This window comes from Enterobacter sp. 186315, from assembly GCF_053290175.1.
The window spans coordinates 112,820-169,093 of the sequence record NZ_JBPTTK010000001.1; the positions used below are offsets into that span (position 1 = coordinate 112,820).

Below are 56,274 nucleotides of genomic sequence, written 5' to 3' on the forward strand. Positions count from 1 at the left end.
ATCGCGCCGGTGAAGATCTGCACGCAGCCGCGGTTGCCGACGAAGATCATGATCTCGTTGCCGTCCTGACGCGCCGTGTCCAGCAGCTGCGCCAGCGCGGAGCTATCGACCTGACAGGCCAGATCGTCACCCACCAGGCGGAAGGCCTGCTGGCGGGAGAGGTTGTGGCGTTTCAGCAACGAGAAGAACTGATGCACGTCGGTCATGGCGCGCCATTCGCTGTCCAGCGTGGTGGCGTCGGGATTGACCGCATGAACCGGCGCCTCTGCCGCTGTCAGCGCCAGCGGCGGGTTATCGGCAAACATAAAGCGGGTGAGAACATCGCCCCAGGCGGAAACGTCGGTGCTGTCGGTGGCGTAGACCTTCAGCAGCGCATCGCCCTGATGGTCGAAGAACTGAATGCTCTGGCGCTCGCCGCGCGCGGTGGCTTCGCTGATGTGGAACACGCTGGCCCACTGGTTGAGGAACAGACGCAGGTCGAGCGCGCGCGGGTTCAGCACCAGCCCGGCGTGGCCGTTGAGGTGCTGATGGGTGAACGCGCCGACCTGTTCATGAACGGCGTACTCGTTGCGGCAGATGCATTTGGTTTCGCCCACTGCTTCTAATGCGCCCAGGATCTCGCGGATGTCGCCGTGCAGCCGCCAGGCGTCGTGCCCCACGCGCGCGAAGGTGAGTTCCGCTTCGCTGATGCCCATCAGGCCCGCGATATCGCGCGCGTATTTTCCCGGATGTTCTTCTTTAAGCTCAAGCCAGCGTGTGTAGTGATTCATTGTCTGTTCCTTTCGAATAATGGCCCCGGCGAACCGGGGCGAGGGGATTACCACTGATAACTCACAAAAATCTTGCCGTTACGGCCATCCTGCGGAATGCCCTGCGGTGACCAGTACGCTTTGTCGAAGACGTTGCCCAGCACCAGCGTGGTGGTCACGCCTTTAAGCTGCTGCTGGCCTTTGTAGCTGACGTAGAAATCGTTGACCGCGTAGCCCGGCTGTTTGCTGTAGCTGCTGCTGACGTGGGTGGAGCGATCGGCGAAGGTGCCGATCCAGCCCACGGAGAAGCCGCTGGCCGCCACCGGGATGTCCAGCTTGCTGGTGACGGTGTCCGGATTGATGCTGGAGATGTACTCCCCGGTGTCGGTATCTTTGCCGCGCGTGCGGTTGTAGGCCATGTCCAGGCTGAACAAATCGGCGGTGTATTTCGCCATCACGTCCCAGCCCCAGATTTTGGCATCAGGAACGTTATAGGACATGGTGGTCGCCGCCGCAAAATCGACGGTGGTGGAGATGTAGTCTTTGGCTTTGGTATCGAAGTAGCTGGCTTTGAACTCCAGCGCATCGTTGGTGAGCATCAGGTCGTCAAAGCGCAGGCCGAATCCGTACTCCTGGGTTTTGTTGGTTTCCGGGCGCAGGTTCGGGTTGGGCACCCAGTAGTTAGTGTAGAAGCTGCCGATGGAGAAGTGCTTCGCGTCGTTGTACATCTCGCCCATGGTCGGGGCGCGGAAGGCCTGCGCGTAGGAGCCAAACAGCATCAGCCAGTCGGTCGGGCTGACGGTGAGCCCGGCGCGGGATGACCATTTGTCGGCGTCCACGTCGTCATAGCCTTCGCTACTGCCGCGATAGTTATCGTAGCGCGTGCCGCCGAGCAGGGTGACCGGCAGATCGCGCAGGGTGATCTCATCCTGTAACCAGCCGGAGCTGAAGTCGATTTTCGCGTCCGGGAAGCCGGTGGTGACCCCGCCCGGATTTTGCTCCTGGCGGTAGTACTCGCCGCCGTAGGTCAGCAGGTGCGAGGCAAAGGAGTCGCTGAACAGGCGCGTGCGGTTCTCCACTTTGCCACCTTTGGTAGTCTGCTTGCGGAACTCGCCGGCGTTATCGAGGTTCTGGGCGTTAATGCGCGCTTCGGACCAGTAGATTTTGGCCTCCGCGTTGAGCCAGTCGTTGCCTTGCGGCGCGATGCTGTAGCCGAGCTGCGCATCGCGCTGAATGGTGGAGCGGTCGGTCATCGGGTTGCTGCTGTCGCTCGCGTCCGGCGTCTGCGGGTTTTTCGGCTCCTGCGCGGCGTTGTTGTAGTAGCGCAGAGAGCCGCTCAGGGTCTGGGCGGCGTCGATTTTCCAGCTGCCTTTCGCCAGCATATTGTTGATGGATTCATCGTTCGGCGCGCGGGTGCCGTTGCTCTGGCGAATGTCCCCGCGATCGCGGCTCGACCAGGAGACCAGGCCGTCGAGCGTGTCAGTGCGGCCAAAGGCGCTGGCGCCCATGCCGATGCTATGATCGCCCGTTGCGCCCGTGCCAAACACGCGGTAGCCGCTGTTTTTGCCCGGCTCCAGCAGGTCGGCGGCGTCCGCCGTATCGTAAGAAATCACCCCGCCGAGCGCGCCGCTGCCGTAGAGCAGGGCAGAGGGGCCGCGTACCACTTCGATGCGCTTGATCAGCGCCGGGTCGAGGAAAGTGCTGTTGAGGTGCCCGGTGTCGGTGCCCTGGCGAATGCCGTCCACCAGCACCAGCACGCCGCGACGATCGTAACCGCGCAGGTTGATGTCCTGGCCGTTGGTGCGGCCCGTGCCGTCCAGCGTCAGGCCCGGCACTTTACGCAGCAGGTCTGCCGCCGAGCTGGCGGTCTGGTTTTCCGGGGTGGTAGCGTCGATGACGCTGACCATCATCGGGGCTTCGAAGGCGCTGCGGGCGTTGCCCGTGGCGGTGACGGTAATATCCTCTGCGGCAGCAAGCGCGGCGCCCGGCAGGGTGCTGACAATCGCCAGCGCCAGGAGTGAGGGACGCAAAGACGCGGAATGCAGGTGTGGCATAGCAACTCTCCATTAAGAATCGAAAGCGCTGGCTGCCTGGGGATCACCTGGGTGGCTGGCGTAATTTTAGGTGTAATTTATTTAGTCAGAATCAGTTTTCCGGCATGGGTCTGGCGCAGCAGATACTGCTGACCGTCATGCTCGATAATCACCCGCCCCTCGTCGCCCAGCAGCGTTTTGCTGTCAATACGGCGGTCGCCGGAGGTGGGGGATGGCGCTGTGTGTGTCGCTAAAGGCGTTGCGTCAGAGTTATTTACAGGTGACATAATGTTTACAAATGACAATCAATGTAACAATGATAATCATTATCAATAAACTGCAAATTCACGGCAAGCGTTTTTGTGAAAATATTGTGACGGGATCAAATTTGGGGGGAAGGTGCGGTTTGATGCCCTCACCCCGGCCCTCTCCCACGGGGAGAGGGAGAAGGGCATGGAGCGCCACCCCGCTATTCTTTAAAACCGCGTGTCCACCGCTGCGGCCAGCTTCTCTAACAGCAGCTCGCTGTCTTCCCAGCTCAGGCACGGATCGGTAATCGACTGGCCGTACACAATCGGCTGTCCGGCCACCACTTTCTGGGTGCCTTCTTTGATAAAGCTTTCCGCCATGATCCCGGCGACGGCGGTGGAGCCGCTGCGGATCTGCTGACACACCTCATCGCACACGTCCAGCTGGCGGCGGTGCTGCTTCTGGCAGTTGCCGTGGCTGAAGTCGATCACCAGATGCTCCGGCAGGTCGAACTCGGAGAGGGTTTCGCAGGCGGCGGCAATGTCCTCGGCGTGATAGTTCGGCTTTTTACCGCCGCGCATAATGATATGGCCGTACGGGTTGCCGCTGGTCTGGTAGATGGTCATCGAGCCGTTTTTATCCGGCGAGAGGAACATGTGGCTGGCGCGGGAGGCGCGGATTGCATCCACCGCGATTCGGGTGTTGCCGTCGGTGCCGTTCTTAAACCCAACCGGGCAGGAGAGGGCCGAGGCCATTTCCCGGTGGATCTGGCTTTCGGTGGTACGCGCGCCAATCGCGCCCCAGCTGATGAGGTCGGCGATAAACTGTCCGGTCACCATATCCAGGAACTCGGTGGCGGTCGGCACGCCCAGCTCGTTCACCTGCAACAGCAGCTTGCGCGCCAGCTCAATGCCGTGGTTCACGCGGTAGCTGCCGTTCAGGTCCGGGTCGGAGATCAGCCCTTTCCAGCCCACCACGGTGCGCGGTTTTTCAAAGTAGGTGCGCATCACGATTTCCAGGCGATGCTGGTGTTTGTCGCGCAGTACCTGGAGGCGTTTGGCATAGTCCATCGCCGCGTCCAGATCGTGAATCGAGCACGGGCCGATAATCACCAGCAGGCGGCGATCTTCACCGTTCAGGATTTTTTCAATACGGCGGCGGGAGGCCGTGACGTGTTCCGCGACGCGTGCGGAGACAGGATGACGCAGCGCCAGCTCAGCCGGGGTAATCAGGCTTTCAATACGCGCGGTGCGAAGTTCGTCGGTTTTATTCATGGGATATCTCAGAAAATTTTTGCTTCATCGGCAGACTACCGGGAAGTGATGGGCATCACCTTAAACCAATCCCTGCTGATTTCAAGTTCGGGGCGACGCCGCCCCGAGGATGGTCAGGATGATACCCGAATCTGGATTAATGTACTAGCATATTAGTACATGCGACGATTCAGTCCCATGATGTCGAGAATTTTTGTGGCAATTTCCTCTACCGAGAAATTGGTACTGTTGAGGAAGGGGATCTGGTTTTTACGGTACAGGGCTTCGACTTCGGCGACCTCCATCCGGCACTGGCGCATCGAGGCGTAGCGGCTGTTTTCCCGGCGCTCTTCGCGGATTGCCGCCAGCCGTTCCGGGTTGATGGTCAGCCCGAAAAGCTTGTGCTGGAGCGGCTTGAGCGCGGCGGGCAGCACCAGGTTATCCATGTCGTCGGCAATAAAGGGGTAGTTGGCCGCGCGAATGCCAAACTGCATCGCCAGATAGAGGCTGGTGGGGGTTTTGCCGCAGCGCGACACGCCGAGCAAAATCACCTGCGCCTGATCGAGATTGCGCAGAGAGATGCCGTCGTCGTGGGCGAGGGTGTAATCAATCGCCGCGATACGCGCGTCGTACTTGAGCAGGTTGCCGGGGTTCAGGCCGTGGGTGCGGTGGGCGACAGGCGTGGGATCGAGCTTCAGTTCGCTTTGCAGCGGGGCGACCAGCGCCTGCACGATATCCTGACAAAAGCCCTCACTTTGCAAAATAATGGTGCGAATTTCCGGGATCACGATGGAGTAGAAGACTAAAGGGCGCACGCCCGTCTGCTGGAAAATGGCGTCAATTTGATCCCGCACCGCCTTCGCGCGGCTCTCGTTTTCCACAAACGGCAGCGTGATGCTGTTGATGGAGACCGGGAATTGCGACATCACCGCGTGGCCCAGCACTTCGGCGGTTATTGCCGTTCCATCAGAAATATAAAAAACGTGGCGATCGACAGCATTATCCATTTTGTTCACCCTGAATATCGTACCTAATTGCCTGAAAGCATAAATTAAAAAAGTAAAATACAACAGGGCGTAAATCGTCTGAATTATTAATGAAACGCTATTTTTAATTTTAATGAAAAGTGGATTTCAATTTTTGAAAATACGGTATAAACCGAAGGTTTTTGTGGGAATCCATTGGAATCATTGGCTTAGCGAGTGACGGGAAAGTGTCCTAAAAATTAAAAAATAAAGTTGCTTACACGATTCACCGTTTTTTTCATCAGAACAAGTGTGCGAGGATAATTCCGCATTAAGGTGTTTCTTAATTCCGTTCAAATATCACAAAAGGATTGTTTCGATGTCCAACAATGGCTCGTCACCGCTGGTGCTTTGGTATAACCAACTCGGCATGAATGATGTAGACAGAGTTGGGGGCAAAAATGCCTCCCTGGGTGAAATGATTACTAATCTGTCCGGTATGGGTGTTTCCGTACCGAACGGGTTTGCCACGACCGCCGAAGCGTTTGAGCTCTTTCTCGACCAGAGCGGTGTAAACCAGCGCATTTACGAACTGCTGGACAAAACGGATATTGATGACGTCGCCGAGCTTGCCAAAGCCGGGGCGCAAATCCGCCAGTGGATCATCGACACACCTTTCCAGCCGGAGCTGGAAAAAGCGATTCACGATGCTTACAACCAGCTGTCGGCTGACGATGCCCAGGCCTCTTTTGCCGTGCGTTCCTCTGCTACCGCCGAAGATATGCCCGACGCGTCCTTCGCCGGACAGCAGGAAACCTTCCTGAACGTTCAGGGCTATGACGCGGTGCTGGTGGCGGTGAAGCACGTTTTCGCCTCCCTGTTTAACGACCGCGCCATTTCCTATCGCGTGCATCAGGGCTATGACCACCGCGGCGTGGCGCTCTCTGCGGGTATTCAGCGCATGGTGCGTTCCGACGTGGGATCGTCCGGCGTGATGTTCTCCATCGATACTGAATCCGGCTTCGATCAGGTGGTGTTTATCACCTCCGCCTGGGGTCTGGGTGAAATGGTGGTGCAGGGGGCCGTTAACCCTGACGAATTCTACGTTCACAAGCCAACCCTGGCGGCGAACCGTCCGTCCATCGTGCGCCGTACCATGGGGTCGAAGAAGATCCGCATGATTTACGCGCCGACCCAGGAGCACGGCAAGCAGGTCAAGATTGAAGATGTGCCGCAGGAGCAGCGCGACCGCTTCTCGTTGACCGACAAGGAAGTGCAGGAGCTGGCGAAGCAGGCCGTGCAGATTGAGAAACACTATGGCCGTCCGATGGATATCGAATGGGCCAAAGACGGCCACACCGGCAAGCTGTTTATCGTGCAGGCGCGTCCGGAAACCGTGCGTTCGCGCGGCCAGGTAATGGAACGCTACACGCTGCACGCCCAGGGCAAAGTGGTTGCCGAAGGCCGCGCCATCGGTCACCGCATCGGCGCGGGCCCGGTGAAGGTCATCCACGACATCAGCGAGATGAACCGCATTCAGCCGGGTGACGTGCTGGTCACCGACATGACCGACCCGGACTGGGAGCCGATCATGAAGAAGGCCGCCGCTATCGTCACCAACCGCGGCGGGCGTACCTGTCACGCGGCGATCATCGCCCGTGAGCTGGGGATCCCGGCGGTCGTCGGCTGCGGCGACGCCACCGAGCGCATGAAAGACGACGAAAACGTGACGGTCTCGTGTGCGGAAGGGGATACCGGCTACGTGTACGCCGAGATTCTCGACTTCAGCGTGAAAAGCTCCAGCGTGGACACCATGCCGGATCTGCCGCTGAAGATCATGATGAACGTCGGTAACCCGGACAGGGCGTTTGACTTCGCCTGCCTGCCTAACGAAGGCGTGGGCCTGGCGCGTCTGGAGTTCATCATCAACCGTATGATCGGCGTTCACCCGCGCGCGCTGCTGGAGTTTGACGATCAGGACGCGAAGCTGCAAAACGAAATTCGCGAGATGATGAAGGGCTACGACTCGCCGAGAGAGTTCTACGTAGGCCGTCTGACCGAAGGGATCGCGACGCTCGGCGCGGCGTTCTACCCGAAACGCGTGATCGTGCGCCTGTCGGACTTCAAATCGAACGAATACGCTAACCTGGTGGGCGGCGAGCGCTACGAGCCGGAAGAAGAGAACCCGATGCTGGGCTTCCGCGGCGCGGGTCGTTACGTGTCCGAAAGCTTCCGCGACTGCTTCGCGCTGGAGTGTGAGGCGGTGAAACGCGTGCGTAACGACATGGGGCTGACCAACGTTGAGATCATGATCCCGTTCGTGCGTACCGTGGATCAGGCCAAAGCGGTGGTCGACGAGCTGGCGCGTCAGGGGCTGAAGCGCGGCGAGAACGGGCTGAAGATCATCATGATGTGCGAAATCCCGTCCAACGCCCTGCTGGCCGAGCAGTTCCTGGAACACTTCGACGGCTTCTCTATCGGTTCAAACGATATGACGCAGCTGGCGCTGGGGCTGGATCGCGACTCGGGCGTGGTCTCCGAGCTGTTCGATGAGCGTAACGAGGCGGTGAAAGCGCTGCTGTCGATGTCCATCCGCGCGGCGAAGAAACAGGGCAAATACGTCGGGATCTGCGGTCAGGGCCCGTCCGACCATGAAGACTTTGCCGCCTGGCTGATGGAAGAGGGGATCGATAGTCTCTCCCTGAACCCGGACACCGTGGTGCAAACCTGGCTGAGCCTGGCAGAACTGAACAAATAAGCAGATTCTAATGCGCGTTAATAAGGCGGGGATAATATCCTCGCCTTTTTTTATTTCCCGCCGACATGCTCCCCGTCACAATTAGGACAAAAAACCAAATATCGTAATTTGTCTGTTAATTTAGACAATTGTTAGCCCGCAAACCGTTGCTAATACTTGAGCCTCACCGCGCATTTTCCCGACGTTGCGCAGCTGGTTGAAATACGTTTTAACCTGATAAAAGGCCCATAAAAATGAACATCTCTCCTGTCTTACGTACCAAAGATAAAATAGGTTATGGATTGGGTGATATGGCCAGCGCGCTGGTCTGGCAAACCGCGACCTTATTTCTGGCCTATTTCTATACGGATGTATTTGGTCTGCCTGCGGCAATAATGGGAACCATGTTTTTAGTGGTTCGCGTGGTGGATGCGTTCGTCGATCCCTGTATCGGCGCGCTGGTGGATCGCACCCAGACCCGCCACGGCCGTTTTCGCCCCTGGCTGCTGTGGTTCGCCATTCCCTTCGGGGCAAGCTGCCTGATCACCTTTTATGTTCCTGAGGTGGGCGCCACGGCGAAAATCATCTACGCCTGCGTGACCTACACCATTCTGAGCCTGATCTATTCGGCCATTAACGTGCCTTACTGCGCCATGCCGGGCGCGCTGACCCTCGACCCGCGCGAGCGCCATTCGTTGCAGTCCTGGCGCTTTGGGCTGTCGTTTATCGGCGGCCTGATTGTCACCGTGATTGCGCTGCCGCTGGTGGCGAAACTGGGCGATGGCAACGTGCAAAAAGGCTATTTCTACGCCATGAGCTTAATGGGGCTGTTAGGCATCGTCTTATTCTTCTGCTGTTTCCTGATGACCCGCGAGCGTTATTCTCCGCGCAGCGATACCTCCGGCTCGATGATTACCGATTTAAAACGCCTGGCGGGGAATAGTCAGTGGCGAATTGTTTTTGTGTTTAATATTTTGCTTCTCACCGCCGTGGTCACGCGCGGCTCCGCCACGATGTATTACGTGAACTATGTTCTGCTGCGCCCGGAGCTGGTTTTTGCCTTTATTGTCTCCGGAATGGTGGCCTCCCTTAGCGGGGCATTATTATCCGAGCGGTTATTGGGGAAATTCGACCGCGTGCGCGCCTACCAGTGGACGATTATCACCTTTGTGATATTTGGCGGGCTTATTTTCTTCCTGCCGCCGTCCCAGGTATGGCTGATATTCGGCCTCAATATGGTCTTTAGCTTTATTCAGAACCTGACCACGCCGCTGCAATGGACCATGTTCTCTGACGTGGTGGATTACGAAGAGCACCGCAGCGGGCGTCGCCTCGACGGGCTGGTGTTCTCTACCGCGCTGTTTGCCATCAAGTTTGGCCTTGCGCTGGGCGGGGCGGTCGTGGGCTGGGTGCTCGGCATGGTGGATTACGCACCGGGCCAGGCCGTTCAGGCCCCGCACGTGCTGTCGACCATCAACGCCCTGTTCACGCTGATCCCCTGCGCCCTGTTCCTCTGCATGGTGGCGCTGCTCTCCGTTTACAAACTCAACAGCCGACTGGTTGACACCCTTGCCCGCGAGCTTGCCAGCAAGCGCGCAGCCCGTCCCGACGCTGAGGCACTGAGTCCGGCACTTCAACATGTCATCAAGGAGTAAATTATGACGGCACTTTATAAGGATGCGGATCGTTCCATACCGGAACGCATGGCGGATTTACTGGCGCGCATGACGCCGGAGGAAAAATTTGCCCAGATGCACGGCTACTGGCTGATCCTCGACGAACGGGGCGCCCACCGGGAACGCACCGATCTGAGCGATGAGTTTGCCGGGGTCAGCGAGCAGGCCGAACTGAGCGAACGGCTGAAGCTGGGAGTGGGGCAGATCACCCGCCCGCTGGGCACGCATATCGTCGAGGCCTGCACCGGCGTGCGCGCGGCCAATCGCCTGCAACGCATGATGATGGAAGAGACGCGGCTGGGGATCCCGGCGCTGTTCCACGAGGAGTGTCTGGTGGGGCTGCTGTGTAAAGACGCCACCCTGTTCCCGTCGTCGCTCAACTACGGCTCCACCTGGGATCCTGAACTGGTGAAACGCGCGGCGCAGCACATCGGTGACGAGGCGCGTTCGGTGGGCTGCCAGCAGGGGCTGGCCCCGGTGCTGGACGTTTCGCGGGACGTTCGCTGGGGGCGCACCGAAGAGACGTTCGGCGAAGATCCCTGGCTGGTGGGGGTGATGGCCTGCGCCTACGTCGACGGATTGCAGGGCGAAAAACGCGATCTGCTGGCGACCTTAAAACACTACGTCGGCCACTCCTTTAGCGAAGGGGCGCGTAACCATGCCCCGGTGCATCTGGGGTTCAGCGAGCTTAACGATACCTTCCTGCTGCCGTTCGAAATGGCGGTGAAGCTCGCCCACGCGGGCTCGGTGATGCCCGCCTATCACGACATCGACAACCAGCCGGGCCACAGCGATAGCTTCCTGCTGACGACGCTGCTGCGTGAACGGTGGGGCTTTGACGGCATTATCGTCGCCGACTACGGCGGCGTGAGCCTGCTGCATCAGCATCACGGTGTTTCCCACGACGCCGCCGAATCCGCTGCGCTGGCCTTTAACGCGGGGCTGGACGTGGAGCTGCCAAAAGACGACTGCGCGCGCCACCTTGCCGAGGCCGTGGAGCGCGAGCTGATTTCAATGGCGAAAGTGGATGAGATTGTCGGGCGCGTGCTGGCGGAGAAGTTCCGCCTCGGGCTGTTCGAAAAGCCGTATGCCGATGAAAGCGCCGTCGATCTGCAAAATGACGACACCCGTCAGGTGGCGCGCGAGGTGGCGACCCGCTCGATCGTGCTGCTGGAAAATAACGGCATCCTGCCGCTCGGCGGTAAACCGCGCGTGGCGCTGGTGGGGCCAACGGCGGACGATCCGCTGGCGCTCTTAAGCGGGTATAGCTTCCCGGTACACCTGATCATCAGCGATATGGTGGACGAAACCGCGCAGGTCACCACCCCGCGCGCGGCGCTGGAGCACTATCTTGGCACCTCTCAGGTGCGTTACGCCAAAGGGTGTCACATCATCGAAAAACGGCTGGCGGGCGCGCCGGTCTTCCCGGGCGACAGCGGCGGCAAGCCGATGCAGGAATCCCCGGTGTCGCGCGATACCTCTCTGATCCCCGATGCGGTGCGCGCGGCGCAGGAGAGCGACGTGGTTATCGCCTGCGTGGGCGATCTGGCCGGGCTGTTCCAGAGCGGCACCGTGGGGGAGGGTTCGGATACCGACTCCCTGAACCTGCCGGGTGTGCAGCAGCAGCTGCTGGAAGCGCTGGTTGAGACCGGTAAACCGGTGATTGTGGTGATGACGGGCGGTCGCCCCTACAACCTGCAAGGGCTGGAGGAGAAGATCGCCGCCTTTGTGCTGGCGTGGGCGCCGGGTCAGGAGGGCGGCTGGGCGATTGCAGATGTGCTGACGGGCCGCGCCGAGCCGCAGGGCCGGCTGGTGGTGAGCGTGCCAAAAAGCGCCGGGGCGATGCCGTTTTACTACAACCACAAGCTCAAAAGCGGCGGCACGCCGTTCGCCTTCCACTTTGGCGCGCGCTACCCGTTCGGATTTGGGCTGGGCTGGAGCACGCTTGCGCTCGGCGCACCGACGCTGGCGGCAGAGCAGGTGGAGATCACCGGCGAGGTTGTCCTGAGCGTGGACGTGACCAACGGCGGCGAGCGCAGCGGCAGCGAGGTGGTGCAGGTCTACGTGCGCGATAAGGTGGCAAGCCAGGTGCGACCGCTTCAGGAACTGAAAGCCTTCCAGCGGGTTACGCTGTCCCCGGGGGAAACCGCGCGGCTTACCTTCACGCTGCCGGTCGACATGTTCAACTTCACGCGCCGCGACGGCAGGCGCATCGTCGAGCCGGGCGAGTTTGAGCTTCAGGTCGGTACCTCGTCTGCGGATATTCGCGGCGTGGCGACGGTGACGGTAACCGGGGAAACGCGGGTTCTGCCTGAGACGTGGCGGATGATGAGCGCCTGCGAGGTGAACGCAGGATAATCAGGACAAAAAAAAGCCCATCGTGGGAGATGGGCAAAGACTACACACAGCAATTCGTTGTTTCACTCAGGGGATTTCCATGCTTATAAACCAAGGTGTTGATTTATAACCGTGATGTAATCATAGGCACTGTGAATTTTTGCGTCGATCGGATTCATCTCAATAGTTAAAAACCTGTAAAGATTTTTAGAGATGAAACGGGTGTGGAGGGCAGAAACAGCGGGTCAGACCAGTGTGTAGAGAGTAAATAGTTTAGAGTTGCTTAAGTATCGCCGGGCGGCACGTCACCACCCGGCAACCCGTCTTACTGCTTGTTCTTATCTTCCAGCTCTTCCAGCTCGCTCAGGATCTGATCCGGATCGGTCGCCGGAGGCGGCACTTCATGCACCCACGCGGAGAACAGACGCCAGGTGACCGCGAGCAGCACCGGGCCGATAAACAGGCCAATCATCCCGAAGGCAATCAGGCCGCCGATTACGCCGGAGAGGATCAGGATCAGCGGCAGGTCTGCGCCCATGCGGATGAGGATCGGGCGGATGACGTTATCCATCGTCCCCACCACGCAGCTCCACACCAGCAGCACGGTGCCCCAGGTGGTGTCGCCGCTCCAGTAAAGCCAGATGATGGCCGGAACCAGCACCAGCAGCGGGCCAAGCTGGGCCAGACAGGTCATCAGCATCACCACGGTAAAGACCGTGGCGTAAGGCACGCCGGAGATGGCAAGGCCGATGCCGCCGAGTACCGCCTGCACCAGCGCGGTCACGACCACGCCCAGCGCCACCGCGCGCACCGCCTGCGCCGCCAGCAGCACGGCGGCATCGCCGCGAAGGCCCGCCAGGCGGGTAGCGAAGTGACGAACCCCGAGGGCGACCTGCTCGCCGCGCCAGTAGAGCAGGGCGCTAAAGAGCAGCATCAGGCCGCAGTGCATCATAAAGCGGCCAATGTGCGCCGCCTGCCCGACAAACCACGTCGTCGTGGTGCCGATATACGGACGCACCTTCGCCATCAGCGCGCTGCCGCCCATCTCCAGCAGGCCGTGCCAGCCGCTGTAGAGCTTTGAGCCAACCAGCGGAATGCTGTTCAGCCAGGCGAGATCCGGCAGCGTCATATCCCCGCTGGTGACCGCACGGATCACCGGCCCGCTGGAGTCCACCAGGCTATTGACCAGCAGGGCAATCGGGATGATAAACAGCAAAAACAGCAGCAGGGTCATGACCAGAACGGCCAGCCCGCGGCGGCCAAACAGCAGACGCTGCAAACGTAAAAGCAGAGGCCAGGTGGCGACCACCACGGTGGCGGCCCACGCAAAGCCGAGCACGAAAGGCTGAACAATCCACAGACACGCAATAATCATGAGGGCTAAAAACAGCACCGACAGCAGAATTTGCGCAACATCCCTGGGCTGACGAAGATTGACCATAAGCGACACTTTCCTTAAACAGACGCCAGGCGGGCTGGCGAGAACGTAAACCGCGACTCTCTAATCATTAGTGATTTCAGCGATTTTAACAGGCGGATTGTGCCTGTAATTCACCAGAGCACATAAGAAAAAAATGTGATAAAAAGTTGTGACACAACGCAAACGATTTCCATAACGCTAATTAGGGTCGACCCCCATGATCCCACAAATTTCTCAGGCACCCGGCGTGGTTCAGCTGGTGCTCAATTTTTTGCAGGCACTGGAGCAACAGGGTTTTACGGGTGATACCGCCACCAACTACGCCGACAGGCTGACGATGGCGACCGATAACAGTATCTACCAGCTTCTTCCCGATGCCGTCGTTTTCCCACGCTCGACCGCCGACGTGGCGCTGATTTCCCGTCTGGCCGGGCAGGAGCGTTTCACCTCCCTGATCTTCACCCCGCGCGGCGGGGGGACGGGCACCAACGGCCAGGCCCTGAATCAGGGCATCATCATCGATATGTCCCGCTATATGAACCGCATCATCGAGATCAACCCTGAAGAGGGGTGGGTGCGCGTCGAAGCGGGGGTGATCAAAGATCAGCTCAATCAGTACCTCAAACCCTTCGGCTACTTCTTTGCGCCGGAGCTGTCCACCAGCAACCGCGCGACCATTGGCGGGATGATCAACACCGACGCCTCCGGCCAGGGCTCGCTGGTCTACGGTAAAACCTCCGATCACGTGCTGGGCGTGCGCGCGGTGCTGCTCGGTGGGGATATCCTCGACACCCGCCCGATGCCGGTTGCGCTGGCGGAAACGCTGGGCAAAGAGAGCACCGCCAGCGGGCGAATTTATCGCACCGTGCTGGAACGCTGCCGGGACAATCGCGAGCTGATTATCGATAAGTTCCCGAAGCTGAACCGCTTCCTGACCGGGTACGATCTGCGCCACGTGTTTAACGACGACATGAGCGAGTTCGACTTAACCCGCATCCTGACCGGATCCGAAGGCACGCTCGCCTTTATTACCGAGGCGCGGCTAGATATTACCCGCCTGCCGAAGGTGCGCCGTCTGGTGAACGTGAAATACAACTCGTTCGACTCCGCGCTGCGCAATGCGCCGTTTATGGTCGAGGCCCGCGCGCTGTCGGTAGAAACCGTCGACTCGAAGGTGCTGAACCTGGCGCGTGAAGATATCGTCTGGCACTCCGTCAGCGAGCTGATCACCGACGTGCCGGACAAAGAGATGCTCGGCCTGAATATCGTGGAATTTGCCGGGGATGACGAACAGCTGATTGAAGGCCAGGTCTCCAGCCTCTGCCGGCGTCTGGACGAGCTGATTGCCGCGGGCGAGGGCGGCGTGATTGGCTGGCAGCTTTGTAACGATCTCTCCGGCATTGAGCGTATCTACGCGATGCGTAAAAAAGCGGTCGGGCTGCTCGGTAACGCCAAAGGCGCCGCCAAGCCGATCCCGTTTGCCGAAGATACCTGCGTGCCGCCGGAGCATCTGGCGGATTACATCGTCGAGTTCCGCGCGCTGCTCGACAGCCACGGCCTGAGCTACGGCATGTTTGGCCACGTCGACGCGGGCGTGCTGCACGTGCGCCCGGCGCTGGACATGTGCGATCCGCAGCAGGAGATCCTGATGAAGCAGATCTCCGACGACGTGGTGGCGTTAACCGCCAAATACGGCGGCCTGCTGTGGGGCGAGCACGGCAAAGGCTTCCGCGCCGAATACAGCCCGGCCTTTTTCGGCGAGCAGCTGTTTAGCGAGCTGCGCAAAATCAAAGCGGCCTTCGACCCGGACAACCGTCTTAACCCCGGCAAAATCTGCCCGCCGGAAGGCGTAGACGCGCCGATGCTGCGCGTCGATGCCGTCAAGCGCGGCACCTACGATCGTCAGATCCCGATTGCGGTGCGTGCCTCCTGGCGCGGCGCGATGGAGTGTAACGGCAACGGGCTGTGCTTTAACTTCGATGCTAAAAGCCCGATGTGCCCGTCGATGAAAATCACCAGCAACCGCATTCACTCTCCGAAAGGGCGCGCCACCCTGGTGCGCGAATGGCTGCGCCTGCTGGCGGATCGCGGGGTCGATCCCCTGACGCTGGAAAACGAGCTGCCGAAAAAAGGGGCCAGCCTGCGCAACCTGATTGAGCGCACCCGCAACAGCTGGCACTCCCGTAAAGGCGAGTATGATTTCTCCCACGAGGTGAAAGAGGCGATGTCCGGCTGTCTGGCCTGTAAAGCCTGTTCGACCCAGTGTCCGATTAAAATCGACGTGCCGGAATTCCGCTCGCGGTTCTTGCAGCTTTACCACACCCGCTACCTGCGCCCGGTGCGCGATCATCTGGTGGCGACGGTAGAAACCTATGCGCCGCTCATGGCCCGCGCGCCGAAAACCTTCAACTTCTTTATTAACCAGCCGCTGGTGCGCAAGCTTTCCGAAAAACATATCGGCATGGTGGATTTGCCGCTGCTCTCCACGCCGTCGCTACAGCGCCAGCTGGTGGGGCACCGCTCTGCCAATATGACCCTGGAACAGCTTGAGGCGCTCAGCCCGGAGCAAAAAGCCAGGGTGGTGCTGGTGGTACAGGATCCGTTTACCAGCTACTACGACGCGCAGGTGGTGGCCGACTTTGTGCGGCTGGCCGAGAAGCTCGATTATCAGCCGGTGGTGCTGCCTTTCTCGCCAAACGGCAAGGCGCAGCACATTAAAGGCTTCCTGAACCGCTTTGCGAAGACCGCGCAGAAAACCTCTGACTTCCTCAACCGCGTGGCGACGCTGGGAATGCCGATGGTGGGCGTCGATCCGGCGCTGGTGCTCTGCTATCGCGACGAGTATAAGCAGACGCTCGGCGACAAACGCGGGGAGTTCCACGTCATGCTGGTTCACGAATGGCTGCCCGCGGCGCTGCAAAAAACCGCCTCTGCCGAGGTGAGCGGCGAGTCCTGGTATCTGTTTGGTCACTGTACCGAAGTGTCCGCGCTGCCCGGCGCCCCGGCGCAGTGGGCCGCTATTTTCGCGCGCTTTGGCGCGAAGCTTGAGAGCGTGAGCGTCGGGTGCTGCGGCATGGCGGGCACCTACGGGCATGAGGTGAAAAACCACGCCAACTCGCTTGGGATTTACGCGCTGTCGTGGCAGCAGGCAATGCAGCGTCTGCCGAAAAACCGCTGTCTGGCGACCGGCTACTCGTGCCGCAGCCAGGTGAAGCGCGTCGAAGGTAACGGCGTTCGCCATCCGTTACAGGCTCTGCTGGAGATTATCGGATGATCTGGAAACGTGAAGTGACGCTCCAGGCGCTCAACGCGATGGGCGAGGGGAATATGGTCGGCCTGCTGGACATCCAGTTTACGCGCATTGGCGAGAACGAGCTGGAAGCCACCATGCCGGTCGACAGCCGCACGCATCAGCCGTTTGGCCTGCTGCACGGCGGCGCGTCGGTGGTGCTGGCCGAAACGCTGGGATCGGTGGCGGGCTATCTCTGCACCGAAGGCGAGCAGAAGGTGGTGGGGCTGGAGGTCAACGCTAACCATATTCGTTCAGTGCGGAGCGGGCGAGTGCGCGGGATCTGCCGCGCGCTGCACGCGGGGAGCCGTCATCAGGTCTGGCAGATTGAGATTCTGGACGAGCAGGATCGGCTCTGCTGTTCGTCCAGACTGACGACGGCGGTGGTGTAAAGTTTCCTGAATAATTGCCTTTGGTCAAAAACTAGCCAATCCGTTGTGATATACTGGTCAGGATTTGTACATAAGCGAGGACATTATGGATACTGAAATAACCCCATCCCAACTGGCAATTGAATATTTACGTCGCGATAAAAGCAACCTGTCTCCGGCGCAGTACCTGAAAAAACTGAAACAGCTTGAGCTGGAATTTGCTGACCTGCTCGCGCTCTCTTCAAGCGAGCTGAAAGAAGAGATCTACTTTGCCTGGCGGTTGGGCGTTCATGTCCATTAATTACTGAATAAGGCCGCGCGTGCGGCCTTTTTTATGGCTCGCGTTCAATACTTCGCCGGGAGTTTATGAATGTTGATCAGCCGGCCCTCCTCCATGTCGATATACCCTCCTGCCTTTAAATCCGCGAGGATCCGCATCACGCCGCTTCGGGAAAGCTGGGTTTTATCCCGGATATAACGTTCTGCGGTGACGCTGAGGCGAAAACGTTCATCTTCTACCATCAGATGATTCAGCTGGTGGCAAATCAGCTCGTACGAGGTCAGCGCCCCCAGCGACAGGACGGTGCTGTAGAGCCGGTTGTACATGAAGATCAGATGGTTAGACACCAGGTTCCACAGGTTTTTCTCTTCAATCACCTCGCTCACCTGTGCGGTGGTCATTACCCCAATTTGGCTCGGCTCAATCACCTTCATGTAATCATCAAAAAAGAGGCCGGGGATGTTCGCCAGGCCAAACACCGCGGGGGGCTTTGAGGTTGACAGGAGCAGTTTATCCGAGCGGCGGTAGATGGCCACCATGCCGTCCAGAACGAGATAGCACATGTTCTGACCCTTTACCTGAAGATCGAGCTGTTCGCCACGCGCGCAGTGACGCACGGTAGAGTAAGGCTGGAGGTGGGAAAGCAGCTCTCCGGCATAGGGAGAGCCGCGTCGTGTTTTTTCAGCGGCAGACATAGGCGATGACCTTTTACATAACCTACCTGATGATAATGTTAGCTCTCAATATTTACGTGGCAAATGGTTTATTTCAAGCAAAATACCGCGCTGCATGGTGATATATCCCCCGGTGCGAAGCTCGGCGAGAATGCGCATAATTCCGCTACGCGAAAGGTAAGTCCGACTTTTTATGTAGGCGGCGGCCGTGATGGTCTTACGTATAGCGTCAGGCTCCTGCATTAACTCCACCAGCTGAAAACGAATAATGTCATAGGCCGACATCTGGGAAATCTGCGCGCAGTGCTCATAGATCCGGGAAGTGGTGTACACCAGCAGCCGGGCAAAGTGCTTCCATAAATCGGCGTTCGCCACGATCTGGTTAAAACATTCCAGGGATACGCTGGCGAGCTCTGAGGTTTCCAGCGCCCGGACGTAAAGCTGCTCGCCGGTTAACTGGCTGCTGACGCCGAGCACGAAGGGGGCGGACTCAGAATTTAAGACGATGCCATCGCCCTGGCGGTGCAGGGCGACGCTGCCGTGCAGCAGCAGAAAACACTGTCGGGCATCCTGATGGAAATAGTGAAGGATATCGCCTTTCGACACGACGGTTCGCTCGGCAAAAGGCAGCACGTGGGAAATAAGATTTTCAATATGGTCAAACGGCTTTAATTCCAGTGCCGTTGGTTTTTTCTCAGCGATAGCGGCGTGCGCCTGACGTTCCATAGTCAATCTCATTCATTCTCATACGGTGGGGATTCAAGATTATTTATTAGAATTATCTTAAAAACAGAGCCGCCAGGGAATATAAAAGACAGGTCTAAAAATAGACCCGAGTTAACGGATTAATGGTAAGATCATGAACTGAATGATTTTCTCTCACGGGTCTAAAAATAGACCCGACATCTAAATATCTCTTTACGCGCAAGCAGGCAGGGAATTAAAGAACGCTGGTTGTTTCATAATTGTTAATTACCAGTCTACAGCTAGACCCATAAATCCGTTGAGTTTGCAAAAGTGATTGTATAAATTCCATCCAGTCGACAGGTCAGAAAAATCGCAACCCGGTTTTTACCCTGTCTCAACGATAAAAATTAAAACAACGTTAATCAGGGTGTTCGCATCCTCAGGCAGGTATTGCCTGAATATCGGTAATAAATAAAGTTTAAAAGGAATACATTGATGAAGAAAACAATTCTATTTGCTGCGCTGGCGGCGGCGATCGCTTTTCCTGCATCCTTTGCGCTTGCGGCGGCGGGAACGGTTAATTTTGTGGGCAATATTCTGGATAAAGGCTGTGAAGTGGATGTGGGTTCACAAAACCAAATCGTACCGATGGGCAACTTTTATAAAACGGAATTTCCGTCGACCGGCTCAAGAACGGCGGCGATGGGATTCAATATCGTTCTAAAAGATTGTCCGGTAACGGTGACCTCCGCCAAAATTCGCTTTGACGGCACGCCGGATCTGACCAACGCCAGCCTGCTGGCGATTGACACCTCCGTTGCCGGGGCGGCAAACGGCGTGGCCATCAATCTGATGACTGCCGATAAAGCCGATTTACCGCTGCACAGCACCAGTAATTACAGCTACGTCCTCAGCAGCACCCAGGATAATACGCTTAAGTTTTACGCTCAGTATATCTCCACCGCCTCTGCGGTGGTGCCGGGCCCGGCAAACGCCGTGGCTAACTTCTCTGTCGATTACAATTAATCACGCGAGGGGCGAAACGCTGCCCCTCTGTTTTGAGGTTTAACATGACTATCTTACGCCACGCCTTACTGGTCGCCGTACTGGCAGGCAGCCCGTTTTTATCTGCCAACGCGGGGGTGATTATTGGCGGTACGCGCGTCATATTTGACGGCAGTAAAAAAGAGGCGGCGATTAATATTAATAACCCCGACGCCTCCCCTTATCTTATTCAGTCCTGGATTGAAAGTATTCACGGCGGTGGGGAGAAAACGCCTTTTATTATTACGCCGCCGCTGTATCGTCTGGATAAAGGACAGCAAAACGTTGAGCGAATTGTGATGGCCGGATCCCTTCCGCAGGATCGGGAAAGTCTGTTCTGGCTCAATATTAAAGCGATCCCGTCGGCCTCCGATCGGGAAAACGTCTTACAGATTGCGGTAAAAACCCGAATTAAGCTTATCTACCGCCCGGCGACCATGAAAAACCAGCAGGCGGAAGAGCAGGCCGGGAAATTAGTCTGGCACCGGGAGGGGAATAAACTTCAGGTCTCTAACCCGACCGATTTTGTGATGAATTTTAATGACATTGCCGTCGGTGGAAAAAATCTTCCGGAAGTGACGTACGTGCTGCCGCACGGGTCTGCGCGCTTTGATTGTCCTGCTGGAAATCAGACGGGCGCAGTGACGTTCAGAATTATTAATGATTACGGCAGCCCCGGCGCGCTTCACCACGCAGCGCTATAGGTTTATTCAAGAGATGCATCAACATGGTAAGGGAATATAAAAAAATAGTGCCCGCACGGCTGGCATTTTTTATCGCCATTGCGCTGCCCGGTTATTGTGAAAACGCCCTCAGCCGCGATCTGTTTAACCCTGAGCTGGTGGAGCTGGATAATCCGGGTGAGGGTAAGGTCGATCTGTCGCATTTCGACGCGGGCGCGCAGGCACCGGGGACTTACCATGTTGATATTTTCCTGAACGACGGCTGGCTGGAGGCGGCTGATGTCACCTTCAAGACCACCGCTGACGCCGAAGGGAACGAAAAGCTGGAGCCCTGTCTGACCGTCGAACAGCTGTCGCGCTGGGGCGTGAAAACGGATCTGTTTCCGGCATTAGGCGCAAAGAATACCTGCGCGAAGCTGGAGGCGATCCCGCAGGCCAGCACGGCATTTCAGTTTGGTCAGCAGCGCCTGGACGTCAGTATTCCGCAGGCGGCGCTCTCTGCCCAGGCAAGAGGCTATGTGCCGCCAGAGCAGTGGGATGACGGGATCGCGGCGGCGATGCTCAACTACAGCCTGAGCGGGGGCAACAGCTGGGGACGCAACGCTAAAAGCGGCGACACGCAAAGCCAGTATGCCAACCTGCGCCCGGGGGTGAACCTCGGCCCGTGGCGGGTGCGCAATTACCTCACCTGGAAGCGCGATGCCGGGGGGCAGAACAAATGGGATACGGTCTACACCTACGCTCAGCGCGCCATCACGCCGCTCAAGGCCGAGCTGACGCTGGGTGACAGCTCGGCCCCGGCGGAGGTGTTCGACAGTATGCCGTTTCGCGGCGTTCAGCTTGCCTCTGACGACGATATGCTGCCCGATTCGCTTAAAGGCTACGCCCCGGCGGTGCGCGGCATTGCCCGCACCCACGCGCAGGTGATTATTCGGCAGAACGGCTACCAGATTTACCAGAGCTTTGTCGCGCCGGGGGCGTTCGACATTACCGATCTCTACCCCACGGGCGGGGCGGGGGATCTGGACGTCACGGTAAAAGAGGCCGACGGCAGCGAACAGCGCTTCACCGTCCCCTACGCGTCGCTCCCGGTGTTGCAGCGCGAAGGCCACCTGAAGTATGCCCTGACGGCGGGGCAGTATCGCAGCTACAACAGCCAGGTGCAGAAACCCCCCTTCGGGCAGTTGACCGGAATCATTGGCCTGCCGTATGGGTTAACGCTCTACGGCGGCGTTCAGACGGCGGCAGACTATCGGGCATTATCCGCGGGCGTGGGGAAAAACATGGGCGACATGGGGGCGTTCTCCGTGGACGTTACCCAGGCCCGGGCGACGCCGCAGGACAGGCAAACGTCCCGGGGGCAGTCCTGGCGGGCCCGCTACAGCAAAAACATTGTCGCCACGGGCACGCAGTTTTCCATTGCGGGCTATCGCTATTCGACGCGCGGCTTTTACGCCATGCAGGACGTGCTCGACTCATACGGCGACGGCAGCGCGCTGCATGACAGACGCCGCAACCGGGCCGAGCTGACCATGAGCCAGTCGCTCGGCGACGGCCTCGGCGCGGTGATGCTAAGCGCCGCGCGCGAAGATTACTGGAATGGGGAACGCCCTATGGCCTCCTGGAGCCTGTCGTACAACAACGCCTGGCGACGGATCAACTACGGGCTGAGCGCCACCCTGAGCCGCAACGGTGGCGGTACGAATACCGGCACCGACAGGCTGCTGGCGGTCAATATCAGCATTCCGCTGGACGCCTTCGGGCCGCAAACCTGGGCGAGCTACGGTCTCGGCACCAGCCGCAACGGCGGCACCACCCAGAACGTGGGGGTTAGCGGCGTCGCGCTGGCGGGAAATGCCCTGAACTGGAACGTGCAGCAGGGTTACGGCACCAGCGGGGTGGGCTACGCCGGGAACGTGAACGGCGATTACAAGGGCACCTATGGGGAAGTGACCGCAGGCTACAGCTACGACAGAAACAGCGAACGCCTCAGCTACGGGGTGCAGGGCGGCGTGCTGGCCCACGCCGATGGGGTGACCTTCTCGCAGCCGCTCGGCGAGACAAACGTCCTGATCCGCGCGCCGGGCGCGGCTGGCGTGGGGATCCAGAATAGGGCCGGCGTGCAGACCGATTATCGCGGCTACACGCTGGCGTCGAATCTGATGCCCTTTCGCAAAAACGATATCGGCTTAATCACCGACACGCTGCCGGGAAACGTGGAGATCGAACAAACCGTAAAAACCGTGGTGCCGACGCGGGGAGCGATTGTTCGCGCCGACTATGCGTCGCACGTTGGTATTCGCCTGCTATTAACCCTGACGCAACCCGACGGCCGCGCCGTTCCCTTTGGCGCGATGGCAAGCGTGGAGGGCGAGCAGGGGAACGGGTTTATCGTCGGGAGCAGCGGGCAGGTCTATTTAAGCGGATTAGCGCCGGAGGTGACGCTGCGGGTGAAATGGGGTGATGAAAAAACTCAGTCATGCCGCGCGCACTATGTGGTCGCTCAACGTGAACAGCAAAACGACATCGTTCAGGCCAGCGCCGCGTGTCGTTAATTATTGCAGGTAGAGAAAAATGGTGATTTTCAGGGGTGTTTTACTGTTGCTGTTGGCTATTCCGCTGACCGGGTATAGCTGCACCTATAATTTTATCGGCGCACCCTATACGGTGGATTACGGCAATATTATCGTTCAGCGAGATACGCCCGTCGGACAGCCCATCAGCAATGAAATCGTCGGCACGCTGGCCCATGCTTTTACCTGCGTGACAACGGGAAATGAAGGCTCCAGCGCCGGAATGAAAAGCGGCGTTTTACCCTATGCGTTTACCTCATCGAACGGACGCCGGGTATATAAAACCGCTGTTCAGGGCGTCGGGGTGTCGTTTGGGTTTTACCGCAACAGCAGCGCCGGGGCAGCGCGATTTTCGGGGACCGGCTATATCGGCAGCGATGACATGATTACCGTAAGCTGGAGTTCAAATCCGGGTGACGTAGACAGTAATGATTTTCAGCCGATTATTCAGTTCTGGAAAACCGGCAATATTATTTCGGGGTCAGTGACCGGTCAATTAGCCTCGTTTATTGCCTATACCGCGCAATATCGCGGAGGGGAACCCGGCGGTGAAATACCGATTCTCGCCGGGAGTGGATCAATTACCCAGGTGGCCTGTGCAATAAAAACGCCGCATATGACGTTTGCCTTTGGCGAGATTAACGCCAGCGATTTTGGTAATACGGTGGGAACCACGCCGGCCAGCGCGCAAAAAACGCAGAGTCTTATCCTGGACTGTGACAACGGGGCTAATATCACTATGATGCTTTCAGGCGCGCAATATCCTGGACTGAATGACAGCAGCGTTCTGGCCTTGACCGGACAAGGCAGCGCGGGCGTGGCGGGTGGGGTTGGCGTGCAGCTGCTTTATAATTCGCTGCCGCTGACGCTGAACAGCAATCTGGTATTAAAAAGAAGCGCAGGCGGGCAGGAGATGTTTCCGATTACTGCCCGCTATTATCAGACCAGCACAGCGGTAACGACGGGCTCGGCAAATGCCTCGGCTACCCTGACGCTGACCTACCAATAAGCAGGATGCTGACATGTCTGTTATAAAAGCCGTCATCCTGATGGCCTCCTTAGCCCTGTTTCCGGCGTATGCCGGGGATAATATTGGTGTTGACGTAACCGGGGATATTGTCGCGTCGCCGTGCGTCTTTAACGGCGGAGATAATACGCTCAACGTTGATCTCGGAAATAATTATGCAGCGAATATGGAAACGCCCAATTCGCAGTCCGAGCCCGTGGCGTTTGCGCTGCGTTTTACCCAGTGCCCTGAGGGAACGCGAAGTATCAAATTGCAATTCACCGGCGTGACCGACCCGCTTGCGGGGAGCGATTATTATAAAAATAGCGGAACGGCAGGGCAGGTGGCTATTGGCCTGCGCGATATGCTGACCGGTAATCCGGTGGGCGCCGGGACGGTGCTGTCCCGCAGCGTCGAAAGCGACCGCACCGTCACGCTCCCCATGAACGCCTGGCTCTATTCCCGCCCCGGAGGGGTGACGCCGGGTACGATAAATAGCGTGGTGATCCTCACCCTGCAATATAACTAACGCCTTGCCAGCGCGAATAATCTCTCACTCGTTTTGGTGGACAATATGGTAAACATCCTGATTAAAGAAAATGACGTTCTTTATCGCTACGGGCTGTCGTGTATATTAACTCAGGCGTTTACCGATGAGTTTTCACAGCCGCCGGATATCAATTTTGACTACACGCCTGAAAATATTGTTCAGGCCGACATTATTATTTTATCCATGCAGCCGGGGGAAGGCTTTCACTGCGAGCCGGCATTTCATATGCGCACGAAGGGGATAACGGTGGGATTAATTTCCGATATTGCGCGCGCGCCGGGCGTTTCGCCCTGTATTGACGATATTATCGTGCTGCCGCGCAATATTGCGCTCGACCGGTTCAGCCAGATCGTTTATTTCGCCTGGAAAAAAGAGCGGCTGATGGAAGAGAAAAAAATCTGTTCGTCCTGTGAGGAGTGCCCGCAGAGAGCGCTATCGGGAAAACAGCACCGCATCATGGACGCGCTGTATCAGGGTAAAACCGCGCTTGAAATCGCAGACGAGCTTAAAATCAGCGACAAGACGGTTTATAACCACAAGTATGCGGTGATGCGAAAATTCAATCTGCGCACGGATTTTGAACTGGTGCTGTTTCTCAACCGATGGCACGACGGGCTGGCGCGGGCGTGCTGAACGCCCGGCCAGCAAAATGTTATCAGACGTTGACGGCGCTGATTAACCGTGTCTTCATGGTTTGGTACTCGGATGCCGCGAAATCCTCCGCCCAGCGCTGATCCTCAATCGCCTCCAGCGCCACCGCACAGTATTTCGTTTCGGGGGTTTTCGAGACCGGGTCAAGGTTGTCCTGGGTCAGCTCGTTGCAGGCCCCAATCCACCACTGATAGGTCATGTAGACCGCGCCTCTGTTGATTCGCTCGCTGAGGCTGGCGCGGGTGATCACCTTGCCACGTCGCGAGCGCACCCAGACCAGCTGACCGTCGCGGATCCCGTACTCCTGGGCATCCGCCGGGTGCATCTGTACCCGTCCCGGTTCGTCGGCCAGGCTTTGCAGGGCGGCACAGTTTCCGGTCATCGAGCGGCAGGAGTAGTGGCCCACTTCGCGAACCGTGCACAGCACCAGAGGGTACTGCGCATCCGGTATCTCCGCAGGCGCGCGCCAGGCGGTGGCAAACAGCTGACCTTTGCCGCTCGGGGTGTCGAACTTGTTCTCCTTATAAAGGAAGGGCGTCCCGGGATGGTCCAGCTCCGGGCAGGGCCACTGAACGTGTCCCATCTCGCCCATTTTCTCCCAGGTGACGCCGTAGAACAGCGGGCACAGCGCGCGCATCTCATCCCAGATCTGGCGTTCAGATTCGTACTGCATCGGATAGCCCATGTCGGCTGCCAGCAGGCTGATAATCTCCCAGTCGCGCTTGACGTTCCCCACGGGCTCGATGGCCTTGCCAAAGCGCTGGAAGCCACGGTCGGCGCAGGTAAAGACGCCGCCGTGTTCACCCCATGAGGTCGCGGGGAGCAGCACGTCGGCAACTTCGGCGGTTTTGGTCATAAAGATGTCCTGTACCACCACGAAGTCGAGCGCGTCAAAACCGCTGCGCACCAGGCCGAGGTCAGCTTCGGTCTGAAGCGGATCTTCCCCCATGATGTAATAGGCTTTGATTTTGCCCTCCAGCGCCAGGTGCGGCACTTCGGTAATGCGCGTGCCGACACGGGTGTCCATGCTGTTAACGTCAATGCCCCAGGCGTCGGCAAATTTTTGTCGCACCGCCGGGTCGGTTACGTCCTGATAGCCGGGGAACATGTTGGGCAGCACGCCCATGTCGCAGGCGCCCTGCACGTTGTTTTGTCCGCGAACCGGGCCGACGCCCACCGCCGGGCGACCGAGGTTGCCGGTCAGCAGCGCGAGGCTGGACAAGCCTTTCACCACGTCCACCGCCTGACCAAACTGGGTCACGCCCATGCCCCACATCACCGTAGCGGACGGCGCGGCGGCGAAGGTGCGCATCGCCTGGCGCACGTCGCGCGCGGCGATCCCCGTCAGATGCTCCACCTTCTCTGGCGCGTAATCTTTGACCGCCTCGCGGTAGGCCTCCAGCCCTTCGGTGAAGCGGGCCACGTAGCTTTTGTCGTACAGCTCTTCTTCCAGCAGCACGTAACCGAACGCGTTGACCAGCGCCATGTTGCTGCCGTTGTTAAGCTGCAAATGCTGGTCGGCGATGCGGGCGGTTTCAATGCGGCGCGGATCGCAGACGATAATTTTGGCGCCGTTTTCTCGTGCTTTGAGCACCCGTCGGGCCACAATCGGATGCGAGTCCGCACAGTTGTAGCCAAAGATCAGCAGGCACTGTGAGTTCTCAATGTCGTTGATGGAGTTACTCATCGCCCCGTTGCCGAGGGTTTCCTGTAGCCCGGCAACGGAGGGGCCGTGGCAGACGCGGGCGCAGCAGTCCACGTTATTGGTGTTGAGCACCGCGCGGGCAAATTTCTGCATCACATAGTTGGTTTCGTTACCCGTTCCGCGGGACGAGCCGGTGGTCATGATGGCGCGAGGGCCGTACTGCTCTTTGATGCTGTTCAGCTTTTTCGCGGTATAGCGGATGGCTTCGTCCCAGCTGACCGGGGTGAAAGGGTCGCCTTTACGATAGCGGATCATCGGCTGGGTTAAGCGAGGGGTGAGGAGGCGGGTGTCGTTAAGAAAATCCCAGCCGTAAAAGCCTTTCAGGCACAGCGTTCCCTGGTTAGTGACGCCGTTTGCCGCTTCGGCACGGATAATACGGTTATTTTCTACGACAAGATTGAGTTTGCAGCCCGCACCGCAGTAGGGGCAGACGCTTGCGATTTTTTTCATCAATAACAGACCTGTTAAGAAATGAAGCTACTTTTAACTGGCACACGCCAGTCCCGTCAGCGGGAGTAAGCAGGATCCGTGCCACACAGGCATAACAGGGTTTTACAGGGATTTTGCAGAGGGGAGGCGTGTCATCGTCAGCGAGTTCGTCACAAGTGACGATGACACGTTAGATAGGGGCAGAGCGTCTGATTACAGATCGTCCATCGTATAGCCGACGACAATCTCCAGCGTTTTGCGGATCACATCGGCCTTCACGACATCGTCTGTCGCTTCCAGAGTCTGGATCAGCCACAGGATAATGGCTTTGTTGGTTAAATGGCCCTCAGAGGCGAGGACGCAGCGTACTGCATTAGAAAAAACAGCGGACTCTTCAGCAAATCGATCGCCGGCGTGACGGAAGTACTCCGATAACGCACTATCCAAAAAAGCAGAATGGTATTCGGGTTGAAGCTGAATATTTTGTCTCATTTGTTCTCACCGTAGCTGTTAAGTTGTAGTCAATGTATTTTCTTTGGATCTGACGGTTTTCCTTCACCAAATAACGGCACTACATTGTCTCGTTTGTTTTTGAGAGATCCCTCTCTTTCATGTCTTCCTTGAGCGGCTCTGCGACGCTTAAAGGGATGATTGTTATCGCCAATCTCGGCAATCACCATCGCGAGTGTCTCCCGCCGCCGGGGATCCTGCTCATGTGCTTTCATCTCACGCAGACGCTGAACCAGTGCATCGGTTGTAATCGGCCCCCGCTCTTTCAGAAGAGAAAGGACGGCCTCACCGAGAAGTTTGTCGATCAGCAGGTCTGTGTCACTGCTATTCATACGTTACCGTTCAAAAAGCAGACCAAGCAGCATGTGATAATGTTGTTCCTCTTCCGGGCCGTTGGCCTTTTCGAGGCGACTTAAAAGTTTGGTGCAGAGCGATTTGCGATTCAGGTTTCGCCCGTCGCTCAGGATTTCTACAACGACCTGGCCCAGCGTTTCCTGTTGAGTAGGCATCGCGGCTTTCTCGAAATACTGTGCAATGGCTGCTGCGGAATCTGCGACGTAACCGTTTTGCTGCATGTTTCGCTCCTGTAAAAAACTGTAATCACTAACGTTACAATTAAGGTATACACTTTTTTCAAATCTGTACATCCAAAATGTACAGATTTTTAAAGATTTTAGGATATATTTTATAAAGTTGTTACTATTCAGTGGGTTGCGTTGTCACATTTTGTTGTGGATTTGACAGAATATATTGTACAAAATGTTGTGGCCGGACATACCTGTACAGGCGTGAATATTGACATTGTCAATAGTGTAAATCATTGAGATGTAAATTATTTGTTGGGCAATTAATGTGCTATAACAGAACCTTGCCCACACATTCGTGTGGACCATCCTCTAACTTCCAGGAACAGTATGCTAACAACCATCATTTACCGCAGTCATATCTGCGAGGACGTTCCAGTGAAAGCGCTGGAGGACATGGTAGCTGCTGCAAATAGTACAAACCAATACGCCAGTGTCTCCGGAATTTTGCTGTTTAACGGCACCCATTTTTTCCAGCTGCTGGAGGGGCCGGAAGAGAGCGTCACGGCGATTTATGAGAGTATTTGTCGCGACCCGCGCCACCACAATCTGGTCGAACTGCTGCGCGACCATGGGCCATCGCGACGTTTTGGCAACGTCGGCATGGAGCTGTTCGATCTACGCAAATACGATCGCGACGAAGTGCTGCAACAGGTGCTGGATAAAGGCACGACCCGCTATCAGCTGACCTATAACGATCGCGCGCTGCAATTTTTCCGCACCTTCGTAGAGGCTACGGAAAAAGCGAACTATTTCGAGCTGCCGCCTTCAGATTCCTGGGACTTCATCCCGGAAGAAACGCCGCTGTCAGCCATGCCAGCCGTTGTCGCGAAAGGGGCGGACTGTAGCTTTGCGTTTCAGCCTATCGTTGACCCGTTCATGCAGCAGGTGGTGACCTGGGAGGCGTTAGTTCGCACGCCCGAGGGGGGATCTCCACAAGCCTATTTCGAGGGATTATCCGGTGCTGCGCTCTATGAGTCCGATCTGAAAAGCAAGCAGGTTGCCCTGTCGATGGCCAGCGCGCTTGGGCTGCAAACGCAGCGCCTGGCCCTTAACCTGCTGCCGATGACGCTGGTAGAAGTGCCAAACGCGGTCGATTTTCTGTTAACGGCCATAGAGGCGAACGGGTTTGTGCCCGAGCAAATCGTGATTGAGTTTACGGAAAGCGAGGCGATTTCCCGCTTTGATGAATTCAAACGCTCCGTCAGAGAGCTGAAAATCGCCGGGATCAGCGTCACCATTGACCATTTTGGTGCGGGATTTGCCGGGCTACAGCTGCTTGCCCAGTTCCAGCCGGACAGAATTAAGATTAATCGTGATCTGATTGCCAATGTACACAAAAGCGGCCCGCGACAGGCCATTGTACAAGCTATCATCAAATGTTGTGCATCGCTGGAAATTGAGTTCTGTGCGGTGGGGGTTGAGCAGGCAGAGGAGTGGATGTGGCTGGAATCGGCTGGCATTTCTCAGTTCCAGGGCCACCTGTTTGCCAGCCCTCGCCTGGGCGGTATCCCGGTCATTGCGTGGCCTGAGAAGAAGTTTGATTTTTGACCAATACATTAAGATTGTGAATGGTTAGCTGTACCTGAGGCTAAATTTATACAACAATGTATTAACGAGTGGATGGCCTAAACACCATTCACTTGTATCTTAAAACGGTCTTAGTTATACAAATGGTTTGTACAATCTGGTAAGGTTGGGTATGGAAGTATTGAGCGTGAGGGAGTTAATGGCCTATTACAGTATCGGTGAAGTCGCCGAACGATGCGGTATCAACCCCGTTACGCTGCGTGCCTGGCAGCGCCGTTATGGTTTGTTGAAGCCGCAGCGAAGCGAAGGTGGCCATCGTCAGTTCGACGATGAAGATATCCTGCGCATCGAAGAGATCAAACGCCTGATGAAAAGCGGCGTGTCGGTCGGTAAAGTGAAAGCTCTGCTGGAAAACAAAGATGTGATGACTCAGGGTAACTGGGCCACCTTCCAGGAAGAGATGATGCTCGTCGTGCGCTACGCCAGCCCCGCCAGGCTGCGCGCTAAAATTGCTGAATTCCGTCGCGATCACGCGATGGACGAGCTTATCGATAACATCATTACCCCCGTGCGTCAGCGCATGAATCAGGATCAGAACACGGTGCGCCACATGGCGAGCCTGCTGGACGGCGTGCTAATTGAATTTGCTATTGCATCGCTTGCGGAATCGCGTAAGAAAGCGGGTAAAGACGCATTGTTGATTGGCTGGGAGTGCGACGACCGCACTCATTTATGGCTGGAAGCAGCGCGACTCGCGCACAAAGGCTGGCATATAGACGTTCTGGCCGAGCCTATCGATTCTCCGCGTCCGGAACTTTTCCCGGGGCAAAGTATTTTTGTCTGGACCGGGAAACCACCGACTGCGCGCCAGCAGGAGCAGCTCGACCACTGGCGGGAACAGGGCTTTGCGGTGTCTTTCCACGATTGAGTATAGGGTCCGGAAGGGCCTTTGTTTCTTTATTTCACCGCAAAGTTACGACCCCCGCAAAAGCTATCCTAAAAATAGGCATTTCCGATGCATATTTTGTATTTCCGCAAATCAGCCTCTCTATCGTCAATAAATGCATTATCTATCAATGCATTGAACATTTAAATCCATCCCGTCGCCCTGTCTCATCAGGGTCTATGCTTAATAAAAGTAGCCAAAAAGGGCGATTTAGCGGAAAGCCCCTGCTGTCAGGGGGTTGAAGTGATAATCGTTATCACTAACATAGTGTTATGCCCTGGTGGCTCAATACATGAGGTGGACCTATGGAATTGCATTCAGAAACCTTTAACCCTGCCGACTTCACCTGGCGCGGCTTAACGCTAACGCCAGCGGCGGCGGCGCATATTCACGAACTGGTGGCTAAAAAGCCGGAGATCCTCGGCGTGCGTTTAGGCGTTAAGCAGACCGGCTGTGCCGGTTTTGGCTACGTGCTGGACACCGTCACCGAGCCTGCGAAAGACGACCTGGTGTTTGAAACCGACGGCGCGAAGCTGTTTGTCGCGCTTCAGGCAATGCCTTTTATCGATGGAACCGAAGTCGACTACGTTCGCGAAGGTTTAAACCAGTTATTCAAATTTCATAACCCGAAAGCCCAGAACGAATGCGGCTGCGGCGAAAGCTTTGGGGTATAGGCGGTACTATGTCTCGTAATACTGAAGCAACTGACGATGTCAACACCTGGAGCGGCGGGCACCTCAACTATAAAGAGGGCTTCTTTACCACGCTGCAAACCGACGAGCTGGCTAAAGGCATCAACGAAGATGTCGTGCGGGCGATTTCGGCCAAACGTAACGAACCTGAATGGATGCTGGAGTTTCGCCTGAGCGCCTTCCGCGCCTGGCTGGAGATGGAAGAGCCGCACTGGCTAAAAGCCCACTACGACAAGCTCAACTATCAGGATTACAGCTATTACTCTGCGCCATCCTGCGGTAGCTGTGATGACACCTGCGCCTCGCAGCCCGGCGCGGTGCAGCAAACCGGTGCCGATAACAGCTTCCTCAGCAAAGAGGTGGAAGAGGCGTTCAACCAGCTCGGCGTACCCGTGCGCGAGGGTAAAGAGGTGGCGGTCGACGCCATTTTTGACTCCGTATCGGTCGCGACCACCTATCGCGAGAAGCTCGCAGAGCAGGGGATCATCTTCTGCTCCTTCGGCGAAGCCATTCACGATCACCCGGAGCTGGTGAAAAAGTACATCGGTACCGTGGTGCCGAGTAACGATAACTTCTTCGCGGCGCTTAACGCGGCGGTGGCCTCAGACGGCACCTTTATCTACGTGCCGAAGGGCGTGCGCTGTCCGATGGAGCTGTCGACCTATTTCCGTATCAACGCTGAAAAAACCGGGCAGTTTGAACGCACCATCCTGGTGGCCGATGAAGGGAGCTACGTGAGCTACATCGAAGGCTGCTCCGCCCCGGTACGCGACAGCTATCAGCTGCACGCGGCGGTGGTGGAAGTCATCATCCACAAAGACGCCGAGGTGAAATACTCCACGGTGCAGAACTGGTTCCCGGGCGACGGCAATACCGGCGGTATCCTGAACTTCGTCACCAAACGCGCCCTGTGCGAAGGCGAAAACAGCAAAATGTCCTGGACCCAGTCCGAGACCGGCTCCGCGATCACCTGGAAATACCCAAGCTGTATTCTGCGCGGGGATAACTCCATCGGTGAGTTTTACTCGGTGGCGCTGACCAGCGGCCATCAGCAGGCCGATACCGGCACCAAGATGATCCACATTGGTAAAAACACCAAATCGACCATCATCTCGAAGGGCATCTCCGCCGGGCACAGCCAGAACAGCTATCGCGGGCTGGTGAAAATCATGCCGACGGCGACCAACGCCCGTAACTTCACCCAGTGCGACTCGATGCTGATCGGTGCCGACTGCGGCGCGCATACCTTCCCGTATGTGGAATGCCGCAACAACAGCGCCCAGCTTGAGCACGAGGCGACCACCTCGCGCATCGGTGAAGATCAGCTCTTCTACTGCCTGCAACGCGGCATCAGCGAAGAAGATGCGATATCAATGATTGTGAACGGCTTCTGTAAGGACGTGTTCTCTGAACTGCCGCTGGAATTTGCCGTTGAAGCACAAAAACTCCTCGCCATTAGTCTTGAACACAGCGTCGGTTAAGGAAAGCACATGTTAAGCATTAAAGATTTACAGGTAAGCGTGGAAGACAAAGAGATCCTGCGTGGGCTGAATTTTGACGTCAAACCGGGGGAAGTTCACGCCATCATGGGGCCGAACGGCTCCGGGAAAAGTACGCTTTCCGCGACGCTGGCAGGGCGCGAAGATTACGAAGTGACGAGCGGTTCGGTGGCGTTTAACGGCAAAGATCTGCTGGAGATGTCCCCGGAAGATCGCGCGGGCGAGGGCATCTTTATGGCCTTCCAGTATCCGGTGGAAATTCCCGGCGTCAGCAACCAGTTCTTTCTGCAAACGGCGCTGAACGCGGTGCGTAAATACCGTGGGCTGGAGGCGCTCGACCGTTTTGACTTCCAGGATCTGATGGAAGAGAAGATCAAGCTGCTGAAAATGCCGGAAGATCTGCTGACCCGTTCCGTCAACGTCGGTTTCTCCGGCGGTGAGAAAAAGCGTAACGACATTCTGCAAATGGCGGTGCTGGAACCCGAGCTGTGTATTCTTGACGAAACCGACTCCGGGCTGGATATCGACGCCCTGAAGATTGTCGCCGACGGCGTTAACTCCCTGCGCGACGGCAACCGCTCGTTCATCATCGTGACCCACTACCAGCGTATTCTTGACTATATCAAGCCGGACTTTGTCCACGTGCTCTATCAGGGGCGCATTGTGAAATCCGGTGATTTCACGCTGGTTAAACAACTGGAGGAGCAGGGCTATGGCTGGCTTACCGAACAGCAGTAATGCGCTCCAGCAGTGGCATCGCCTGTTTGAAACGCAGGGCGACAGCCGCTCTGAACACGCCCAGCAGCACCTGCAACAGCTGCTGCGCCTCGGTTTACCCACCCGTAAACACGAAAACTGGAAATATACCCCGCTGGAAGGGCTGCTGAACGGCGAGTTCGTCACCCGTCTGGCGCAGGTGAGCGAGTCTCAGCGCGATGCGCTGGCGCTGGATGTCGACGCCACGCGGCTGGTGTTTGTCGACGGGCGTTTTTGCCCGGAACTGAGCGACGGCACCGACGAGAGCGGATTTGAGGTGACGGTGAACGACGATCGTCAGTCCCTGGCGGCCCCGGTGCAGCCGGAGGTGTTCCTGCATCTCACTGAAAGCCTGGCCCAGAGCGTCACCCACATTCGCGTCAGGCGCAACCAGCGCCCGGCGAAGCCGCTGCTGCTGATGCACATCACCCAGGGGCTCGGCGGCGATGAGATTAACACCGCGCACTATCGCCACCATCTGGAGTTGGCCGAAGGGGCTGAGGCGACGGTGATTGAGCATTACGTCAGCCTGACCGACGCCCGCCACTTTACCGGGGGCCGTCTGACGATGAACGTTGCCGCCAACGCGCATCTGCACCACATCAAGCTGGCGTTTGAGAACCCGCAGAGCCACCACTTTGCCCATAACGATATCGTGCTGGGGCAAGACGGCGCGGCCGACAGCCACAGCTTCCTGCTCGGCGGCGCGGTCTTGCGCCACAACACCAGCACCCAGCTCAACGGCGAAAATACCACGCTGCGCATCAACAGCCTGGCGATGCCGATGAAAAGTGAAGTGTGCGACACCCGCACCTGGCTTGAGCACAATAAAGGCTACTGTAACAGCCGTCAGCTGCACAAAACCATCGTCAGCGACAAGGGCCGCGCGGTCTTTAACGGGCTGATTAACGTGGCACAGCACGCCATCAAAACCGACGGGCAGATGACCAATAACAATCTGCTGCTGGGGCGCCTGGCGGAGGTCGATACCAAACCGCAGCTGGAGATCTACGCCGATGACGTGAAGTGCAGCCACGGCGCGACGATCGGGCGCATTGACGACGAGCAGATGTTCTATCTGCGCTCGCGCGGAATAGACCAGCAGGCGGCGCAGAAAATGATTATCTACGCCTTTGCGGCGGAGCTGACCGAGGCTCTGCGCGACGACGCGTTAAAACAGCAGGTGCTGGCCCGCATCGGTCAACGCCTGCCTGGAGGCGAAGCATGAGTTTTCCCGTAGAGAAAGTACGGGCAGATTTTCCGGTTCTGACCCGCGAAGTGAACGGTCTGCCGCTGGCCTATCTCGACAGCGCCGCCAGCGCGCAAAAACCGAATCAGGTGATCGACGCCGAAGCCGAATTTTATCGCCACGGCTACGCTGCCGTGCATCGCGGGATCCACACCCTGAGCGCCGAGGCGACCCAGAGCATGGAGAACGTGCGCACGCAGGTGGCGACGTTCCTCAACGCGCGCTCGCCGGAAGAGCTGGTGTTTGTGCGCGGGACGACGGAAGGCATCAACCTGGTGGCAAACAGCTGGGGCAGCGCGGAGGTTCACGCGGGCGATAACATCATCGTTACCCAGATGGAGCACCACGCCAATATCGTTCCCTGGCAGATGCTTTGTGAACGTACCGGCGCGCAGCTTCGCGTGATCCCGCTCAATCAGGACGGCACCTTGCAGCTCGATCGGCTCGATGCGCTGCTCGACGCTCGCACCCGGCTGGTGGCTGTTACGCAGGTGTCTAACGTGCTGGGCACTGAAAACCCGGTTGCGGAGATCGTGGCCAAAGCCCATCAGGCGGGCGCAAAGGTGCTGATCGACGGCGCGCAGGCGGTCATGCACCATGCCGTTGACGTGCAGGCGCTGGACTGCGATTTCTACGTCTTCTCGGGGCACAAGCTCTACGGGCCGACCGGGATCGGCGTGCTCTACGTCAAAGAGGACATTTTGCAGGCGATGCCGCCGTGGGAAGGGGGCGGATCGATGATCGCCACCGTCAGCCTGACCGAGGGCACTACCTACGCGCGCGCGCCGTGGCGCTTCGAAGCGGGTACGCCGAATACGGGTGGCATTATCGGCCTGGGCGCGGCGATATCGTACGTTTCCGCCATTGGCCTTGAGGCGATCCAGGCGTACGAACAGGAGCTGATGCGTTATGCGCTGCAAGAGCTTGCCGGCGTGCCCGATCTCACCCTCTATGGCCCCGCCGCGCGTCAGGGCGTGATTGCCTTTAACCTGGGCAAACACCACGCCTATGACGTGGGAAGCTTCCTTGATAACTATGGCGTGGCCGTGCGCACCGGACACCACTGCGCGATGCCGCTGATGGCGTTTTATCAGGTCCCGGCGATGTGCCGCGCGTCGCTGGTGATGTATAACACAACGGAAGAGGTCGACAGACTGGTGGCGGGGCTTAAGCGCATCCATCAGCTGCTTGGATAACGGAGAGTCAAGAGATGGCCGAGCTGCCGGACAAAGAGAAACTGCTGCGCAACTTTGGGCGCTGCGCAAACTGGGAAGAGAAATATCTCTATATCATCGAGCTGGGGCAGCGTTTGCCGCCGCTCCCGCAAGAGGCGCACAACCCGGACAATATTATTCAGGGCTGTCAGAGCCAGGTGTGGATTGTGATGCGCCAGAACGACGACGGCGTGATTGAACTTCAGGGCGACAGCGACGCGGCGATTGTGAAAGGGCTGATCGCGGTGGTGTTTATTCTCTACCACCAGATGTCCCCCCAGGACATTGTCGCGTTTGACGTTCGCCCGTGGTTTGAAAAAATGGCGTTAACCCAACACTTAACCCCCTCCCGCTCTCAGGGGCTGGAAGCGATGATTCGCGCAATTCGCTCCAAAGCCTCAATCATTAGCTAAACTGACAAGACAGCATTCATTCCTTTTCGCGAGGTGGTTTCCGCCTCGCTGGTTTTTCAGCTTTCTGGCGTTCTGCCAGTGAATAAGGAATCTCAGCATGAAGCGCGCGTCTATTATTACACTATTACTTCTTGGCTCGTTCAGCGCCCTTAATTCGGCCTGGGCGGTGGATTATCCATTGCCGCCTGCGGGCAGCCGACTTATTGGGCAGAATCAAACCTACACCATTCAGGAAGGGGACAATAAACTTCAGGATATCGCCCGACGATTTAATACCGCTGCACAGCTGATCCTCGAAACCAATAATACGATTGCCCCGGTTAACCCCGCGCCGGGTACGGTAATTACTATTCCATCCCAGATGCTGCTCCCGGATACGCCGCGTGAAGGCATTGTGGTGAATCTGGCCGAGCTGCGGCTGTACTTCTTCCCGCCGGGAGAGAATATTGTTCAGGTTTATCCGCTCGGCATCGGGCAGCTTGGCCTTGAAACACCGGTAAGCACCACTCGTGTGAGTCAGAAAATTCCAAATCCAACCTGGACGCCAACAGCGGGCATCAGAGCGCGCTCTCTGGCGCAGGGAATAAAATTACCGCCCGTTGTACCCGCGGGGCCAAATAACCCCTTAGGACGCTTCGCATTGCGTCTGGGTATAGGTAATGGGGAATATCTCATTCACGGAACCAGCGCACCGAACAGCGTTGGGCTGCGGGTCAGCTCCGGCTGTATGCGTATGAATGCCCCGGATATAAAAGCGTTATTCGAGCAGACACGCGTAGGCACGCGGGTGCAGATTATTAATGAGCCGGTAAAATACGCCGTTGAGCCAGACGGTAAACGCTATGTGGAAGTACACCGTCCGCTGGCGCAGGAAGAGGGGCAAAACCCGCAGACGCTGCAAATTAGCCATTCAACGGAGTTTGCAAACTTTGTATCTGAGGCGGGAAGCGATAAGGCGTTAATCACTAAGGCGTTGTCACGCCGCGCGGGGATCCCGGTGGTGGTATCTGAAGGCGCAGGCGCATCCGCCAACAATGGGGTGCAGTCGGTGCAGAACAGTCGGGTATCAGCGGCGATATCGGAAGGTCAGAGCGAAAGGGTGACGCAGTAGAGGCAAAAAAAAATGGCGCACAATGTGCGCCATTTTATTAACAGGTACTATTACTTACGGTATTTAGTAGCCTGGTTGTCCAGACGCTGGTTAGCGCGAGCTGCGTCGTCTTTAGCAGCCTGAACGTCGGAACGCATTGCGTTCACGTCGTTGCTCAGCTGGTCAACTTTAGCGTTCAGAGTCTGAACGTCAGAAGACAGCTGATCGATTTTAGCGTTGCTGGAGCAACCTGCCAGCAGAGTAGAACCCAGGATTACCGCGCCCAGTACCAGTTTAGTACGATTCATTATTAATACCCTCTAGATTGAGTTAATCTCCATGTAGCGTTACAAGTATTACACAAAGTTTTTTGAGTTGAGAATATTTTTTTGATGGGAATACGCCTATTTTTGATCGTTCGCTCAAAGAAGCATCGAATTCGGACATTTTGTCTAAAAAGCTATGTAAAAAAAGGCTTTTTTCATCGGATTCATCTTAGATAATTCGCGATTAAATAGAAAAACCCGATTTGCTTTTTGAATGGATGTGGCTAAAGACGGGAATAAAAAAAGCGCCCCGCAGGACGCTTTTTATAAAATTTAATTCGTTTGGGTATTATTACAGTACGTGAACAGATGCAGTATTGGTTGTTCCTGCCGGTACCAGTGCACCAGACACCATCACCACCACATCACCTTTCTGAGCCAGACCGCTTTCCAGCGCCAGCTCTTTACCCTGAATGTAGAAATCGTCGGTAGAGGCGATTTCTTTCACCAGATGCGCCACAACGCCTTTGCTCAGCACCAGCTGACGCGCAGTGGTTTCGTTGGTGGTCAGCGCCAGGATGGTCGCGTCAGGGAAGTATTTACGCACTGCGCGCGCAGATTTACCGCCCTGGGTTGCTACCACGATCAGCGGCGCGTCCAGTTTCTCAGCAGTTTCTACCGCACCGCGGCATACCGCTTCGGTGATACGCAGCTTACGGCTGTCGTTGTTGTAGTCCAGACGGCTGGTCATCACGCGGTCGGTACGCTCACAGATGGTCGCCATGATGGTCACGGCTTCCAGTGGGTATTTACCTTTTGCGGATTCGCCAGACAGCATCACTGCGTCGGTACCGTCGAGGATGGCGTTCGCCACGTCACCTGCTTCTGCGCGGGTAGGGCGTGGGTTTTTGATCATGGAGTCCAGCATCTGCGTAGCGGTGATAACCACTTTACGCGCGCGAACGCACTTCTCGATCATCATCTTCTGCGCGAAGATCACTTCTTCAACCGGGATTTCAACGCCCAGGTCACCACGCGCAACCATGATGCCGTCAGAGGCTTCAAGGATTTCGTCGAAGTTGTTCAGGCCTTCCTGGTTTTCGATTTTGGAGATGATCTGAATCTTCTCGCCGCCGTGGGCTTTCAGGTGCTCATGGATTTCAATCACGTCAGAACGTTTACGGATGAAAGAGGCCGCAACGAAGTCAACGCCTTGTTCGCAACCGAAGATCAGGTCCTGTTTGTCTTTCTCAGCCAGCGCTGGCAGAGCGATAGACACGCCCGGCAGGTTAACGCCTTTGTTTTCGCCCAGGTCGCCGTTGTTCAGTACTTTACAAACAACCTTGTTACCTTCGATGGCGGTCACTTCCATACCGATCAGGCCATCGTCCACCAGAACGGTGTTGCCAACGGACAGATCGCTGGTGAAGCCTTCGTAGGTTACAGCAACGATTTCGTTGTTGCCGACAACAGACTTGTCAGTGGTGAAAGTGAAAGTCTGGCCAGCTTTCAGAGAAACGTCGTTACCGCCTTCCAGCTTGATGGTACGGATTTCAGGACCTTTGGTATCCAGCAGAATGGCCGCTTTCTTACCGGTCTTGCTCATCACGTTGCGCAAGTTCTGGATACGCTGACCGTGTTCAGCATAGTCACCGTGAGAGAAGTTCAGACGCATCACATTCATGCCGGCGTCCAGCATTTTGCTCAGCATCTCTTCAGATTCGGTTTTTGGGCCGATGGTACAAACAATTTTCGTCTTTTTCATGACAGTCTTAGTCTTTAAGTTGGGAAGGATATGGAAATCTCGCTCCGGGGGCGCACCGCCGCAGAGCCAAACCTGTGTTGCAAAAGAGTATATGACACGCACTAAGGATAGGAGACATCAAATGAGCGTGCAGAAGAAAGTGTGCCCGAGTTTCAGCCCAAGGGGAGAGAGGAGATGTTGTCGATTTTTTTTCGTATTCCAAGCGCTGAAACCATTCACCGGGGATTAGGCGCGCATTATACGCTGATTTTCAGATAAAAGGAAAATGAAAACAGCGTTTCAAAAATAATCTGTGCAGATCCACAGAGGATTGTTATCAATGCGTTAAGGCATAATGACAACTTATGGCGGCAGGTGAGGCACCTGCCGCCAATACTTAACTTTTTAGGGCCTGTGCCAAATCGGCAATCAAATCCTCTGGCGCTTCAATCCCTACCGAAAGGCGGATTAGCTGCGGGACAATCCCGTTTGCCAGCCGCTGCTCCAGCGGAATAGAGGCGTGGGTCATGCTGTAGGGCTGGCTGACCAGGCTCTCCACGCCGCCCAGGCTCTCGGCGAGCGTAAACAGATTCAGCCGACGGATAATTTCCGTCGCCCGTTGCGCATCGCCTTTTACCGCCACCGAAATCATCCCGCCGGGCAGCGCCATTTGCCTCCGGGCCAGGTCGTTTTGCGGGTGCGAAGGCAGCCCCGGATAAAACACCTTCTCCACCTCAGGATGCTGCGCCAGCCATTGCGCAATCGCCAGAGCGTTAGCGCTGTGTTTTTCCACGCGCAGGGAGAGGGTACGCATACCGCGTAGCGTCAGGAAGCTGCTGAAGGGATCGAGCACGCCGCCGACCGCGTTTTGCAGATAGCCCAGCTTTTCCGCCAGCGCCGGGTTATCACCCACCACCGCCAGCCCGGCCACCACGTCGGAATGGCCGTTAAGATATTTAGTCGCTGAATGAACAACGAGATCAAAGCCCGACTCCAGCGGACGATGAATGACCGGTGAGGCAAAGGTATTATCCGCCACGCTGATAATATTATGACGACGGGCAATGTCCGCGATGGCCGCCAGATCCGCAAGCTTCAGCAGCGGGTTGGTCGGGGTTTCCACCCAGATCATGCGCGTGTCCGGACGGATTGCGGCCTCCAGCCCGGCCAGATCGTCAGGCTTCACCCAGCTGACCCGTAATCCGCTGCTGCGTTTGCGCACGTTCTCAATCAGCCGGTATGTCCCGCCGTACACGTCATCAATCGCCACCAGATGGCTGTCTTTGTCGAGCAGCTCCAGCACGGTCGAAATGGCCGCCAGGCCAGAGGCGAACGCGTAGCCGCGCGTGCCGCCCTCCAGTTCGGCGATGGCGGTTTCCAGCGCGTGGCGGGTCGGGTTGCCGCTGCGCGAGTATTCATAGCCCGTATGCTCGCCGGGGGACGGTTGCGCAAACGTCGAGGTGGCGTAAATCGGCGGCATCACCGCGCCGTGCCGATCGTTAACTTCCCCGCTGTGAACGCTCAGGGTTGCCAGATTTTTCATGCGTTGTTCCTTTATTGCTGTAGACGGTTGCGCCACGCCGTGAGGAGGTCGGTGCGCGTAATCAGACCCAGAAAACGAGCGTTATCCGTAATGACGGCCACCAGACCGCGATCGAAGATGGCGTGCAGGGCGCTTTCCGGAGCGCGTTTATCGAGACATTCCACCTGACGGGTCATGGCTTCGGTGACGGGAAGGGCGAAGCGGTCGCCGTCGCCGCCAATGTGGCGCAGCAGATCCCACTCATCGACGATCCCGACGACACGGCCGTTATCGAGCACCGGCAGCTGGGAGATGTCGTACAGACGCATCCGCGCCAGCACCGTAGAGAGCGTGTCGTCTGGCGCGGCGGTGACGGTCGCCCCTTCGTCATGGCGCAGGGCGATGTAATCCGAGAGATCCCCGGCCTGCGGTCGGGCGAGCAGGCCCTGCTGGCGCATCCAGTCATCGTTGAACATTTTGGAGAGGTATTTATTGCCGCTGTCGCAGGCGAAGGTCACAACCCGCTTCGGCGTGGTCTGGGCCTGGCAATATTTCAGCGCCGCCGCCAGCAGCGTGCCGCTGGAGGAGCCTGCCAGAATGCCTTCGGTTTTCAGCAGCGCGCGGGCGGTGGAGAAGGCTTCCCGATCGCTGATGCGCCAGGCGCGGTTCACCCCTTCGATATGCGCGAGCGGCGGAATAAAGTCCTCGCCGATGCCTTCAACCAGCCAGGAGCCGGCGTCCTGATAGCGCCCGGTTTCTACCTGGTCCGCCAGCACCGAGCCTGCGGGATCGGCCAGCACAAACTCGGTATGGGGCGAGTGCTCGGCAAACCAGGCCTGAAGGCCGCCGAGCGTTCCGCCGGACCCCACGCCGACCACAATGGCGTCGATATTCCCCTCAAGCTGGGCAAACAGCTCCGGCGCGGTGGTGGTGCTGTGCGCCAGCGGATTGGCTTCGTTATTGAACTGGTCAATGTAAAACGCCCCCGGCAGCTCGTCCGCCAGGCGCTGGGCGTAATCCTGATAGTAGGCCGGATGGCCTTTATTCACGTCCGAGCGGGTAAGCACCACCTGCGCGCCCAGCGCCCGCAGGTGGAAAATTTTCTCGCGGCTCATTTTGTCGGGCACCACGAGGATCAGCGAATAGCCCTTCTGGGCGGCGATCAGCGCCAGCCCAAGCCCGGTATTGCCCGCCGTAGCCTCGATAATGGTGCCGCCAGGCTTGAGCAGCCCTTTGCGCTCGGCCTCGTTAATCATCGACAGCGCGACCCGATCCTTAATCGAGCCGCCGGGGTTTTGGTTTTCAAGCTTCAGAAACAGCGCGCAGGGGCCGGTATCAAGCTTGTGCAGCTGGATAAGCGGCGTGTGGCCGATCAGTTCAGTCACGGAGTGGTAAACGGTCATGATGGTATCCTTCAGGGAGGTCATGACCGGATGATAGGGCGGCTAAAACGGCGTACTAAAGAACCTTTCACTGCCTTTTAGAACGGAATGTAATATTAATGTCTTTTTCGGAAGGAAAGACAGCAAGACGTAAAGTGGTCCGGATGTGAGGATGGCTAAATCGAGATAAAATGCTGTAAAAATAGCCGTTTTTGCACGCCCGGTGCGGGGAGATATTCATCTGGCAGATAATCATTGCTGAAATTGAGCTAAATGCGTCCCGTCCAGTCAATCCGCGCGTTATTTCATTTCGCTATAACTCATGCTTTTTTGGTCATTTAAAACCTGTAGATCGCTCATTACTATCGTTTGGACATCCATACTGCTAAACCGCCATGCGCGGCACGGATAACGAATAAGAATGATTGAGCTCAGGAATATTTCGAAGATTTTTGACAACGGAAAGGTCGCACTCACCGCCGTTGATAACGTCAATTTGACGATTGAACAGGGACAGATTTACGGAATTATAGGCTACAGCGGCGCGGGAAAAAGCACCCTGATCCGCCTGCTTAACGGGCTGGAAAAACCGAGCGCCGGAAGCGTCACCATTAACGGGCAGGATATCTCGGCGGCAAAAGGGGAAGCGCTACGCCAGGCGCGTCTGAAAATCAGCATGGTGTTTCAGCACTTCAACCTGCTGTGGTCGCGCACGGTCAATGAAAACATCGCCTTTTCGATGCAAATCGCCGGGGTGCCGAAAGCCAAAATCACCGCCCGCGTCGCCGAGCTGGTGGAGCTGGTCGGTCTGAAAGGCCGCGAACAGGCCTATCCGTCGCAGTTGAGCGGCGGGCAGAAGCAGCGCGTGGGCATTGCGCGCGCGCTGGCGAATAACCCGGACGTGCTGCTGTGCGATGAAGCCACCTCGGCGCTCGACCCGCAGACCACCGATCAGATCCTCGATCTGCTGCTCGACATTAACCGTCGCTTCAAGCTGACCATCGTACTGATCACCCATGAAATGCACGTGGTGCGCAAAATCTGCGACCGCGTGGCGGTGATGGAGAACGGAAAGGTGGTTGAAGAGGGTGATGTCCTGAGCGTGTTTACCCATCCTCAGCAGCCGATCACGCAGCAGTTTGTGCGTCAGGTAAGCCAGTACGCCGAAGACGAAACGTTCAATACGGAGCTGGCGAACGCGCTGGAAGGAAGCGTGATCCGCCTGACCTTTACCGGTCACAGCACCCACCGTCCGGTGGTCGGGGAGTTAACCCTGCGCTACGGCCTGCCGTTTAACATCCTGCACGGCAAAATGACGCAAACCGCCCACGGCGTGTTTGGACAACTGTGGGTCCACGTCGTGGCCACGGAAGATCAACTGAACAATATCCTCGCCGACCTGAAGCAAAGCGATATTGAAGGCGAGGTAATTAAACATGGCTGAGAATCTGTTCCCCCATCTGAAGTGGGACCAACTGTGGGCGGCGACCCAGGAAACCCTGTACATGACGGCGCTCTCCGGCGTGGCGACCTTCGTCCTCGGCATTGTGCTCGGTCTGGCGCTGTTCTTAACCGCGCGCGGTGGCCTGTTCCAGAACCGCACCGTCTACAGCGTGATTTCCATTGTGGTGAACGTGTTTCGCTCTATCCCGTTCATCATTCTGATCGTGCTGCTGATCCCGTTCACGAAAACCATCGTTGGCACCATTCTTGGCGCCAACGCCGCGCTGCCCGCGCTGATTGTCGGTGCCGCACCGTTTTATGCACGACTGGTCGAAATCGCCCTGCGCGAGGTCGACAAAGGGGTGATTGAGGCCACGCGCTCAATGGGCGCACGTCTGAGCACCTTAGTTTTTAGAGTGTTACTGCCGGAATCATCACCTGCCCTGGTATCAGGGATCACGGTCACGCTGATTGCCCTGGTGAGCTACAGCGCCATGGCGGGGGTGATTGGAGCCGGTGGTTTGGGAAATCTGGCTTATCTGGAAGGATTCCAGCGCAACCACGGTGACGTCACGCTGGTGGCAACGGTGACCATTCTGATCATCGTTTTCATTATCCAGTTCTGCGGCGATGTCATTACCTCGTTATTAGACAAAAGATGATAGCTAAAACTACAGGAACCACATCATGAAAAAGACACTCACACTGATCGCCGCAGCAACTCTGGGCGCCCTGAGCTTTGCCTCCTGGGCCGATACCCTGACCGTGGGCGCGTCCAACACGCCGCACGCCGAAATTCTGGAGCAGGCGAAGCCGATTCTGGCGAAGCAGGGCATCGATCTGGAAATTAAACCTTTCCAGGACTACATCCTGCCGAACACCGCGCTGGCGGGGCATGATATCGACGCTAACTACTTCCAGCACATTCCGTATCTGAACAGCGTGCTGAAAGATCATGCGGGCGACAAAGACTACGATTTCGTCAGTGCGGGTGCGATCCACATTGAGCCAATCGGCATCTACTCTAAAAAATACAAGTCGCTGAAAGACCTGCCGGAGGGCGGCAAAATCATCATGCGCGATGCCGTTTCTGAAGAGGGCCGTATTCTGTCCATCTTCGAAAAAGAGGGCGTGATTAAGCTCAAGCCGGGCATCGATAAAGTGACCGCGCGCATCAGCGATATCGTCGAGAACCCGAAAAAACTGCAATTTACTCCTAACGTTGAGGCCTCTCTGCTGCCGCAGATGTACAACAACGACGAAGGCGCGGCGGTGGTGATCAACGCCAACTACGCTATCGATGCGGGTCTGGATCCGGTTCACGACCCGATTGCGGTAGAGAGCGGTGAAAACAACCCGTACGCCAACATCATTACCGTGCACCGCGGTGACGAGAAGAAGAAAGATATCGTCGCGCTGGTGAACGTGCTGCACTCTAAAGAGATTCAGGACTGGATCCGCACCAAATACAAAGGCGCCGTTATTCCTGTCAATAATTAATCTGTTGATTTTGTGAATGAAGCCCGGCGAGTCTTTCGCCGGGCTTCTTTTTTGTATCCAGCCTGTGAATCCTTTAAGCTGAGTTTTTGCGGCAATGGAGTGAAGACAATGGGCAATGTGACCAAAGACGAAGCGTTGTATCAGGAGATGTGCCGGGTGGTCGGGAAAGTCGTGCTTGAAATGCGCGATTTAGGGCAAGAGCCAAAACATATTGTGATCGCCGGGGTGCTGCGTACCGCGCTGGCGAACCAGCGCGTTAAGCGCAGCGAGATGACAACCCAGGCGATGGAAACGGTGGTTAAAGCGCTGGCCGGGTAACGCGCCAGCGTTTTGCGAACTGCTCCAGCGCGCAGCAGAGCAGGTAATAGACCACACCCGTAAAGATGAAAATGGCCGCCGGGTAGATTTGCACCCGGTTGTTCACCTGTCCCGCCACCGTCGTCAGTTCCGGCACGTTCACAATAAAGGCCAGCGAGGTATCCTTAAGCAGGCTGATAAAAATCCCCACCAGCGACGGCAGAATGTTGCGTAACGCCTGCGGCAGCATTATGCGCCACAGGGTTTGCTGCGTGCTGAACCCCTGCGCCTGAGCCGCCTCAACCTGCCCGGCCGGGAGGGCGTTTAATCCGGCGATGACCGAATGCATCACCGACGCTGAGGTAAACCACGCCAGCGCCAGCGTCACCGTCATAGCGCCCGGCAGATCCCCGCCGGTGATAAGCGGCAGCAGATACCACATCCAGAAGATAACGAAAATCAGCGGGATACCGCGTATCAGCTCCGCCCACAGAAACAGCCCTTTGCGCACCAGGCCCGGGTAGCGCCAGGCCAGCCCGGCCAGGGCGATACCGCCCGGCAGCGCGAGAAGCGCCGCGCCGAGCGTCATCAGCAGCGTCAGCAGCACGCCGCCTGGCTCGCCTGCCTCCAGGCGACCCCACAGCAGATAATCAAGGTTATCCAGAATCACGTTCAGCCCGGCAATCATGCGTTTTCTCCCCTGGCGTGGCGCTCGCGCCGTCTGGCCGGGCCGGTGCGGGACAGTATCAGCCCCATCACCACGCCCGTCAGCAGATAGAGCAGGGTGCCGACAATAAACGCCTCCAGCGCATGCGCGTTATAGCTTTCGATTTGCCGCACCTGGTAGGTCAGCTCGGCGAAGCCAATGCCGCTCGCAAGGGAGGAGAGCTTCATCAGATTAAGATACTGCCCCACGACCGGCTGCCAGGCGTTCGTCAGCCCCTGCGGAAGTAGGACATAGCGAAACTGCCGCCAGCCGGTGAATCCCTGCGCCAGCGCCGCTTCGCGCTGCCCGGCGGGAACCGCGCGCAGCCCGGATTCAACCTCTTCAATCAGAAATGCGGAGGTGAAGACCCCCAGACCCCACGCGGAGCACAGAAACTCCGGGGTAAACCACCAGACGTTGCCCGGCAGCACCGACCAGCCGTGATCGGCGTTAACCAGATCGCGAAACCCCTGCGGCAGCCCGTTCCACGCCGCGAAATACCAGAACAGGAGCTGCACCAGCAGCGGCGTATTGCGAAACAGGGATACCCACACGCTGACCACGCCCTTGCCCACGCGCCCCGGCCAAAGGCGCAGCAGCAGGAAGAGCACCGCGAGCAGGCTTGCCAGCACCGTGCCGGCCAGCGTAACCCACAGGGTGGTTAAAAAACCGGAGAGGATCCACTGCAAGGGCTGCCCGGTCAGCACCCCCTGCCAGTCGAGCGCGGGCATTACAGATGCTCCTGATGCAGCGGGTTAAGCACTTTTTGCAGAAAACGCCGGGCGCGTGGATGGGTTGGCTGGGTGAAGAACCGCTCCGGCGGCGCGACTTCCAGGATCTGGCCGCCATCGATAAAGACAATCCGGTCGGCAATCTCTCTGGCGAACTGCATTTCATGCGTCACCACAATCATCGTGATCCCGCTGTGGGCCAGGGCTTTCATCACAAACAGCACCTCGCCGATGGTTTCCGGGTCGAGCGCGGAGGTCGGCTCGTCAAAGAGGATGATCTGCGGCGAAGAGGCCAGGGCGCGGGCGATGGCTACCCGCTGCTGCTGCCCGCCGGAAAGCTCGGCGGGAAAGTGATGGGCTTTTTCCAGCATGCCTACCTTTTCCAGCAGCGCCCGCGAGCGCTCCTGCGCGGGCTGCGGTTTCCAGCCGTGAACATGCTCCAGCGCGAGAGTGATGTTCTGGCTGGCGGTCAGATGGGCGTAAAGATTGAACTGCTGGAACACAAAGCCCACGCGGCTTCGCAGCTGGCGCAGCGCGGCACTTGAGAGGTGCGCGGTCGGTTTGTTGTCGACGAGGATCTCGCCGCCGTTCAGGGTTTCAAGCTGGTTGATTAGGCGAATCAGGGTGGATTTTCCGGAACCGGACGGGCCGAGGATCGCCACCACTTCGCCCGGGGCGATGCGCAGACTCACGCCGTTCAGCACCGCGCGATCGCCGTAGCGTTTTACCACGTCGCGAAACTCGACGCTGGCCTGTTCCAGATGTGAAAAATCCGCGGCACGGGCCGCGGAGTGGGAGAATAAACCTGAGAGCATATTACTGGGCTTCTATCTTAAAGGTGCGAGGCTGTGGGGAAGGGGTCTGCGGGCCAAACCAGACGTCGTAAATTTTGGCGGCCTCGCCGTTTTTCTCAAGCGCCACCAGCTCGTCGTTAACCACCTTGAGCAGCGCCGTTTCGCCTTTCTTAACGCCGACGCCAATCTCCTCTTTACTGAGCAGATCCGGCAGGATTTTGAAGTTCGCTTTATCCGGCGCCTGCGCCAGCAGCCCGGCCAGGATGGTGCTGTCCTGGGTAATCGCCTGCACGTTGCCGTTACGCAGCGCCGTCAGCGCCAGCGGAATGTCGTCATACGACACCACCCGCGACTGCGGGAAGCGCTGGTGCAGCGTTTGCTCGCCCGTCGTGCCTTTTACCGCCCCAATGCCCGCCCGGCTGTAGTCGTCCAGCTTATCGCCCGATTTGACCGGAACCAGGAACTGCTGTCCGGTCACAAAATAGGGCGTTGAGAAATCAATAACCTGCGCCCGCTCCGGAGTGATGGTAATGTCCGCCACGATCAGATCCGCTTTCCCCGACTGCAACAGCGGAATGCGGTTGGCCGGGTTGGTCGCGACCAGCTCCAGCTTAACGCCCAGCGCCTTTGCCAGCGCGTTGGCGAAATCCACGTCATAGCCCACGATGTCGTGCGTTTTCGCATCGACCGAGCCAAAGGGCGGGTTGGCATCAAAGGTGGCCACTTTCACCACGCCTGCGGCTTTAATTTCCGCCAGCCGATCCGCCTGAGCCTGTGCTGAAAGCAGGCCGCCAGCCGCCAGTAAGCCCAGCGCCAGAAAAGATTTTTTGTTTGCTGCCATCGTGTTGCCTCGTCCCGTCGTTTTTGTTTTGTCCTGTAACGCTCCCATAAGAAAAGGCTATGGACAAATGCCTTATCCGGTTTTGCTTTTGACAAAAAAGCATTAACAACAGGATGTTAACTGCCTGAAACGACACCCGCGCTATTTGCAAATCCTGCACATCGACAGTCTTTTTTGGTATTTCCTTTGGATCGGATTTGGGTGTTTAACTGAGGGCAGGTTGAGTGAAAAGGGGTAAAGACCATGAAAAAGTGGATAAGCACGTTACGGCGGTTTTTTGCGACCCGAGAGTCGAATGCGGAGAACAGCGCGCAACGTGTTCTTGAGTCGATACTGCCGGTCGCCAGCCTGTACGGCGTGGACGTAGCCAACATCGATCCGGAGTGGTTCCATGATAAAACGTCACGCTGAGCTGCGGTTTACCCGCGAAATGTACTGGAACGAAGTGTGCTAACGGTCTGTAAAGCCGCGGCGAGGGGAAAAGTATCCGGGGAACTCCTCGGTTAATCCTCGCGCCTTTGTTACCAATATCTCCTTTCATATAAGGAGATAAAAATGAAACGGACTACCTTAGCCCCCGTACTTTCCGCCACCGCGTTTCTGATAGCCATGCAGGCGGCCCACGCCGGCCCGCAGGCGCACGTTGTCTGTAGCTATTCCCACACCCTCGGCGACGACGCCATCATGATGCCCGGACAGCCGAATCACGCCATGCTGCATGATTTCTTCGGCAACACCCGCACCGATGCCTACTCCACGCGGGCGACCCTGCGCCAGCACGAGGCGACGACCTGTGATAATAAAGCCGACGGCTCTGCCTACTGGGCGCCTTCTCTGCGCCTGCCGGACGGGACGGTGGTGAAACCGGCTTATCAAAAAACCTACTACCAGTCTTCTAACGTCGATGCCCACCCGCTTCAGCCTTTCCCGGCCGGACTTGAGCTGCTGGCGGGCGATCACCACGGTAGCGCCCCGAATCCGCACATTACGTTCTTGTGCGCCAACGGTAAGGGATACAGCAATAAAACGGGTGAAGTCTGTGGCCTGCGCAAAGCGAAGGACGGGGTGCAGTTTAATATTGGCATTGAGTTCCCGAACTGCTGGGACGGCGTCAATCTTAAGCCCGCGCACGGCCTTATGAACGCCACCTACGCCACCAAAGGCCAGTGCCCGAGCGCCTTCCCGGTGAAAATTCCGACGGTCAACATGAACGTTGCGTATGTGCTGCCGGGCGTAACCTCCCTCGACACCAGCAAGGCGCAGCTGTCGCTCGATCCGGTGATGCACGGGGATGAACGCGAAGAGCGCTGGGGAAGCCTCTATACGGCGCACGCTGATTTTATGAACGGCTGGACGGAAGATGCGGCCCGCTATATGACCGATCTCTGCATGAACAACGGCACCGACTGCGGGACCAACGTGCCGTACGGCTACTCCCCGGCGAAGGCCAACGTCTGGCTGAGCAGCATGGAGCCGAAAGCCTCTCAGCCCGCGCCGCAGGTGCTGCTGGTGCAGGATAACTGGAAGAACGGCGGGCGTACCCGCAACAGTGAAACCCTGTCGCTGGTGAAATTTACAATCCCACCGCTGCCTGCCGGACAGGATGCGTCGACCTCCAAATACCGCGTGCGCATTTACGGCGGCAAAGTTGAGAAAAACGGCGCGGATCAGATCTTCTTCTATCCGGCGAGCAACAACTGGGATCCGGCGACCGTGAACTGGACCTCACGTCCGGCGTGCAGCTATAACTCGGATGCGATCCTCTATCTGAACTCTACCCGTGAATACCGGATGGTGGACGTGGACAAAGCCGTGCGCAAGGCGCTGGCGAAGGGGGAGAAAGAGATTTCCTGGTATATTGGCGGCGATCGTCAGGGGAACCACTATCAGTTTGAACCGTCGTCCTCCCATGAAAACCTGATCCTGATGCTGACCGGATTTAAAACCACGCCGGAAATTTGATACCGGCAAAAAAAAGCACCGGACAACCCGGTGCTTTTTTTATCAGATCTTGCAGGCGTCGCCGCAGTCGTCGTCAGCCACAATCGCCTGCGCTTTTTTGTCCGCGTCGTCCAGACGTTCAGCGTTGCGCTCTTCGGCTTCATCCAGTCCGTTAAACACCAGATTGTCGAGATCAATTTCCATTTTTATACCTGCTCATTCAGTTTTGATATTGGCACAGTATAGGGGAAAAATCGGCGGCAATGTACCTCGCAGCACATAAGGATAATCCCTGCCATACTCAAACTTTTATGGCTGAGGAACGCTGATGATTACCCTTTGTAAAACCTGCGGGACGTCCTATGAGAAGCAGCCCGACCGCTGCCCGATATGCGAAGACGAGCGCCAGTATGTGCCGCATAGCGGCCAGGCGTGGACCGATTTCGAAACCCTGACGACCACGCATACCAACAAATGGCAGCAGCTGGAGCCGCAGCTGTTGAGCATCAAAACCATGCCTGAGTTTGCCATCGACCAGCGCGCGCTGCTGCTGCGCACCCCGCACGGCAATATTCTCTGGGATTGTATCGCCAGCCTCGATCCGGCCACCAAAACGCTGGTCTCGGCGCTCGGAGGCATTCACGCCATCGCCATTTCGCATCCGCATTACTACTCCACCATGCAGGACTGGGCAGAGGCGTTTGACGCCAAAATCTACCTGCACGCCAGCGATAGAGACTGGGTGATGCGCGACAGCCCGGCTATCGAGTTCTGGGAGGGCGACGCGCTGGAGATTTTGCCGTCGGTGACACTGCTACGCCTCGGCGGCCATTTCGCGGGCGGGACGGTGCTGCACTGGCAGGCGGGCGAGGGGATACTGCTGGCGGGGGATATTCTCCAGGTGACGCCGGGCAAAGACGCGGTGTCGTTTATGTGGAGCTACCCGAACATGCTGCCGCTTCCTGCGAACACCGTTGAGCGGATAACCGGGCATCTCAAGGACAAACGCTTTGAGCGCCTGTACGGCGCCTTTGAAGGGCAAAATATCCTCGCGCAGGCCGACGAGATCGTGCAGCGGTCGGGCCAGAAATATATTGCTTGTCTGGAGTAAAGGGCGGTGGGTAAACTTCAGAAGCGCGATCGTGATCGCGATCACGCCTAAACTAAAACAGATAAAAGAGAAATTGCTATGCAACATATCATTGAAGGTTTTCTCAGCTTTCAAAAAGAAGTTTTCCCGCAACGTAAAGAGCTCTTCCGCAGTTTAGCGTCCAGCCAGAATCCCAAAGCGTTGTTCATTTCTTGCTCCGACAGCCGTCTGGTGCCAGAGCTGGTGACCCAGCAAGAGCCAGGACAGCTCTTTGTCATTCGAAATGCTGGCAACATCGTGCCGCCGTTCGGCCCTGAACCTGGCGGCGTGTCTGCCACCATTGAATACGCGGTAGTGGCGCTGGGCGTGACCGATATCGTGATCTGCGGCCACTCCAACTGCGGTGCGATGAAAGCGATTGCGGATAACGCGGATCTTGAGCCGATGCCGGCGGTTTCCCACTGGCTGCGCTACTCCGATGCGGCGAAAGCGGTAGTGGAGAACAAAACCTGGGACAACGGCACCGACAAGGTGAACGCGATGGTGCAGGAGAACGTGTTTGCGCAGCTCAGCAACATCAAAACCCACCCGTCCGTGGCGGTGGGCCTGCGCAACAACTCCATCCGCCTGCACGGCTGGGTGTATGACATTGAAAGCGGCGTGATCCGCGCGCTGGATAAAAACACCAAAACCTTCGTGTCGCTCTCAGAGAACCCGGACGTCTATTTCGAGTAATCTCCGCCAGGGCACGGACGCCCTGTTAATCCTCCGGAAACGGCAGCGATCTGCGCCGACCCGACGCGTTTCTCTCCGCCGCTTTTGCCATTGCTTCCGCCACGCCAGCGCACTCCGTCAGACCCTGTACAAAGGGCTGGTCGTGCATCAGCCAGGGAATTGCCCCAAAGGCGACCCGGCCACGAATGGAGGCGGGCGCGGTCAGGGTGTAATCCTCGCCAAATTCCGGTAACGCTTCTCCGGTCGTCATCAGCAATTTACGCAGGGACGGGAAGGGCAGATCCTTCACCTTGAGCGGCTTTTGCCCGCGCGCGTCAATATACACATCGAACTGATAAACCTTGTCCCCGGCCGTGATTGTCGTTTGCGTGCTGCCCACTTCCAGCTGGTAATCATTCCCCAGCGCCACGGCGTCGATCACCCCGGCTTCGCGCAGGGCTAACAGACGACGGATGGACTGCGACGGGATGGCGGCATAGTTGTCGATAAACACGCGCTGAAGCCCTTTCTTGAAACGGTCGCGATCCTCATCGGTAAGGTGCGGGACAATTTCCTGCACCACCTCATGCAGGCGAAGAATGGTGTAGCGCCAGGCGACGGTACGTTTATCGCGCTTGTTTTGCTCAACCTCTTTGAGATTCTCCTCGGCCCAGCGGAACGCATCGTGATGTTTGCGATCCGCATACCAGGCCTCAAGGAGGGTATCGGGAGTCAGGCTATGCAGCGCGATCTCTTTACACCATGCGGGATCCGCGAGCATCAGCTCCTCGACCATCAGGGAATAAATCCTGTCCAGCAGCCCCGACTCGCCTTTGTCGATTTCGTCCTGAACGGTCTCCTCGGTCAGCACCGACAGCGGCTCGTAGGGTAGCGGGCAGTAGAAGTCCGCCTCCGGCAGAATGCCGGAACGCGACATCAGGGTTATCTTCAGCGTCCGGCTGGCCTCGTCCAGAATAAAGCGGTTATCGACAAAATCGCCGTGCTGGATGGCAACCGCCATTGCGGCGTCCAGACCGCTTAACGACGTACCCATAATGCCTACCGTGCAGGCGGGGATTTTGGCATCCATCAGCCCCGACCAGGGGCTGGGGAAGAAGCTGCGGGTGGATTCCTCTTCATCCGGCCAGACGTGTCCGGTCGCCACCACGGCGAGATCGAATCGCGTCGGGAAGGGCTCGTCATTCACCGAGAGCAGGACGCCGCTTTCGCTGGCATCCAGATCGGTGACGCGGGAGGATTCGTGAATCTCAACTTCGAAACCGCGCTGGCGGGCTTTCTCAACGATGGTTAAAAAGCGGTCGCGGAAATACTCCCCCAGCAAAATGCGGGGCAGAAACTGGCGATCGTGCAGCGTGGCTTTATTGACGTTATAACGCGCAAGATGGCTTTCGCTCAGCTCTCGCAGCCAGTCGAGATAGGTGATGAACAGCGGTGGGATTTCGATACTGGCAATGTTTGCCAGCATCAGGCGTGAGTTTTCTTCATCGCTGTAGGGCATGCCGACCCCGGCCTCATCCGACTGCTCAAAGACCGTCACCGAAAGGGGGAAGGGATTGTTCAGGAGTGAGTAGAAGGTATAAATCCCTGTTGGACCTGAGCCGATAATGGCAATTTTTTTCATCAACACGCTTCCTGTGCTTTTTCGTCATGAGAAAAGCGTAGCAGGATAAAAGTTAACAAATTTGGATAAAGGGAAAATTAGGAAGATAAGAAGAGAATTTGCACCATTTCAGGACTGAAATGGTGCGTCCGAGTGGACTCGAACCACCGACCCCCACCATGTCAAGGTGGTGCTCTAACCAACTGAGCTACGGACGCAGAATGGTGCGTTCAATTGGACTCGAACCAACGACCCCCACCATGTCAAGGTGGTGCTCTAACCAACTGAGCTATGAACGCAACGTGTTGTCGGCGACAACGGGGACGAATATTAGCGGCACTGCCGGGTTCAGGCAAGAGGGAAAATGCAATTTTCTCTCAGATTTCACGCGATTGCTTCATTCCCGTTCAAAACGAAGAGAAAGTAGCCGCCCGCTGGCGGCTACTGCGTATTTAACGCGCGGCGCGCTGCAAAATCACCGACGACGGCTGGCGTTGCAGGAAGCGCATGCGCAGCATCATCAGAATCGCCGCCGAGGTTAAGCCGATAATAAAGCCCATCCAGAAGCCCGCCGGCCCCATTCGATCAACCACCAGATCCGTCAGCGCCAGAATATAGCCGCTTGGCAGACCCAGCACCCAGTAGGCGGTGAAGGTGATAAAGAAGATCGAGCGCGTGTCTTTATAGCCACGCAGCACGCCGCTGCCGATCACCTGAATCGAATCGGAAATCTGATAGATTGCCGCGAGCAGCATCAGGTGCGAGGCCAGCGTCACCACCTCAGGGTTGTCGTTATAGAGCAGGGCAATCTGCTCACGCAGCGCAACGGTGAACAGCGCGGTACAGACCGCCATACACACGCCGACGCCCAGCCCGGTGCGAGCAGCGGTTTGCGCATCAAGCGTGGAGCCTTGCCCCAGACGGAACCCGACGCGGATAGTGACCGCCGCCGCGAGCGACATCGGCAGCACGAACATCAGCGAGCTGAAGTTCAGCGCGATCTGGTGTCCGGCCACGTCCACAATCCCCAGCGGGGAGACCAGCAGGGCGACAACCGCAAACAGCGTTACCTCGAAAAACAGCGCCAGGGCAATAGGCAGACCGAGCTGTACCAGTCGCGATAAAATGGCGGTATCCGGCTTGCTGAAAGAGGATTCATTACGGATATCGCGCATCGAGCGGGCGCGCTTAACGTAGGTAATCATGCTAAAGAACATCACCCAGTAAACCGCCGCAGTTGCCACGCCGCAGCCAACGCCACCCAGCTCCGGCATGCCAAAATGACCGTAAATAAAGATGTAGTTCACCGGAATGTTAACCAGCAGGCCGATAAATCCCATCACCATGCCGGGCTTGGTTTTTGCCAGCCCTTCGCACTGGTTACGCGCCACCTGGAAGAAGAGATAGCCCGGCGCGCCCCACAGCAGCGCACGCAGATAGCCCACGGCTTTATCTGCAAGGGCAGGGTCGATATTGTCCATAGCGCGAATAATATGCCCGGCATTCCAGAGCACGACCATAATCAGCACCGAAACAAAACCTGCCAGCCAGAACCCCTGGCGAACCTGATGCGCGATGCGTTCGCGACGCCCGGAGCCGTTAAGCTGGGCGATGACCGGGGTCAGGGCCAGCAGCAGACCGTGACCAAAGAGAATGGCCGGGAGCCAGATAGAGGTACCGATAGCTACGGCGGCCATATCGGTGGCGCTATAGCCACCGGCCATGACCGTATCCACAAATCCCATTGCGGTTTGGGCAACCTGCGCGACGATCACCGGTATAGCCAGTGCCAATAATTGACGCGCTTCATTCATGTACTTCTGCACGTGAACACCTTT

The 56,274-nt window shown here is 57.3% G+C and carries 53 protein-coding genes, 2 tRNA genes and 1 other RNA gene (1 of these 56 running past the window's edge); 29 read left to right on the forward strand and 27 right to left on the reverse strand.

Going from position 1 to position 56,274, the window contains the following annotated elements; translation table 11 throughout:
• From ACSVHP_RS00545 to ppsR, 5 genes are all read right to left on the reverse strand, one after another.
• Window positions 1–770 carry the 5' portion of a hemin-degrading factor gene (locus ACSVHP_RS00545; RefSeq protein ID WP_447550621.1) on the reverse strand. It extends 259 nt beyond the left edge of the window, so 770 of the gene's 1,029 nt are visible here — the first part of the coding sequence; it begins with the start codon at window positions 768–770; the stop codon falls past the left edge of the window.
• A 47-nt stretch (window positions 771–817) separates the two neighbouring features.
• The gene (locus tag ACSVHP_RS00550) at window positions 818–2,803 is read right to left on the reverse strand and encodes a TonB-dependent hemoglobin/transferrin/lactoferrin family receptor (RefSeq protein ID WP_447550622.1); all 1,986 of its coding nucleotides are present in this window, start codon (window positions 2,801–2,803) and stop codon (window positions 818–820) included.
• A gap of 77 nt (window positions 2,804–2,880) precedes the next feature.
• Window positions 2,881–3,069 carry a hemin uptake protein HemP gene (gene hemP / locus ACSVHP_RS00555; protein WP_234673661.1) on the reverse strand — a complete coding sequence of 63 codons (189 nt, stop codon included), beginning with the start codon at window positions 3,067–3,069 and terminating at the stop codon, window positions 2,881–2,883.
• Between the two features lie 189 nt (window positions 3,070–3,258).
• Entirely contained in the window at window positions 3,259–4,305 is a 1,047-nt protein-coding gene (gene aroH, locus ACSVHP_RS00560) for a 3-deoxy-7-phosphoheptulonate synthase AroH (protein ID WP_447550623.1), read from the reverse strand.
• 152 nt (window positions 4,306–4,457) lie between these two features.
• On the reverse strand, window positions 4,458–5,291 hold the full coding sequence (gene ppsR, locus ACSVHP_RS00565; RefSeq protein ID WP_234673659.1) for a posphoenolpyruvate synthetase regulatory kinase/phosphorylase PpsR: 834 nt from the start codon (window positions 5,289–5,291) through the stop codon (window positions 4,458–4,460).
• A 337-nt stretch (window positions 5,292–5,628) separates the two neighbouring features.
• On the opposite strand from ppsR, the gene ppsA reads away from it, so the two are divergent.
• The 3 genes from ppsA to ACSVHP_RS00580 all read left to right on the forward strand — a co-directional run bounded on the left by ppsA (window position 5,629) and on the right by ACSVHP_RS00580 (window position 12,020).
• Window positions 5,629–8,007 (forward strand): phosphoenolpyruvate synthase, encoded by a 2,379-nt coding sequence (gene ppsA, locus ACSVHP_RS00570; protein WP_447550624.1) that lies wholly within the window; start codon window positions 5,629–5,631, stop codon window positions 8,005–8,007.
• A 233-nt stretch (window positions 8,008–8,240) separates the two neighbouring features.
• Window positions 8,241–9,641 carry an MFS transporter gene (locus tag ACSVHP_RS00575; RefSeq protein WP_447550625.1) on the forward strand — a complete coding sequence of 467 codons (1,401 nt, stop codon included), beginning with the start codon at window positions 8,241–8,243 and terminating at the stop codon, window positions 9,639–9,641.
• A gap of 3 nt (window positions 9,642–9,644) precedes the next feature.
• Window positions 9,645–12,020, forward strand: coding sequence for a glycoside hydrolase family 3 N-terminal domain-containing protein (locus ACSVHP_RS00580; protein WP_447550626.1), 2,376 nt, complete (start codon window positions 9,645–9,647; stop codon window positions 12,018–12,020).
• A gap of 5 nt (window positions 12,021–12,025) precedes the next feature.
• Here ACSVHP_RS00580 and rprA read toward each other — a convergent pair.
• Window positions 12,026–12,133: antisense sRNA RprA (rprA, locus tag ACSVHP_RS00585), an RNA gene on the reverse strand.
• A gap of 191 nt (window positions 12,134–12,324) precedes the next feature.
• A complete protein-coding gene (ydiK, locus tag ACSVHP_RS00590; RefSeq protein ID WP_447550627.1) occupies window positions 12,325–13,440 on the reverse strand; it encodes an AI-2E family transporter YdiK in 1,116 nt (371 codons plus the stop codon).
• Window positions 13,441–13,636: 196 nt separating this feature from the next.
• On the opposite strand from ydiK, the gene ydiJ reads away from it, so the two are divergent.
• The 3 genes from ydiJ to ACSVHP_RS00605 all read left to right on the forward strand — a co-directional run bounded on the left by ydiJ (window position 13,637) and on the right by ACSVHP_RS00605 (window position 17,380).
• A complete protein-coding gene (gene ydiJ / locus ACSVHP_RS00595; RefSeq protein ID WP_447550628.1) occupies window positions 13,637–16,693 on the forward strand; it encodes a D-2-hydroxyglutarate dehydrogenase YdiJ in 3,057 nt (1,018 codons plus the stop codon).
• Window positions 16,690–17,100, forward strand: coding sequence for a 1,4-dihydroxy-2-naphthoyl-CoA hydrolase (gene menI, locus ACSVHP_RS00600; protein WP_417313029.1), 411 nt, complete (start codon window positions 16,690–16,692; stop codon window positions 17,098–17,100). The genes ydiJ and menI overlap by 4 nt, the downstream gene beginning before the upstream one ends.
• 85 nt (window positions 17,101–17,185) lie before the next feature.
• Entirely contained in the window at window positions 17,186–17,380 is a 195-nt protein-coding gene (locus tag ACSVHP_RS00605; RefSeq protein ID WP_234673652.1) for a YdiH family protein, read from the forward strand.
• A 44-nt stretch (window positions 17,381–17,424) separates the two neighbouring features.
• Here ACSVHP_RS00605 and ACSVHP_RS00610 read toward each other — a convergent pair whose 3' ends face one another.
• Both ACSVHP_RS00610 and ACSVHP_RS00615 read right to left on the reverse strand, forming a co-directional pair.
• The gene (locus ACSVHP_RS00610) at window positions 17,425–18,054 is read right to left on the reverse strand and encodes a helix-turn-helix domain-containing protein (protein WP_447550629.1); all 630 of its coding nucleotides are present in this window, start codon (window positions 18,052–18,054) and stop codon (window positions 17,425–17,427) included.
• Window positions 18,055–18,099: 45 nt separating this feature from the next.
• Window positions 18,100–18,759, reverse strand: coding sequence for a helix-turn-helix domain-containing protein (locus tag ACSVHP_RS00615; protein ID WP_447550630.1), 660 nt, complete (start codon window positions 18,757–18,759; stop codon window positions 18,100–18,102).
• Between the two features lie 456 nt (window positions 18,760–19,215).
• Here ACSVHP_RS00615 and ACSVHP_RS00620 point away from each other — a divergent pair, with 456 nt between their 5' ends.
• The 6 genes from ACSVHP_RS00620 to ACSVHP_RS00645 are packed head-to-tail and all read left to right on the forward strand — an operon-like array spanning window position 19,216 to window position 25,209.
• Complete coding sequence (locus ACSVHP_RS00620) at window positions 19,216–19,746, forward strand: fimbrial protein (protein ID WP_447550631.1); 531 nt, start codon at window positions 19,216–19,218, stop codon at window positions 19,744–19,746.
• Between the two features lie 44 nt (window positions 19,747–19,790).
• The gene (locus ACSVHP_RS00625) at window positions 19,791–20,468 is read left to right on the forward strand and encodes a fimbrial biogenesis chaperone (protein ID WP_447550632.1); all 678 of its coding nucleotides are present in this window, start codon (window positions 19,791–19,793) and stop codon (window positions 20,466–20,468) included.
• A 23-nt stretch (window positions 20,469–20,491) separates the two neighbouring features.
• Window positions 20,492–23,002 carry a fimbria/pilus outer membrane usher protein gene (locus ACSVHP_RS00630; RefSeq protein ID WP_447550633.1) on the forward strand — a complete coding sequence of 837 codons (2,511 nt, stop codon included), beginning with the start codon at window positions 20,492–20,494 and terminating at the stop codon, window positions 23,000–23,002.
• 19 nt (window positions 23,003–23,021) lie between these two features.
• On the forward strand, window positions 23,022–24,029 hold the full coding sequence (locus ACSVHP_RS00635) for a fimbrial protein (RefSeq protein ID WP_447550634.1): 1,008 nt from the start codon (window positions 23,022–23,024) through the stop codon (window positions 24,027–24,029).
• A 13-nt stretch (window positions 24,030–24,042) separates the two neighbouring features.
• Complete coding sequence (locus ACSVHP_RS00640; RefSeq protein ID WP_447550635.1) at window positions 24,043–24,555, forward strand: fimbrial protein; 513 nt, start codon at window positions 24,043–24,045, stop codon at window positions 24,553–24,555.
• Window positions 24,556–24,600: 45 nt separating this feature from the next.
• Entirely contained in the window at window positions 24,601–25,209 is a 609-nt protein-coding gene (locus tag ACSVHP_RS00645; protein ID WP_447550636.1) for a helix-turn-helix transcriptional regulator, read from the forward strand.
• Window positions 25,210–25,231: 22 nt separating this feature from the next.
• On the opposite strand, the gene fdhF is transcribed toward ACSVHP_RS00645, so the two are convergent.
• The 4 genes from fdhF to ycgZ all read right to left on the reverse strand — a co-directional run bounded on the left by fdhF (window position 25,232) and on the right by ycgZ (window position 28,446).
• Window positions 25,232–27,382, reverse strand: a complete 2,151-nt coding sequence (gene fdhF / locus ACSVHP_RS00650) for a formate dehydrogenase subunit alpha (RefSeq protein WP_447550637.1) — start codon at window positions 27,380–27,382, stop codon at window positions 25,232–25,234.
• A 192-nt stretch (window positions 27,383–27,574) separates the two neighbouring features.
• Window positions 27,575–27,853 (reverse strand): biofilm development regulator YmgB/AriR family protein, encoded by a 279-nt coding sequence (locus ACSVHP_RS00655; protein WP_234675481.1) that lies wholly within the window; start codon window positions 27,851–27,853, stop codon window positions 27,575–27,577.
• 29 nt (window positions 27,854–27,882) lie between these two features.
• Window positions 27,883–28,203 carry a hypothetical protein gene (locus ACSVHP_RS00660; protein ID WP_447550638.1) on the reverse strand — a complete coding sequence of 107 codons (321 nt, stop codon included), beginning with the start codon at window positions 28,201–28,203 and terminating at the stop codon, window positions 27,883–27,885.
• 3 nt (window positions 28,204–28,206) lie between these two features.
• Entirely contained in the window at window positions 28,207–28,446 is a 240-nt protein-coding gene (gene ycgZ / locus ACSVHP_RS00665; RefSeq protein WP_234675479.1) for a regulatory protein YcgZ, read from the reverse strand.
• 339 nt (window positions 28,447–28,785) lie between these two features.
• Here ycgZ and ACSVHP_RS00670 point away from each other — a divergent pair, with 339 nt between their 5' ends.
• From ACSVHP_RS00670 to ldtE, 9 genes are all read left to right on the forward strand, one after another.
• Window positions 28,786–30,006, forward strand: coding sequence for a diguanylate phosphodiesterase (locus tag ACSVHP_RS00670; RefSeq protein ID WP_447550639.1), 1,221 nt, complete (start codon window positions 28,786–28,788; stop codon window positions 30,004–30,006).
• 178 nt (window positions 30,007–30,184) lie between these two features.
• Window positions 30,185–30,913 (forward strand): MerR family transcriptional regulator, encoded by a 729-nt coding sequence (locus ACSVHP_RS00675; RefSeq protein ID WP_447550640.1) that lies wholly within the window; start codon window positions 30,185–30,187, stop codon window positions 30,911–30,913.
• A gap of 323 nt (window positions 30,914–31,236) precedes the next feature.
• Window positions 31,237–31,605, forward strand: coding sequence for a Fe-S cluster assembly scaffold SufA (gene sufA, locus ACSVHP_RS00680; RefSeq protein ID WP_234675477.1), 369 nt, complete (start codon window positions 31,237–31,239; stop codon window positions 31,603–31,605).
• An 8-nt stretch (window positions 31,606–31,613) separates the two neighbouring features.
• Window positions 31,614–33,104: a Fe-S cluster assembly protein SufB gene (gene sufB / locus ACSVHP_RS00685; protein WP_234675476.1), complete on the forward strand. Its 1,491-nt coding sequence runs from the start codon at window positions 31,614–31,616 to the stop codon at window positions 33,102–33,104.
• A 9-nt stretch (window positions 33,105–33,113) separates the two neighbouring features.
• Window positions 33,114–33,860: a Fe-S cluster assembly ATPase SufC gene (gene sufC / locus ACSVHP_RS00690; RefSeq protein WP_234675475.1), complete on the forward strand. Its 747-nt coding sequence runs from the start codon at window positions 33,114–33,116 to the stop codon at window positions 33,858–33,860.
• A complete protein-coding gene (gene sufD, locus ACSVHP_RS00695; protein ID WP_447550641.1) occupies window positions 33,835–35,106 on the forward strand; it encodes a Fe-S cluster assembly protein SufD in 1,272 nt (423 codons plus the stop codon). Before sufC ends, sufD begins: the two co-directional genes overlap by 26 nt.
• Window positions 35,103–36,323: a cysteine desulfurase SufS gene (gene sufS, locus ACSVHP_RS00700; protein WP_447550642.1), complete on the forward strand. Its 1,221-nt coding sequence runs from the start codon at window positions 35,103–35,105 to the stop codon at window positions 36,321–36,323. The genes sufD and sufS overlap by 4 nt, the downstream gene beginning before the upstream one ends.
• Window positions 36,324–36,337: 14 nt before the next feature.
• Entirely contained in the window at window positions 36,338–36,754 is a 417-nt protein-coding gene (gene sufE, locus ACSVHP_RS00705) for a cysteine desulfuration protein SufE (protein WP_447550643.1), read from the forward strand.
• A gap of 97 nt (window positions 36,755–36,851) precedes the next feature.
• On the forward strand, window positions 36,852–37,865 hold the full coding sequence (gene ldtE / locus ACSVHP_RS00710) for a L,D-transpeptidase LdtE (protein WP_417313804.1): 1,014 nt from the start codon (window positions 36,852–36,854) through the stop codon (window positions 37,863–37,865).
• A gap of 50 nt (window positions 37,866–37,915) precedes the next feature.
• On the opposite strand, the gene lpp is transcribed toward ldtE, so the two are convergent.
• The 5 genes from lpp to ACSVHP_RS00735 form a co-directional block, all read right to left on the reverse strand.
• A complete protein-coding gene (lpp, locus tag ACSVHP_RS00715; RefSeq protein WP_001082307.1) occupies window positions 37,916–38,152 on the reverse strand; it encodes a murein lipoprotein Lpp in 237 nt (78 codons plus the stop codon).
• A 310-nt stretch (window positions 38,153–38,462) separates the two neighbouring features.
• Window positions 38,463–39,875, reverse strand: a complete 1,413-nt coding sequence (gene pykF / locus ACSVHP_RS00720; RefSeq protein ID WP_447550644.1) for a pyruvate kinase PykF — start codon at window positions 39,873–39,875, stop codon at window positions 38,463–38,465.
• Window positions 39,876–39,882: 7 nt separating this feature from the next.
• Window positions 39,883–40,077: a protein YnhH gene (gene ynhH / locus ACSVHP_RS00725; protein WP_447550645.1), complete on the reverse strand. Its 195-nt coding sequence runs from the start codon at window positions 40,075–40,077 to the stop codon at window positions 39,883–39,885.
• 174 nt (window positions 40,078–40,251) lie between these two features.
• Window positions 40,252–41,397: a trans-sulfuration enzyme family protein gene (locus ACSVHP_RS00730; protein ID WP_447550646.1), complete on the reverse strand. Its 1,146-nt coding sequence runs from the start codon at window positions 41,395–41,397 to the stop codon at window positions 40,252–40,254.
• A gap of 11 nt (window positions 41,398–41,408) precedes the next feature.
• Complete coding sequence (locus ACSVHP_RS00735; protein ID WP_447550647.1) at window positions 41,409–42,779, reverse strand: pyridoxal-phosphate dependent enzyme; 1,371 nt, start codon at window positions 42,777–42,779, stop codon at window positions 41,409–41,411.
• 400 nt (window positions 42,780–43,179) lie between these two features.
• Between ACSVHP_RS00735 and ACSVHP_RS00740 the strand changes: the two genes are divergently transcribed.
• From ACSVHP_RS00740 to fumD, 4 genes are all read left to right on the forward strand, one after another.
• Window positions 43,180–44,202, forward strand: coding sequence for a methionine ABC transporter ATP-binding protein (locus ACSVHP_RS00740; protein ID WP_447550648.1), 1,023 nt, complete (start codon window positions 43,180–43,182; stop codon window positions 44,200–44,202).
• Entirely contained in the window at window positions 44,195–44,863 is a 669-nt protein-coding gene (locus ACSVHP_RS00745; RefSeq protein WP_217187293.1) for a methionine ABC transporter permease, read from the forward strand. Before ACSVHP_RS00740 ends, ACSVHP_RS00745 begins: the two co-directional genes overlap by 8 nt.
• Window positions 44,864–44,888: 25 nt before the next feature.
• Window positions 44,889–45,701: a MetQ/NlpA family ABC transporter substrate-binding protein gene (locus tag ACSVHP_RS00750; protein ID WP_447550649.1), complete on the forward strand. Its 813-nt coding sequence runs from the start codon at window positions 44,889–44,891 to the stop codon at window positions 45,699–45,701.
• Between the two features lie 108 nt (window positions 45,702–45,809).
• Complete coding sequence (gene fumD / locus ACSVHP_RS00755; RefSeq protein ID WP_234675466.1) at window positions 45,810–46,019, forward strand: fumarate hydratase FumD; 210 nt, start codon at window positions 45,810–45,812, stop codon at window positions 46,017–46,019.
• Here fumD and ACSVHP_RS00760 read toward each other — a convergent pair.
• The 4 genes from ACSVHP_RS00760 to ACSVHP_RS00775 are packed head-to-tail and all read right to left on the reverse strand — an operon-like array spanning window position 46,000 to window position 49,070.
• Window positions 46,000–46,686 (reverse strand): amino acid ABC transporter permease, encoded by a 687-nt coding sequence (locus tag ACSVHP_RS00760; RefSeq protein ID WP_447550650.1) that lies wholly within the window; start codon window positions 46,684–46,686, stop codon window positions 46,000–46,002. The two genes, fumD and ACSVHP_RS00760, sit on opposite strands and share 20 nt — an antisense overlap.
• Window positions 46,683–47,435: an amino acid ABC transporter permease gene (locus ACSVHP_RS00765; RefSeq protein ID WP_447550651.1), complete on the reverse strand. Its 753-nt coding sequence runs from the start codon at window positions 47,433–47,435 to the stop codon at window positions 46,683–46,685. Before ACSVHP_RS00765 ends, ACSVHP_RS00760 begins: the two co-directional genes overlap by 4 nt.
• Window positions 47,435–48,250, reverse strand: coding sequence for an amino acid ABC transporter ATP-binding protein (locus tag ACSVHP_RS00770; protein ID WP_447550652.1), 816 nt, complete (start codon window positions 48,248–48,250; stop codon window positions 47,435–47,437). The genes ACSVHP_RS00765 and ACSVHP_RS00770 overlap by 1 nt, the downstream gene beginning before the upstream one ends.
• Window position 48,251: 1 nt before the next feature.
• A complete protein-coding gene (locus tag ACSVHP_RS00775; RefSeq protein ID WP_447550653.1) occupies window positions 48,252–49,070 on the reverse strand; it encodes an ABC transporter substrate-binding protein in 819 nt (272 codons plus the stop codon).
• 243 nt (window positions 49,071–49,313) lie between these two features.
• Here ACSVHP_RS00775 and ACSVHP_RS00780 point away from each other — a divergent pair, with 243 nt between their 5' ends.
• Together ACSVHP_RS00780 and ACSVHP_RS00785 are read left to right on the forward strand one after the other, a co-directional pair.
• Window positions 49,314–49,481: a hypothetical protein gene (locus ACSVHP_RS00780; protein WP_234675461.1), complete on the forward strand. Its 168-nt coding sequence runs from the start codon at window positions 49,314–49,316 to the stop codon at window positions 49,479–49,481.
• A 144-nt stretch (window positions 49,482–49,625) separates the two neighbouring features.
• A complete protein-coding gene (locus tag ACSVHP_RS00785; protein WP_447550654.1) occupies window positions 49,626–51,032 on the forward strand; it encodes a DUF1996 domain-containing protein in 1,407 nt (468 codons plus the stop codon).
• A 42-nt stretch (window positions 51,033–51,074) separates the two neighbouring features.
• Here the strand turns inward: ACSVHP_RS00785 and ACSVHP_RS00790 are convergent, their stop codons facing one another.
• Window positions 51,075–51,215 carry a hypothetical protein gene (locus ACSVHP_RS00790; RefSeq protein ID WP_003857665.1) on the reverse strand — a complete coding sequence of 47 codons (141 nt, stop codon included), beginning with the start codon at window positions 51,213–51,215 and terminating at the stop codon, window positions 51,075–51,077.
• A 124-nt stretch (window positions 51,216–51,339) separates the two neighbouring features.
• Between ACSVHP_RS00790 and ACSVHP_RS00795 the strand changes: the two genes are divergently transcribed.
• Window positions 51,340–52,122: an MBL fold metallo-hydrolase gene (locus tag ACSVHP_RS00795; RefSeq protein ID WP_447550655.1), complete on the forward strand. Its 783-nt coding sequence runs from the start codon at window positions 51,340–51,342 to the stop codon at window positions 52,120–52,122.
• A 78-nt stretch (window positions 52,123–52,200) separates the two neighbouring features.
• Window positions 52,201–52,836, forward strand: coding sequence for a carbonic anhydrase (locus ACSVHP_RS00800; RefSeq protein ID WP_234675458.1), 636 nt, complete (start codon window positions 52,201–52,203; stop codon window positions 52,834–52,836).
• 25 nt (window positions 52,837–52,861) lie between these two features.
• Here ACSVHP_RS00800 and ACSVHP_RS00805 read toward each other — a convergent pair whose 3' ends face one another.
• The 4 genes from ACSVHP_RS00805 to mdtK all read right to left on the reverse strand — a co-directional run bounded on the left by ACSVHP_RS00805 (window position 52,862) and on the right by mdtK (window position 56,262).
• Window positions 52,862–54,457, reverse strand: coding sequence for an FAD-NAD(P)-binding protein (locus ACSVHP_RS00805; protein ID WP_447550656.1), 1,596 nt, complete (start codon window positions 54,455–54,457; stop codon window positions 52,862–52,864).
• A gap of 120 nt (window positions 54,458–54,577) precedes the next feature.
• Window positions 54,578–54,654: transfer RNA gene (locus ACSVHP_RS00810), tRNA-Val, on the reverse strand.
• A 4-nt stretch (window positions 54,655–54,658) separates the two neighbouring features.
• A tRNA-Val gene (locus tag ACSVHP_RS00815) sits at window positions 54,659–54,735 on the reverse strand.
• 153 nt (window positions 54,736–54,888) lie between these two features.
• Window positions 54,889–56,262 carry an MdtK family multidrug efflux MATE transporter gene (mdtK, locus tag ACSVHP_RS00820; RefSeq protein WP_447550657.1) on the reverse strand — a complete coding sequence of 458 codons (1,374 nt, stop codon included), beginning with the start codon at window positions 56,260–56,262 and terminating at the stop codon, window positions 54,889–54,891.
• Between the last annotated feature and the right edge of the window lie 12 nt (window positions 56,263–56,274).

Excerpts from the sequence above, each read along its gene's own strand:
- ACSVHP_RS00550 (WP_447550622.1), bottom strand. The coding sequence starts at position 2,803 with ATGCCACACCTGCATTCCGCGTCTTTGCGTCCCTCACTCCTGGCGCTG.
- hemP (WP_234673661.1), bottom strand. The coding sequence starts at position 3,069 with ATGTCACCTGTAAATAACTCTGACGCAACGCCTTTAGCGACACACACA.
- aroH (WP_447550623.1), bottom strand. The coding sequence starts at position 4,305 with ATGAATAAAACCGACGAACTTCGCACCGCGCGTATTGAAAGCCTGATT.
- ppsR (WP_234673659.1), bottom strand. The coding sequence starts at position 5,291 with ATGGATAATGCTGTCGATCGCCACGTTTTTTATATTTCTGATGGAACG.
- ppsA (WP_447550624.1), top strand. The coding sequence starts at position 5,629 with ATGTCCAACAATGGCTCGTCACCGCTGGTGCTTTGGTATAACCAACTC.
- ACSVHP_RS00575 (WP_447550625.1), top strand. The coding sequence starts at position 8,241 with ATGAACATCTCTCCTGTCTTACGTACCAAAGATAAAATAGGTTATGGA.
- ACSVHP_RS00580 (WP_447550626.1), top strand. The coding sequence starts at position 9,645 with ATGACGGCACTTTATAAGGATGCGGATCGTTCCATACCGGAACGCATG.
- ydiK (WP_447550627.1), bottom strand. The coding sequence starts at position 13,440 with ATGGTCAATCTTCGTCAGCCCAGGGATGTTGCGCAAATTCTGCTGTCG.
- ydiJ (WP_447550628.1), top strand. The coding sequence starts at position 13,637 with ATGATCCCACAAATTTCTCAGGCACCCGGCGTGGTTCAGCTGGTGCTC.
- menI (WP_417313029.1), top strand. The coding sequence starts at position 16,690 with ATGATCTGGAAACGTGAAGTGACGCTCCAGGCGCTCAACGCGATGGGC.
- ACSVHP_RS00605 (WP_234673652.1), top strand. The coding sequence starts at position 17,186 with ATGGATACTGAAATAACCCCATCCCAACTGGCAATTGAATATTTACGT.
- ACSVHP_RS00610 (WP_447550629.1), bottom strand. The coding sequence starts at position 18,054 with ATGTCTGCCGCTGAAAAAACACGACGCGGCTCTCCCTATGCCGGAGAG.
- ACSVHP_RS00615 (WP_447550630.1), bottom strand. The coding sequence starts at position 18,759 with ATGGAACGTCAGGCGCACGCCGCTATCGCTGAGAAAAAACCAACGGCA.
- ACSVHP_RS00620 (WP_447550631.1), top strand. The coding sequence starts at position 19,216 with ATGAAGAAAACAATTCTATTTGCTGCGCTGGCGGCGGCGATCGCTTTT.
- ACSVHP_RS00625 (WP_447550632.1), top strand. The coding sequence starts at position 19,791 with ATGACTATCTTACGCCACGCCTTACTGGTCGCCGTACTGGCAGGCAGC.
- ACSVHP_RS00630 (WP_447550633.1), top strand. The coding sequence starts at position 20,492 with ATGGTAAGGGAATATAAAAAAATAGTGCCCGCACGGCTGGCATTTTTT.
- ACSVHP_RS00635 (WP_447550634.1), top strand. The coding sequence starts at position 23,022 with ATGGTGATTTTCAGGGGTGTTTTACTGTTGCTGTTGGCTATTCCGCTG.
- ACSVHP_RS00640 (WP_447550635.1), top strand. The coding sequence starts at position 24,043 with ATGTCTGTTATAAAAGCCGTCATCCTGATGGCCTCCTTAGCCCTGTTT.
- ACSVHP_RS00645 (WP_447550636.1), top strand. The coding sequence starts at position 24,601 with ATGGTAAACATCCTGATTAAAGAAAATGACGTTCTTTATCGCTACGGG.
- fdhF (WP_447550637.1), bottom strand. The coding sequence starts at position 27,382 with ATGAAAAAAATCGCAAGCGTCTGCCCCTACTGCGGTGCGGGCTGCAAA.
- ACSVHP_RS00655 (WP_234675481.1), bottom strand. The coding sequence starts at position 27,853 with ATGAGACAAAATATTCAGCTTCAACCCGAATACCATTCTGCTTTTTTG.
- ACSVHP_RS00660 (WP_447550638.1), bottom strand. The coding sequence starts at position 28,203 with ATGAATAGCAGTGACACAGACCTGCTGATCGACAAACTTCTCGGTGAG.
- ycgZ (WP_234675479.1), bottom strand. The coding sequence starts at position 28,446 with ATGCAGCAAAACGGTTACGTCGCAGATTCCGCAGCAGCCATTGCACAG.
- ACSVHP_RS00670 (WP_447550639.1), top strand. The coding sequence starts at position 28,786 with ATGCTAACAACCATCATTTACCGCAGTCATATCTGCGAGGACGTTCCA.
- ACSVHP_RS00675 (WP_447550640.1), top strand. The coding sequence starts at position 30,185 with ATGGCCTATTACAGTATCGGTGAAGTCGCCGAACGATGCGGTATCAAC.
- sufA (WP_234675477.1), top strand. The coding sequence starts at position 31,237 with ATGGAATTGCATTCAGAAACCTTTAACCCTGCCGACTTCACCTGGCGC.
- sufB (WP_234675476.1), top strand. The coding sequence starts at position 31,614 with ATGTCTCGTAATACTGAAGCAACTGACGATGTCAACACCTGGAGCGGC.
- sufC (WP_234675475.1), top strand. The coding sequence starts at position 33,114 with ATGTTAAGCATTAAAGATTTACAGGTAAGCGTGGAAGACAAAGAGATC.
- sufD (WP_447550641.1), top strand. The coding sequence starts at position 33,835 with ATGGCTGGCTTACCGAACAGCAGTAATGCGCTCCAGCAGTGGCATCGC.
- sufS (WP_447550642.1), top strand. The coding sequence starts at position 35,103 with ATGAGTTTTCCCGTAGAGAAAGTACGGGCAGATTTTCCGGTTCTGACC.
- sufE (WP_447550643.1), top strand. The coding sequence starts at position 36,338 with ATGGCCGAGCTGCCGGACAAAGAGAAACTGCTGCGCAACTTTGGGCGC.
- ldtE (WP_417313804.1), top strand. The coding sequence starts at position 36,852 with ATGAAGCGCGCGTCTATTATTACACTATTACTTCTTGGCTCGTTCAGC.
- lpp (WP_001082307.1), bottom strand. The coding sequence starts at position 38,152 with ATGAATCGTACTAAACTGGTACTGGGCGCGGTAATCCTGGGTTCTACT.
- pykF (WP_447550644.1), bottom strand. The coding sequence starts at position 39,875 with ATGAAAAAGACGAAAATTGTTTGTACCATCGGCCCAAAAACCGAATCT.
- ACSVHP_RS00730 (WP_447550646.1), bottom strand. The coding sequence starts at position 41,397 with ATGAAAAATCTGGCAACCCTGAGCGTTCACAGCGGGGAAGTTAACGAT.
- ACSVHP_RS00735 (WP_447550647.1), bottom strand. The coding sequence starts at position 42,779 with ATGACCGTTTACCACTCCGTGACTGAACTGATCGGCCACACGCCGCTT.
- ACSVHP_RS00740 (WP_447550648.1), top strand. The coding sequence starts at position 43,180 with ATGATTGAGCTCAGGAATATTTCGAAGATTTTTGACAACGGAAAGGTC.
- ACSVHP_RS00745 (WP_217187293.1), top strand. The coding sequence starts at position 44,195 with ATGGCTGAGAATCTGTTCCCCCATCTGAAGTGGGACCAACTGTGGGCG.
- ACSVHP_RS00750 (WP_447550649.1), top strand. The coding sequence starts at position 44,889 with ATGAAAAAGACACTCACACTGATCGCCGCAGCAACTCTGGGCGCCCTG.
- fumD (WP_234675466.1), top strand. The coding sequence starts at position 45,810 with ATGGGCAATGTGACCAAAGACGAAGCGTTGTATCAGGAGATGTGCCGG.
- ACSVHP_RS00760 (WP_447550650.1), bottom strand. The coding sequence starts at position 46,686 with ATGATTGCCGGGCTGAACGTGATTCTGGATAACCTTGATTATCTGCTG.
- ACSVHP_RS00765 (WP_447550651.1), bottom strand. The coding sequence starts at position 47,435 with ATGCCCGCGCTCGACTGGCAGGGGGTGCTGACCGGGCAGCCCTTGCAG.
- ACSVHP_RS00770 (WP_447550652.1), bottom strand. The coding sequence starts at position 48,250 with ATGCTCTCAGGTTTATTCTCCCACTCCGCGGCCCGTGCCGCGGATTTT.
- ACSVHP_RS00775 (WP_447550653.1), bottom strand. The coding sequence starts at position 49,070 with ATGGCAGCAAACAAAAAATCTTTTCTGGCGCTGGGCTTACTGGCGGCT.
- ACSVHP_RS00780 (WP_234675461.1), top strand. The coding sequence starts at position 49,314 with ATGAAAAAGTGGATAAGCACGTTACGGCGGTTTTTTGCGACCCGAGAG.
- ACSVHP_RS00785 (WP_447550654.1), top strand. The coding sequence starts at position 49,626 with ATGAAACGGACTACCTTAGCCCCCGTACTTTCCGCCACCGCGTTTCTG.
- ACSVHP_RS00790 (WP_003857665.1), bottom strand. The coding sequence starts at position 51,215 with ATGGAAATTGATCTCGACAATCTGGTGTTTAACGGACTGGATGAAGCC.
- ACSVHP_RS00795 (WP_447550655.1), top strand. The coding sequence starts at position 51,340 with ATGATTACCCTTTGTAAAACCTGCGGGACGTCCTATGAGAAGCAGCCC.
- ACSVHP_RS00800 (WP_234675458.1), top strand. The coding sequence starts at position 52,201 with ATGCAACATATCATTGAAGGTTTTCTCAGCTTTCAAAAAGAAGTTTTC.
- ACSVHP_RS00805 (WP_447550656.1), bottom strand. The coding sequence starts at position 54,457 with ATGAAAAAAATTGCCATTATCGGCTCAGGTCCAACAGGGATTTATACC.